47 protein-coding genes and 1 pseudogene are annotated in these 44,927 nt (G+C 71.9%); 25 read left to right on the top strand and 23 right to left on the bottom strand.

Translation table 11 applies throughout. From position 1 onward, the window contains the following. Positions 1-97: 97 nt before the first annotated feature. The 9 genes from rplS to ffh form a co-directional block, all read right to left on the bottom strand. Positions 98-466, bottom strand: coding sequence for a 50S ribosomal protein L19 (rplS, locus tag CF165_RS37145; protein WP_086680529.1), 369 nt, complete (start codon positions 464-466; stop codon positions 98-100). 122 nt (positions 467-588) lie between these two features. Continuing rightward, complete coding sequence (trmD, locus tag CF165_RS37150) at positions 589-1,368, bottom strand: tRNA (guanosine(37)-N1)-methyltransferase TrmD (RefSeq protein ID WP_093952278.1); 780 nt, start codon at positions 1,366-1,368, stop codon at positions 589-591. Between the two features lies 1 nt (position 1,369). Further along, positions 1,370-1,882, bottom strand: a complete 513-nt coding sequence (gene rimM, locus CF165_RS37155; RefSeq protein ID WP_093952279.1) for a ribosome maturation factor RimM — start codon at positions 1,880-1,882, stop codon at positions 1,370-1,372. Positions 1,883-1,902: 20 nt separating this feature from the next. Continuing rightward, positions 1,903-2,142 carry an RNA-binding protein gene (locus tag CF165_RS37160; RefSeq protein WP_003103110.1) on the bottom strand — a complete coding sequence of 80 codons (240 nt, stop codon included), beginning with the start codon at positions 2,140-2,142 and terminating at the stop codon, positions 1,903-1,905. Beyond that, entirely contained in the window at positions 2,139-2,582 is a 444-nt protein-coding gene (gene rpsP, locus CF165_RS37165) for a 30S ribosomal protein S16 (protein ID WP_093952280.1), read from the bottom strand. The genes CF165_RS37160 and rpsP overlap by 4 nt, the downstream gene beginning before the upstream one ends. A 171-nt stretch (positions 2,583-2,753) precedes the next feature. Beyond that, a complete protein-coding gene (locus tag CF165_RS37170; protein ID WP_093952281.1) occupies positions 2,754-3,557 on the bottom strand; it encodes a CPBP family intramembrane glutamic endopeptidase in 804 nt (267 codons plus the stop codon). A 100-nt stretch (positions 3,558-3,657) separates the two neighbouring features. Continuing rightward, complete coding sequence (locus CF165_RS37175; protein ID WP_093952282.1) at positions 3,658-4,383, bottom strand: CPBP family intramembrane glutamic endopeptidase; 726 nt, start codon at positions 4,381-4,383, stop codon at positions 3,658-3,660. A 45-nt stretch (positions 4,384-4,428) separates the two neighbouring features. Further along, a complete protein-coding gene (locus CF165_RS37180; RefSeq protein ID WP_093952283.1) occupies positions 4,429-5,505 on the bottom strand; it encodes an amidohydrolase family protein in 1,077 nt (358 codons plus the stop codon). Then, positions 5,502-7,040 carry a signal recognition particle protein gene (gene ffh, locus CF165_RS37185; protein WP_093952284.1) on the bottom strand — a complete coding sequence of 513 codons (1,539 nt, stop codon included), beginning with the start codon at positions 7,038-7,040 and terminating at the stop codon, positions 5,502-5,504. The genes CF165_RS37180 and ffh overlap by 4 nt, the downstream gene beginning before the upstream one ends. Positions 7,041-7,257: 217 nt before the next feature. Here ffh and CF165_RS37190 point away from each other — a divergent pair, with 217 nt between their 5' ends. Beyond that, the gene (locus CF165_RS37190; protein WP_093952285.1) at positions 7,258-9,048 is read left to right on the top strand and encodes an ABC transporter ATP-binding protein; all 1,791 of its coding nucleotides are present in this window, start codon (positions 7,258-7,260) and stop codon (positions 9,046-9,048) included. Positions 9,049-9,058: 10 nt separating this feature from the next. Next, positions 9,059-9,520 (top strand): MarR family winged helix-turn-helix transcriptional regulator, encoded by a 462-nt coding sequence (locus CF165_RS37195; RefSeq protein ID WP_093952286.1) that lies wholly within the window; start codon positions 9,059-9,061, stop codon positions 9,518-9,520. A 355-nt stretch (positions 9,521-9,875) separates the two neighbouring features. Here the strand turns inward: CF165_RS37195 and ku are convergent, their stop codons facing one another. Further along, a complete protein-coding gene (ku, locus tag CF165_RS37200; RefSeq protein WP_205661072.1) occupies positions 9,876-10,757 on the bottom strand; it encodes a non-homologous end joining protein Ku in 882 nt (293 codons plus the stop codon). 52 nt (positions 10,758-10,809) lie between these two features. Then, positions 10,810-11,172, bottom strand: a complete 363-nt coding sequence (locus tag CF165_RS37205) for a hypothetical protein (protein WP_093952287.1) — start codon at positions 11,170-11,172, stop codon at positions 10,810-10,812. A 116-nt stretch (positions 11,173-11,288) separates the two neighbouring features. On the opposite strand from CF165_RS37205, the gene CF165_RS37210 reads away from it, so the two are divergent. The 6 genes from CF165_RS37210 (at position 11,289) to CF165_RS37235 (ending at position 16,797) form a co-directional block, all read left to right on the top strand. After that, the gene (locus CF165_RS37210) at positions 11,289-11,876 is read left to right on the top strand and encodes a TetR/AcrR family transcriptional regulator (RefSeq protein ID WP_093952288.1); all 588 of its coding nucleotides are present in this window, start codon (positions 11,289-11,291) and stop codon (positions 11,874-11,876) included. 23 nt (positions 11,877-11,899) lie between these two features. Further along, the gene (locus CF165_RS37215) at positions 11,900-12,652 is read left to right on the top strand and encodes a glucose 1-dehydrogenase (protein WP_093952289.1); all 753 of its coding nucleotides are present in this window, start codon (positions 11,900-11,902) and stop codon (positions 12,650-12,652) included. A gap of 182 nt (positions 12,653-12,834) precedes the next feature. Next, on the top strand, positions 12,835-14,139 hold the full coding sequence (locus tag CF165_RS37220) for a GGDEF domain-containing protein (protein WP_093952290.1): 1,305 nt from the start codon (positions 12,835-12,837) through the stop codon (positions 14,137-14,139). A 66-nt stretch (positions 14,140-14,205) separates the two neighbouring features. Beyond that, positions 14,206-14,808: a TetR/AcrR family transcriptional regulator gene (locus tag CF165_RS37225; RefSeq protein WP_205661073.1), complete on the top strand. Its 603-nt coding sequence runs from the start codon at positions 14,206-14,208 to the stop codon at positions 14,806-14,808. Continuing rightward, complete coding sequence (locus CF165_RS37230; protein WP_093952292.1) at positions 14,805-15,467, top strand: VC0807 family protein; 663 nt, start codon at positions 14,805-14,807, stop codon at positions 15,465-15,467. Before CF165_RS37225 ends, CF165_RS37230 begins: the two co-directional genes overlap by 4 nt. Beyond that, the gene (locus tag CF165_RS37235; RefSeq protein ID WP_093952293.1) at positions 15,460-16,797 is read left to right on the top strand and encodes an FAD-dependent monooxygenase; all 1,338 of its coding nucleotides are present in this window, start codon (positions 15,460-15,462) and stop codon (positions 16,795-16,797) included. The genes CF165_RS37230 and CF165_RS37235 overlap by 8 nt, the downstream gene beginning before the upstream one ends. A 57-nt stretch (positions 16,798-16,854) precedes the next feature. On the opposite strand, the gene CF165_RS37240 is transcribed toward CF165_RS37235, so the two are convergent. The 3 genes from CF165_RS37240 to CF165_RS37250 are packed head-to-tail and all read right to left on the bottom strand — an operon-like array spanning position 16,855 to position 20,904. Next, on the bottom strand, positions 16,855-19,170 hold the full coding sequence (locus CF165_RS37240) for a [protein-PII] uridylyltransferase (protein WP_093952294.1): 2,316 nt from the start codon (positions 19,168-19,170) through the stop codon (positions 16,855-16,857). Positions 19,171-19,180: 10 nt separating this feature from the next. Next, the gene (locus CF165_RS37245) at positions 19,181-19,519 is read right to left on the bottom strand and encodes a P-II family nitrogen regulator (RefSeq protein ID WP_093952295.1); all 339 of its coding nucleotides are present in this window, start codon (positions 19,517-19,519) and stop codon (positions 19,181-19,183) included. Next, positions 19,516-20,904 (bottom strand): ammonium transporter, encoded by a 1,389-nt coding sequence (locus CF165_RS37250; RefSeq protein ID WP_167441684.1) that lies wholly within the window; start codon positions 20,902-20,904, stop codon positions 19,516-19,518. Before CF165_RS37250 ends, CF165_RS37245 begins: the two co-directional genes overlap by 4 nt. Positions 20,905-21,077: 173 nt before the next feature. Here CF165_RS37250 and CF165_RS37255 point away from each other — a divergent pair, with 173 nt between their 5' ends. Further along, on the top strand, positions 21,078-21,926 hold the full coding sequence (locus tag CF165_RS37255; protein WP_338023555.1) for a putative RNA methyltransferase: 849 nt from the start codon (positions 21,078-21,080) through the stop codon (positions 21,924-21,926). Between the two features lie 18 nt (positions 21,927-21,944). Beyond that, positions 21,945-22,571, top strand: coding sequence for a (2Fe-2S)-binding protein (locus tag CF165_RS37260; protein ID WP_093952298.1), 627 nt, complete (start codon positions 21,945-21,947; stop codon positions 22,569-22,571). Here the strand turns inward: CF165_RS37260 and CF165_RS37265 are convergent. Together CF165_RS37265 and CF165_RS37270 are read right to left on the bottom strand one after the other, a co-directional pair. After that, a complete protein-coding gene (locus tag CF165_RS37265) occupies positions 22,568-23,422 on the bottom strand; it encodes a sigma-70 family RNA polymerase sigma factor (RefSeq protein ID WP_093952299.1) in 855 nt (284 codons plus the stop codon). The genes CF165_RS37260 and CF165_RS37265 overlap by 4 nt on opposite strands. Before the next feature lie 76 nt (positions 23,423-23,498). Next, a complete protein-coding gene (locus CF165_RS37270; protein WP_093952300.1) occupies positions 23,499-24,407 on the bottom strand; it encodes a LysR family transcriptional regulator in 909 nt (302 codons plus the stop codon). Positions 24,408-24,477: 70 nt separating this feature from the next. Between CF165_RS37270 and CF165_RS37275 the strand changes: the two genes are divergently transcribed. Then, positions 24,478-25,320: an SDR family NAD(P)-dependent oxidoreductase gene (locus tag CF165_RS37275; protein WP_093952301.1), complete on the top strand. Its 843-nt coding sequence runs from the start codon at positions 24,478-24,480 to the stop codon at positions 25,318-25,320. Positions 25,321-25,324: 4 nt separating this feature from the next. On the opposite strand, the gene CF165_RS37280 is transcribed toward CF165_RS37275, so the two are convergent. After that, complete coding sequence (locus CF165_RS37280; protein WP_093952302.1) at positions 25,325-25,744, bottom strand: VOC family protein; 420 nt, start codon at positions 25,742-25,744, stop codon at positions 25,325-25,327. Positions 25,745-25,837: 93 nt separating this feature from the next. Here CF165_RS37280 and CF165_RS37285 point away from each other — a divergent pair, with 93 nt between their 5' ends. The 7 genes and pseudogenes from CF165_RS37285 to CF165_RS51820 all read left to right on the top strand — a co-directional run bounded on the left by CF165_RS37285 (position 25,838) and on the right by CF165_RS51820 (position 31,524). Then, positions 25,838-27,124, top strand: a complete 1,287-nt coding sequence (locus CF165_RS37285; protein WP_093952303.1) for an O-acetylhomoserine aminocarboxypropyltransferase/cysteine synthase family protein — start codon at positions 25,838-25,840, stop codon at positions 27,122-27,124. Next, complete coding sequence (locus CF165_RS37290; RefSeq protein WP_093952304.1) at positions 27,121-27,597, top strand: CoA-binding protein; 477 nt, start codon at positions 27,121-27,123, stop codon at positions 27,595-27,597. The genes CF165_RS37285 and CF165_RS37290 overlap by 4 nt, the downstream gene beginning before the upstream one ends. A 79-nt stretch (positions 27,598-27,676) precedes the next feature. Then, a complete protein-coding gene (gene rox / locus CF165_RS37295; protein WP_093952305.1) occupies positions 27,677-29,116 on the top strand; it encodes a rifampin monooxygenase in 1,440 nt (479 codons plus the stop codon). A gap of 251 nt (positions 29,117-29,367) precedes the next feature. Then, positions 29,368-30,531, top strand: coding sequence for a trypsin-like serine protease (locus tag CF165_RS37300; protein ID WP_093952306.1), 1,164 nt, complete (start codon positions 29,368-29,370; stop codon positions 30,529-30,531). 43 nt (positions 30,532-30,574) lie between these two features. After that, a pseudogene (locus tag CF165_RS53690) lies at positions 30,575-31,048 on the top strand (MBL fold metallo-hydrolase); the annotation flags it as partial. Positions 31,049-31,175: 127 nt separating this feature from the next. Beyond that, a complete protein-coding gene (locus CF165_RS53695) occupies positions 31,176-31,325 on the top strand; it encodes a hypothetical protein (RefSeq protein WP_338023557.1) in 150 nt (49 codons plus the stop codon). Positions 31,326-31,350: 25 nt separating this feature from the next. Next, the gene (locus CF165_RS51820) at positions 31,351-31,524 is read left to right on the top strand and encodes a hypothetical protein (protein WP_020644432.1); all 174 of its coding nucleotides are present in this window, start codon (positions 31,351-31,353) and stop codon (positions 31,522-31,524) included. On the opposite strand, the gene alc is transcribed toward CF165_RS51820, so the two are convergent. Next, positions 31,521-32,534: an allantoicase gene (gene alc, locus CF165_RS37310; protein WP_093952307.1), complete on the bottom strand. Its 1,014-nt coding sequence runs from the start codon at positions 32,532-32,534 to the stop codon at positions 31,521-31,523. The genes CF165_RS51820 and alc overlap by 4 nt on opposite strands. Before the next feature lies 1 nt (position 32,535). Further along, positions 32,536-33,864: an allantoinase AllB gene (allB, locus tag CF165_RS37315; RefSeq protein WP_093952308.1), complete on the bottom strand. Its 1,329-nt coding sequence runs from the start codon at positions 33,862-33,864 to the stop codon at positions 32,536-32,538. A gap of 128 nt (positions 33,865-33,992) precedes the next feature. Between allB and CF165_RS37320 the strand changes: the two genes are divergently transcribed. The 6 genes from CF165_RS37320 (at position 33,993) to CF165_RS37345 (ending at position 38,505) form a co-directional block, all read left to right on the top strand. Beyond that, positions 33,993-34,469, top strand: coding sequence for a helix-turn-helix domain-containing protein (locus CF165_RS37320; protein ID WP_093952309.1), 477 nt, complete (start codon positions 33,993-33,995; stop codon positions 34,467-34,469). 55 nt (positions 34,470-34,524) lie between these two features. Beyond that, a complete protein-coding gene (gene uraD, locus CF165_RS37325; protein WP_093952320.1) occupies positions 34,525-34,974 on the top strand; it encodes a 2-oxo-4-hydroxy-4-carboxy-5-ureidoimidazoline decarboxylase in 450 nt (149 codons plus the stop codon). Next, positions 34,971-35,288 carry a hydroxyisourate hydrolase gene (uraH, locus tag CF165_RS37330; RefSeq protein ID WP_093952310.1) on the top strand — a complete coding sequence of 106 codons (318 nt, stop codon included), beginning with the start codon at positions 34,971-34,973 and terminating at the stop codon, positions 35,286-35,288. The genes uraD and uraH overlap by 4 nt, the downstream gene beginning before the upstream one ends. Positions 35,289-35,290: 2 nt before the next feature. Further along, positions 35,291-36,172, top strand: a complete 882-nt coding sequence (gene pucL, locus CF165_RS37335; protein WP_093952311.1) for a factor-independent urate hydroxylase — start codon at positions 35,291-35,293, stop codon at positions 36,170-36,172. 44 nt (positions 36,173-36,216) lie between these two features. Then, positions 36,217-36,801 (top strand): TetR/AcrR family transcriptional regulator, encoded by a 585-nt coding sequence (locus CF165_RS37340; RefSeq protein ID WP_439098537.1) that lies wholly within the window; start codon positions 36,217-36,219, stop codon positions 36,799-36,801. Between the two features lie 120 nt (positions 36,802-36,921). Next, complete coding sequence (locus CF165_RS37345; protein WP_093952313.1) at positions 36,922-38,505, top strand: glycoside hydrolase family 27 protein; 1,584 nt, start codon at positions 36,922-36,924, stop codon at positions 38,503-38,505. Here the strand turns inward: CF165_RS37345 and pucD are convergent. The 4 genes from pucD to CF165_RS37365 are packed head-to-tail and all read right to left on the bottom strand — an operon-like array spanning position 38,492 to position 43,420. Beyond that, a complete protein-coding gene (pucD, locus tag CF165_RS37350; RefSeq protein ID WP_093952314.1) occupies positions 38,492-40,750 on the bottom strand; it encodes a xanthine dehydrogenase subunit D in 2,259 nt (752 codons plus the stop codon). The two genes, CF165_RS37345 and pucD, sit on opposite strands and share 14 nt — an antisense overlap. Then, the gene (locus CF165_RS37355) at positions 40,747-42,087 is read right to left on the bottom strand and encodes an 8-oxoguanine deaminase (protein ID WP_093952315.1); all 1,341 of its coding nucleotides are present in this window, start codon (positions 42,085-42,087) and stop codon (positions 40,747-40,749) included. Before CF165_RS37355 ends, pucD begins: the two co-directional genes overlap by 4 nt. Beyond that, positions 42,084-42,566: a (2Fe-2S)-binding protein gene (locus CF165_RS37360; protein ID WP_093952316.1), complete on the bottom strand. Its 483-nt coding sequence runs from the start codon at positions 42,564-42,566 to the stop codon at positions 42,084-42,086. The genes CF165_RS37355 and CF165_RS37360 overlap by 4 nt, the downstream gene beginning before the upstream one ends. Further along, positions 42,557-43,420, bottom strand: a complete 864-nt coding sequence (locus tag CF165_RS37365) for an FAD binding domain-containing protein (RefSeq protein ID WP_093952317.1) — start codon at positions 43,418-43,420, stop codon at positions 42,557-42,559. Before CF165_RS37365 ends, CF165_RS37360 begins: the two co-directional genes overlap by 10 nt. Positions 43,421-43,557: 137 nt before the next feature. On the opposite strand from CF165_RS37365, the gene CF165_RS37370 reads away from it, so the two are divergent. Then, a complete protein-coding gene (locus CF165_RS37370) occupies positions 43,558-44,892 on the top strand; it encodes a PucR family transcriptional regulator (protein ID WP_093952318.1) in 1,335 nt (444 codons plus the stop codon). Positions 44,893-44,927: the final 35 nt, after the last annotated feature.

The following is a 44,927-nucleotide window of genomic DNA, read 5'->3' on the forward strand; positions in this document are numbered from 1 at the left end:
CGGCTTGTCCTCCTCGAAGCGATCGGGGTCATCCTCAGGAGCGTTCTGGGACACGGGTTCGGCCACGTCGTCAGGCTACCGGTAACCGGGTTGTGACTCAGTTAGCCGAGGCCGTCTCGCGGTTCTCGCGGCGCTCCTTGATCTTGGCCTTCTTGCCGCGCAGGTCGCGCAGGTAGTACAGCTTCGCGCGCCGCACGTCACCGCGCTTGTGGACCTCGACCTCGGCGATGTTCGGCGAGTGCACCGGGAAGGTGCGCTCCACGCCGACGCCGAAGGAGATCTTGCGGACGGTGAAGGTCTCCCGGATGCCGCCGCCCTGACGGCGGATCACGACGCCCTGGAAGACCTGGTTGCGCTCGCGGTTGCCCTCGATGACGCGGACGTGCACCTTGAGCGTGTCGCCCGGGCGGAAGTCCGGGATGTCGGAACGCAGCGACTGCTTGTCCAGCGCGTCCAGGGTGTTCATCGGTGGTCCGTCCTCGTCTTCGGTATGGCTTGCGTACAGATCCCGGGCGCGCAACGGTGCCGCTGCAGGCGACCCGGGGGGCTGATGGTGGGCTTGACTTGTACCCACGGCACCGGTCAAGTTTACAGACCGGGCTCGGGCCGGGAGAACCGGCCCTCGGCCTGCTCGGGATCCAAGCCCTCCAGGACCCCTCGATCGTGCTTGTCGAGACTACCTTCCGGCAGCCGGGCCAGGAGATCGGGGCGCCGACGGGCCGTGCGCTCCAGGGCCTGGTCACGCCGCCAGCGGTCGATCAGCGCGTGGTTGCCCGACCGCAGCACGTCCGGCACGGCCAGGTCGCGCCACACTTCCGGGCGGGTGTAGCTGGGGCCTTCGAGCAGGCCGTCGGAGAACGAGTCCTCGGCGGCCGAACGCGCGTTGCCGAGCACGCCCGGCAGCAGCCGGACGACGGCCTCGACGATGACCAGCACCGCCGCTTCGCCGCCGACCAGCACGTAGTCGCCGATCGACACCTCGTCGACCGGCATGCGCCGCGCCGCGTCGTCGACGACCCGCTGGTCGATGCCCTCGTACCGGCCGCAGGCGAACACCAGGTGCTGCTCCGCCGCGTAGGCGTGCGCCAGCTCCTGGGTGAACGGCTTGCCCGCCGGCGTCGGGACGACGAGCCGCGTCTCCGGACGGCAGACGTCGTCCAGTGCCGGGCCCCAGATCTGCGGTTTCATCACCATGCCGGGGCCGCCGCCGTACGGTGCGTCGTCGACCGCGCGGTGCACGTCGTGGGTCCACTCGCGCAGGTCGTGCACGCCGACCTCGATCAGGCCGCGGTCGATCGCCCGGCCCAGCAGCGCGGCGCGCAGCGGGTCGAGGTATTCGGGGAAGATCGTGACGACGTCGATGCGCATCTCAGGCGTCCAGGAGCCCTTCCGGCGGGTCGATGACGACCCGGCCGCCCGCGACGTCCACCGTGGGGACGATCGCGCGGACGAAGGGCACCAGTACCTCGCGGCCCTCGACGTCCAGTTCCAGCAGCTCGCCGGCGGGCGAGTGGACGATCTCGACGACCTTGCCGACGACCGTGCCGTCGAGCAGCTCGGCCCGCAGGCCGGCCAGCTCGTGGTCGTAGAACTCGTCCGGGTCCTCGGTCGGCGGCAGCGTGGCCGTGTCGGCCAGCAACAGCGCGCCCCGCAGCGTCTCGGCGACGTCGCGGGTCAGGACCTCCTCGAAACGCACCAGCAGCCGCCCGCTGTGTTCGCGGGCGGCTGCGATGGTGAGTTCCCTCTTGCTGCCGTCACGCAGCTTCGTCGTGACGGCCGCACCGATCTTGAACCGCTCGTCCGGCGAGTCCGTGCGCACGTCCACCGCGAGTTCCCCGCGGATGCCGTGCGCCTTCGCGATGCGGCCGATTACGACGTCCATCCTGACCGTTTCCGAAAGGCTCAGCGGTCGGTGTCGACGACGTCCACGCGGACGCCGCGGCCACCGATGCCGCCCATGACGGTGCGCAGGGCGGTCGCCGTGCGACCACCCCGGCCGATCACCTTGCCGAGGTCGTCAGGGTGCACGTGCACCTCGAGCGTGCGGCCACGGCGCGTGGTCAGCAGCTCGACCCGGACCTCGTCCGGGTTGTCGACGATCCCGCGCACCAGGTGCTCGAGGGAGTCCGCGAGGAAACTCACTCGGACTTCTCGCCCTCAGCGGCCTCCGCCTTCTCGGCCTCGGCCTTCTTCGGGGCGGACTTCTTCTTCGGCGTGGTGGCCTCGGTGGTGGGCTCCTCGCCGGCCGCGGCCAGCGCCGCGTTGAACAGGTCCTGCTTCGACGGCTTCGGCTCGGCCACCTTCAGGGTGCCCTCGGCGCCCGGCAGGCCCTTGAACTTCTGCCAGTCACCGGTGATCTCCAGCAGGCGCTGGACCGGCTCGGTCGGCTGCGCGCCGACGTTCAGCCAGTACTGGGCGCGCTCGGAGACGACCTCGATCAGGCTCGGCTCTTCCTTCGGGTGGTACTTGCCGATCGTCTCGATGGCCTTGCCGTCCCGGCGGGTGCGCGCGTCGGCAACGATGATGCGGTAGTACGGCGCACGGATCTTGCCGAGGCGCTGCAGCTTGATCTTGACGGCCACGGGTGTGGGTTCTCCTCGAATCTCTCTGGTGCTGGGCTGGGCGCACGCGGGCCGAGTGGGGACACGGACGCGGGCACCCGAAGGTCAGGAGCTTTCGCACGGTGAGAGGGTCCGGCGGAAGCAGGCAGTGTGCCATTCTGCCAGACGGCGCTCCCGGGACCGGAAACAGGCCTAGAAAGAGGCCACCCCGAGCGCCCCGAGCAGGATGGTGAGCGCCGGCAGGAAGTTGTTCACCTGGTGCGCGACGATACTGCCCGGCAGCCGCCCGGTGACCAGCCGCACCAGGCCGATCGGCACCGCGATGACCAGCAGCAACGTCGTCCGCAGCGGCTCGAGGTGGCTGGCCGCGAACACCGCCGTGGACAGCAGGAACGCCGCGACGCGGCCCCATCTCTCGCTGCGCCACTGCAGCTGTTCGGCGGCGCCCCAGAGCAGGCCGCGGTAGATGATCTCTTCGCAGATCGGGCCGAGCAGCCAGAGGTAGACGAACATCACCAAGGCCGCGGAAATCGACATCCGGCGGTCCTCGACCAGCGCGCTGATCGCCGACGTCGCGTTGGCGTTGCCGACCAGCTGCGTCCACAGGTAGGCGCCGAGGGTGGTGAAGACGAGCCCGACGCAGCCGTACCGGAACCCCGTCTTGACGTCGGCCCAGCGCCACTCGAGCCGCAGGTCGGCCACGGGGCCGTTGCCCCGCACACAGGTGACCAGCACGGCGACCCCGGCCGCGATCATCGTCGGCAGCATCGTGCCGAGCAGCACGACGCGCATCGGCAGCGGGCCGGGACCGGTGTCGCCGACGAGCACCGACACGAAGGCCGCGGACGCCAGGAGGGTCGCCTCGACCAGCAGGAAGGCCCCGAAGCCCCATCTGTGGCGCGGTGGCGGCGGCAGGAAGGCTGTCGCGGCGGGCTCCTCGGGTTCGGGGAACGGTGCCGCGTCGGGAGCCGGGTCCCGGGGCTGGGAAGTGGTCACGCCTTGCCCTCCGCGTCGCTCGGCTCCAGATGTCGAGCCTAGCGGCCGGGATGTGATCTCACAGTATCCGCCCAGCTACTGTCCACCATCTTCGCAACGCTCAGTGCGCGACGAACAGCAGGACCGCGGGCGGGAGGTTGTTGGCCGCGTGCGCGATCACGCCGGCGCTGACCCGGCCGGACAGGTGGCGGGCCAGCCCCATCGCGATGCCCTGGCCGAACAGGGCGATCGTGCGGGTCGGCTCGCCGTGCAGCTGCGCGAACACGAGTGAAGTCAGCAGGAGCACCACCCACGGCGGGATGCGGTGGAACGACAGCGCGTTCCACAACGTGCCGCGGATCAGCAGCTCCTCGGTGATCGGGGCGCCGGCGATGACGATCACCGCGGCGAGCACCAGCCACACCGTGTCGCCGTCGAAGGTGTCGGCGAGGTCGGTCAGCGGGCTGTCCGAGGCGTCGTCGGCGCCGTAGACCGCGATCAGCACCAGGTTGAGCAGGTAGCCGACGACCAGCGCGAGCACCCCGCACGCGAGGCCGATCCGGACGTCGCGCCAGGTCGGCTTGAGGCCGAAGTCGGCGCGCAGGCCTTCGCCCCAGCTCCACGAGGCCGCCGCCGGGCCGAGGCCGAGCAGCAGGTTGGGCACGAACGCCAGGATCAGGAGCGGGCCGATGTCGCGCAGCTCCAGGGGGTCGAACTCGCCGACGTTGCGGTTGACCGCCGCGGCGATGATCAGGTTGGCCAGGTAGTAGCCGGCGATCCCCGCGAAGAACGCCACGAAACACCAGTGCGCGCCCAGCACGCGCCGTGCACCGTTGTCGTCCGTCACGGGCCCCACGCTAAAGTGCCGACCCCGCAAGGAAATCAGCGGGGGTCACGCGTACACGACACCGCCGAGCACGATGTGCGAGGGATGCCGGAGGGCGCCGAGGTCCTCGCGCGGATCGCTCGGGTAGACGAGCAGGTCGGCGGGCGCGCCGTCGGCGATGCCGGGGTGGCCGAGCCAGTCGCGGGCCGCCCAGGACGCGCTCGCGAGGGCCTGCTCGCGGGTCATGCCGGCGCGGTGGAGTGCCTCGATCTCGTCGACGAGCCTGCCGTGCTCGACCATTCCCCCGGCGTCACTGCCCGCGTAGACGCGTACGCCCGCCTCGATGGCGGAAGCGACCATCTCGCCGACCCCGGCGTGCAGCGCCCGCATGTGGTCCGCGTACACCGGGTACTTGCCCGCCTTGTCCGCGATGCCCGGGAAGTTTTCGATGTTGATCAGCGTGGGCACCAGCGCGACGTCGTGCCGCGCCAGCTCGGCCAGTTGATCGGCGCTGAGGCCGGTGCCGTGTTCCAGGCAGTCGATGCCGGAGGCGATCAGCCCGGGCAGCGCGGCTTCGCCGAAGACGTGCGCGGTGACGCGGGCACCGTGGTCGTGCGCGACCTTGACGGCTTCGGTCAGGACGTCGTCCGGCCACAGCGGCGCGAGGTCGCCTGCCCCGCGGTCGATCCAGTCGCCCACCAGCTTGACCCAGCCGTCGCCGTCACGCGCCTGCTCGGCGACGGCGTCCGGCAGCTGCGCCGGATCGTCCAGCTCGATGCCCAGACCCGGGATGTACCGCTTGGTGAGGGCGAGGTGCCGTCCGGCGCGGATGATCGTCGGCAGGTCGGCGCGCCGCTGCAGCGGCCGGACGTCGATCGGCAGGCCGCAGTCGCGGATCAGCAGCGTCCCGGCGTTCCGGTCGGTGACCGCCTGGGCCGCTGCTTCGTCCAGCGAGACCGGCCCGCCGATGCCGATGCCGGGGTGGCAGTGCGCATCGACCAGGCCGGGCACGAGGAAGACGTCCCGGCCGAGCGTCTCGGCGTCCGGCACCGGCTCGAACGAGATCCGGCCGCCGGTGATCCACAGTTCCCCCGGCTCGCCGCCGGGCAGGATCACCCCGGCGGCGTGGAGCGCGGTGCTCAATTGTCCTTGGGGTTCTTCGGCAGCTTGAACTTCGACGGGTCGAAGCCCGGGACGTCGTTCATGCCACCCAGCTGCGAGAGGTCGGGCATCCCGCCCGGCATCTGCCCGCCCGGGGGCAGCATCGGCATGCCGCCGGGGAAGCCGCCGCGGACCTTGGGCTGCGTCGGGCCGCGGCCCTTCTTGCCCTTCTTGCCCTTGCGGGACTTGGAGCCGCCGCCCCCGCCGCCGAAGCCAAACCGGCCCGCCATCTGGGCCATCATCTTGCGGGCCTCGAAGAACCGGTTGACCAGGTCGTTGACCTCGCGGACGGTGACGCCGGAGCCGTTGGCGATGCGCAGCCGACGCGAACCGTTGATCATCTTCGGGTCCGCGCGCTCGGCCGGCGTCATGCCTCGGATGATCGCCTGCAGCCGGTCCAGGTGCTTGTCGTCGACCTGGGCCAGCTGGTCCTTCATCTGGCCCGCGCCCGGGAGCATGCCGAGCAGGTTGCCGATCGGGCCCATCTTGCGGACCGCCAGCATCTGCTCGAGGAAGTCCTCCAGGGTGAGCTGGCCACTCGACAGCTTTTCGGCGGCCTTCTCGGCCTGCTTCTGGTCGAAGGCCTGCTCGGCCTGCTCGATCAGGGTGAGCACGTCGCCCATGCCGAGGATCCGCGACGCCATCCGGTCCGGGTGGAAGGTGTCGAAGTCCTCGAGCTTCTCGCCGTTGGAGGCGAAGAGGATCGGCTGGCCGGTGACCTCGCGGACGCTCAGCGCGGCACCACCGCGGGCGTCGCCGTCGAGCTTGGTGAGCACGACGCCGCTGAAGCCGACGCCGTCCTGGAACGCCTGGGCCGTGGTCACGGCGTCCTGGCCGATCATCGCGTCGACGACGAACAGGACCTCGTCCGGCTCGACCGCGTCGCGGATGTCGGCGGCCTGCTTCATCAGCTCTTCGTCGACACCCAGGCGGCCCGCGGTGTCGACCACGACGACGTCGTGCTGCGCGTGCTTGGCCTCGGCGATGGCGCGGCGCGCGACGTCGACCGGGTCCCCGACGCCGTTGCCGGGCTCGGGCGCGAAGGTGACGACGCCGGCCCGCTCGCCGACGACCTGCAGCTGCGTGACGGCGTTCGGGCGCTGGAGGTCGCAGGCGACCAGCATCGGCGCGTGGCCCTGCTTCTTCAGCCACAGCGCGAGCTTGCCGGCGAGCGTCGTCTTACCGGCACCTTGCAGACCGGCCAGCATGATCACGGTCGGCGGGGTCTTGGCCAGGCTGAGCCGGCGTGTCTCGCCGCCGAGGATGCCGACGAGCTCCTCGTTGACGATCTTGATGACCTGCTGCGCGGGGTTGAGCGCCTGCGAGACCTCGGCGCCCTTCGCCCGTTCCTTGATCCTCGCGATGAAGGTCTTGACCACGCCGAGGGCGACGTCGGCCTCCAGCAGCGCGATGCGGATCTCGCGCGCGGTGGCGTCGATGTCGGCGTCGGACAGCTTGCCCTTGCGCGTGAGCGTCTGCAGGGCGGCGGTGAGCCGATCGGAGAGGGTGTCGAACACGGGTGTGCACGCTCCAGCTGGGTCGATGGTGGCGCGCCGGACTCGGCCGGCCCCTTCGAGGGTAGTCGCTCCGGCTCCTCCGCCTCCGGGTGCGCGAAGGTCGCGCGCGCATTTAGTTAACATAGGCGTACTACTACGCGCGCGAGCAACGGAGTAAAGCGCCGTCAAAATCCAGAAATAAGTGGTGAGGCTCAGCAGATTCAGTAAACATGCATGTATGACTTCCGCGACCAGACCCCGGCCGACGCTCGCCGAACCGGCCACCGACGCCGACGAGCCGGTCCCGCTGCGGCGGATCGCCGGCCTGTTCCGCCCGCACCGCGGGCCCATGACCGCACTGTTCACGCTGATCGTCCTGCAGGCCGGCCTCGGCGTCGTCTCGCCGTTCCTGCTGCGCGAGATCCTCGACGACGCCCTGCCCCACCGGAACACGCTGCTGATCAGCCTGCTGGCCGCCGGGATGATCGTCTGCTCGGTCGGCAGCGGTTCCCTCGGCGTCGCCACGACCGGGCTGTCCAACACCATCGGGCAGCGCGTCATGAACGAGCTGCGCGTCTCGGTCTACGGCCACCTGCAGCGGATGTCGCTCGGCTTCTTCACGCGGACGAAGAGCGGCGAAGTGCTCTCGCGGGTCTTCAACGACATCGGCGGCGTCGACAACGTGATCACCACGACCGCCGGGTCGGTGGTGCAGAACGCGACCACGACGATCGCCATCGCGACCGCGCTGATCCTGCTCGACTGGCAGCTCGCGGCGCTCTCGCTGGTCGTCGTCCCGCTGTTCCTGCTGTTCACGCTGCGGCTGGGCAAGAAACGGCGGAACCTGGCCCGCGGCCGGACCCGCCGGATGGCCCGGCTGACGACGATGGTCGAGGAGTCGTTGTCGGTCACCGGCGTCCTGCTCGCCAAGACGATGGGCAACGAACGCGCGATGCGCGAGCGCTTCGGCGCGGAGTCGCGGGAGATAGCGTCGCTGGAACGGGCCGCCGCGCTGGCGGGACGCTGGCAGACCGCGTCGCGGGCGATGAGCCTCACCGTGATCCCGGCGCTGGTCTACTGGATCGCCGGGCTGGCGCTCGCCGGCGGCGCGTCGCCGATCTCGCTCGGCACCGTGGTGGCGTTCACCAGCATGCTGAACCGGCTGGTCGCCCCGGCCAGCGCGATGCAGACGATCGGGCAGAACGTGGCGACGTCGAAGGCGCTGTTCGGCCGCATCTTCGAGGTGCTCGACCTGCCGGTGGAGATCGCCGACAAGCCGGGGGCGGCCGAACTGGTGGTGCGCCGCGGCGACGTCTCGATGCGGGGCGTTTGCTTCCGCTACGACGAGAACGGTCCGCTGACGCTGCAGGACATCGACCTCGACGTCCCCGCCGGGACGACCACGGCGCTCGTCGGCTCGACCGGCTCGGGCAAGACGACGCTCGCGTACCTGGTGGCACGGCTGTACGAGGTCAGCGAAGGATCGGTGAAGATCGACGACGTCGACGTCCGGGACGTCACCCTGGAATCGCTCGCCGCCGGCGTCGGGATGGTGTCGCAGGAGACGTACCTCTTCCACGACACCGTCCGGGAGAACCTGCGGTTCGCGAAGCCGGACGCGACCGACGAGGAGATCGAGCAGGCCGCGAAGGCCGCGCACATCCACGACACCCTGGCCGGGCTGCCCGAGGGCTACGACACCGTCGTCGGCCAGCGCGGCTACCGGTTCTCCGGCGGCGAGAAGCAGCGGATGGCGATCGCGCGGATCCTGCTGCGCAACCCGCCGGTGCTCATCCTCGACGAAGCGACCAGCGCGCTCGACACGCGGACGGAACGCTCGGTCCAGGCCGAGCTCGACCGGCTCGCCGCGGGCCGCACGACGCTGACGATCGCGCACCGGCTGTCCACTGTGGAGCACGCGGACCAGATCGTGGTGCTGCACGAGGGCCGGATCGCCGAGCGCGGGACGCACGAGGAGCTGCTGGCGCGCGACGGGCGCTATGCCCGGCTGGTCCGCGGAACCGCCTAATCTGGGCGCCATGCACCCCGAACCCGACGCCGCACCGGTCAGCGCGGACCCCGAGCTGGCCGACCTGGCCCGGCGGGTGCGCGAAGGCGTCGGGCGGCTGAACTGGCGGATGCGCGCCGAGGCCGACCAGGGCAACCCCGGCCCGGCGGTGCTCGCGGTGCTGAGCCGGCTCTACCGGGCGGGCACGCAGACGCCGACCGAGCTGGCCGCAGCGGAACGGCTGCAGCCGCAGTCGCTGACGCGGATCCTGGCGTCGCTCACCGGGCGCGGGCTGGTCACGCGCACGCCCGACCCCGGCGACGGGCGCCGCTCGCGGGTCAGCATCACCCCCGAAGGCCGGGCGGTGCTGCGCGAATACAGCGTCCAGCGCGAACGCTGGCTGGCGGGTTCGCTGGAGTCGGCGCTCTCGCCGACCGAGCGGCAGCTGCTCAGGCTGGCCGCCGACCTGCTGATCCGGGTCGCGGACGCCTGAACCCGGGCCGCCGATGTCATGAACGAGTCGTTCACCCCGTCCGACGACAGGAACGAGTCGTTCATGACGTCCAGCCGGCCTGAAGGCTGCCGCGGAGACCCCTCGATCCCTCCGCGGCAGCCTTCAAGACGTCCCTCCCGCACCACCTCCCCGTGGTGCGGTACGGGTTCCGGAACGGGCCGCTCCTCCTCCGGCCCGCCCCGGAACCCTGGTGCCTGGACGGCTCACCTCCCCAGGGGCCGTCCGGACTTCCCCCCTCACCAGCGATCCGGTACTCGCTGGCGAAACGAAGTCTGCCGCGCCGGGTACTCCGGCAGCAGTGGGAGAACCCTCAATTACCCGTGGGTAGTAATACTCAGCCGGAGGTCTTCGTACGCCCGCGACCGCGCGTCGCGGCCCGCTTCGCCGTCGTACGCGCCTTCGCCGCCCTCGACGCGGCAGCCTTGGCCTTCGCGACGGACGCGTTGCGCGCGTCCTCGGCCTCGGAGGCGCTCTCCTGCAACGCCGCCAGCAGCCGGGTGACGCCTTCGGTCTGCTCGGCGGCCGTCGGCTGGACGACCTCTTCGCCGTCGATCTTCGCCTGGACCAGCGCCTCGAAGGCTTCGCGGTACCGGTCGGGGTAGCGGCCGGGGTCGAACTCGCCGGTCAGCTCCTCGACGAGGTTCACCGCCCGGCGCAGCTCCCCCGGCCGGATGTCGACGTCGGCGTGCCGGAACGGGAAGTCCGGCGTGCGCACCTCGTCCGGCCACAGCATCGTCTCCAGCACGAGCACCTGGTCGCGGACGCGCAACGCGCCCAGCGTCTCGCGGCGGCGCAGCGCGACGGTGACCAGCGCGATCCGCCCCGACTGCTGGAGGGCCTCGCTGAAGAGCACGTACGGCTTCGTGCCCGCCGGCTCGGGTTCGAGGTAGTAGCTCCTCGCGAACCAGATCGGGTCGACGTCGGCGAGCGGCGCGAACCCGCGGATGGCGATCGTGCGGCCCGGCATCGGGAGCGACGCCAGCTCGTGGTCGGACAGCAGGACGACGTCGCCGCCGGGAACGGGGTAGCCGCGGACCATCTCCCCCGGCGGCACCTCGGCGCCGTCGACCTCGCACACGCGCTTCACCCGGACGCGGCCGCCGTCGGTTTCGTGCACCTGGTGCAGCGGGAGCTCCCGCTCCTCGGTCGCGCTGTACGCCTTCACCGGAATGGCGTAACTGCCGAACCCGATCGTGCCCGTCCACACCGCTCGCATCCGCGCCACCTCCGCAGCTCCAGGCTAGACAGGCGGCCGCGCGGACCGACAGCTACAAACGGGTGTCAGGCGCGACGGATTCGCTCACACATTCGAACGACGGGGTGACCTCGTCGAGCGCCTCCGCCGAACAGCGGGAGGCGATGGCCGCCGCGCGGAGCACCTCCTTGACCACCTGGACGTCCAGCGCCGGGGCCGCGGCGAGCGCGTCCGAACCGCCTTCGACGCGGGCGACGAGGCCGGCGAGCGCGTGCGAGATGGCTTCCTGGCCGGCGACGAGCTGGGCGACGACGTCGGTGAGCTCGGCGGTCGTGGCGCCCGGGCCGCCGCAGCGCAGGCCCGCGGCGAGCTCCTCGGCGCAGGTCCGCAGGTGGGTGGCGACCACCGTCGGCGGCAGCGTCAGCCGGTCTTGCATCGCTCCCCCTCGCGGTCGGAGCAGCCATAGTGCCACCGCACGCGCCGTCACCGGACACGACACACCGCCGCTCACATATTTGACCGATCGTTCTCGATAAGCCTAGGGTTTCGATCATGTCCCGGGTCAAGGAGTTCGACGTCGGCGAAGCCTGCGACGGCGCCCTCGCGCTCTTCCGGCGCCAGGGGTACGAGGCGACGTCGGTCAGCGACCTCGTCACGCACCTGGGGGTCGCCAAGGCCAGCCTGTATGCCACCTTCGGCACGAAGCACGACCTCTACGTGGCGGCCTTGAAGCGCTACGCGGAGCGAGCCGACGCACGGGTGGTGGCGCAGTTGTCGGAGCCGGGGTCCGGCGTGGCCGCGGTGCGCCGGCTCTTCGACGGCTACGTGGCGGAAATCCTCGGCGACGAAACGAGGATGGGCTGCTTCGTCGTCAACGCGGCGATCGAGCTGCTGCCCCACGACCCCGAGGTCGCCCGGCTGGTGGAGCGCAGCTGGGACACCCTCGAGGTCGCCCTGACCATGGCGCTGGAACGCGCCAGGGCCGAGGGTGAACTCCGCGACGGGAGCGACCCGGCGACGCTGGCACGGTTCCTGCTCACCGTGCTCCAGGGACTGCGCGTCCTGGGCAAGGGCGCCGACGCGGCGGACCGGGTGCACGCGGCCGTCTCCGAGGCCATGCGCGTCCTTATTCGAGAATGATCAGACCAGAAAGAAGGTCACTCATGGGGGTCAGGTTCACCGGCAAGGTCGTCCTCGTGACGGGCGGCGGCTCGGGCATCGGACGGGCGACGGCGCGGGCGTTCGCGGCCGAAGGCGCGACGGTGGTCGTCGCCGGGCGGAACGAGCAGCGGCTCGCGTCGGCGGTGAAGGAGATCGGCGGCGACGCGAGCGCGGTGACCGTCGACGTGACCGACTCCGCCGACGTCGCCCGGATGGTGGAGACGATCGTCGCGCGGCACGGCGGACTGCACGTCGCGTTCAACAACGCGGGCATCCTCGGCGAGCCGGCGCCGGCCGCGGACCTGCGCGAGGACGTCTTCGACGCGGTCATCGCGACGAACCTCACCGGCACGTGGCTGTGCCTGAAACACGAGGTCGCGCACATGCGGGCGCACGGCGGCGGCGCGATCGTCAACATGGCGTCGAACATCGGCGCGCACCGCAGGCGGCCGGACCTGGCGGCCTACGCGGCCTCGAAGGCGGCGGTGACCGCGCTGACCAAGGCGGCGGCGCTCGACCACATCGCCGAGGGCGTCCGCATCAACGCCGTCAGCCCGGGCGCGACCGACACGGACATGTCTCGCCGGCCCGGCGAGACGGACGCGGACCGGGCCGCGCGGCTCAAGGACGCGATCCCGCTGGGCCGGGTGGGCGCCACCGCCGAAGTCGCCGCCGCCGTGCTGTGGCTGGCTTCGGACGAAGCGGCCTTCACCGTGGGGCACGACCTGGTGGTCGACGGCGGCGCGACCGCCTGAGCGGCCCCACCCGGCACTTTCCGGCGGGTCAACAGCCGATCGCGGGTTCAGGAATCACGGTTGCGCATGGCCGCCCCCTCTCGATCCGGCGCCGTTTTGCTGACCGGAGGCCCGGCGGTCGACTATTCTTCTGGTCGACCTTCGGGATCCGTCCGGGCATGCGGGGGCGCAGTGCGGTGAGTATGGGCAACGGTTCCGCGGCCGGCCAATCCCGTCGGCGGCTCCCTGCTCCGTTCAGGCTGCGCGAGTGGACGCTGTGGCGCCAGCGCCGTTCCCTGATCGCCTACTGCTTCCTCGTCGAAAGCGTCGCGGCGACCGCCACGGTGGCGACGTCGATCACGGACCCGCCGGTGCCGCGCGACCTCGTGCTCCTCGGCTTGCTGGTGGCGCTGGGCATCGCGCAGGCCGAGCTGGGCCGCAAGGTCGAGCGGATGCGCCGGCGCGTCCACGGCCCGCCGTACATCAACATGACGTCGGTGTGGACGTTCGCCGGGGTGTTGCTGCTGCCCCCGGCGCTCGTCGCCGTGCTCGTCGCCTTCCTCTACGCGCACCTGGCCGCCCGCAGCTGGTACCGGCTGCGTCAGGTACCGCCCTTCCGCACGATCCTCAACGCGACCCTGGTGGTCCTCACCTGCTATTCGGCGGCCTTCGTGCTCGCGCGGACCGGCGTCGGCGACATGGGGACCGCGCTGACGTCGGGCGTGCGTGGCGCCACGGCCGTCGCGCTGGCCGCGGTGACGTACTTCGTCGTCGCGGCGATCACGATCATCCCGGCGCTGACGATCACGACGCGCTCGGTGAAAGCGCTCTTCGGCGGCCTCGGCGACAACCTCCTCGAAGCCGCGACGCTCTGCCTGGGCATGCTCACGGCGCTCGCGCTGGCGACGCTGCCCGCGCTCGCCGTCGCGATCCTGCCGCCGCTGCTGGTGCTGCACCGCGCGGTGCTGATCAAGCAGCTGGAGATCGCCGCGACGACCGACGAGAAGACCGGCCTGTTCAACACGACCGGGTGGCATCTGCTCGCTTCGCGCGAACTGGCGAGGGCGCAGCGCACCACGCGGAGCACGTTCGGCGTGCTGATGATCGACCTGGACCACTTCAAGCTGATCAACGACGAACACGGCCACCTGGCGGGCGACGAGGTGCTGCGCGCGGTCGCGGCGGCGATCAAGAGCGCGGTCCGCGACTACGACTCGGTCGGCCGCTTCGGCGGCGAGGAGTTCGTGGTCCTGCTCCCCGACATCGGCCCGGCGGCGGTGCTGGCGGTGGCCGAGCGCATCCGGTCGGCGATCGAGGTGCTGAAGGTGGAGTACTCCGACGGCCACGACATCCGCGTCATCGGCGGCCTCTCGGCTTCGATCGGGGTGGCGACCTACCCCGACGGCGGCACGGCCGTCGACCGCCTGCTGCAGGCCGCGGACCGGGCCCTGTACCGGGCCAAGGACGCGGGCCGCAACCAGGTGGTCGACGGCACGGCGACCGCCTGATCCCCCGGAAACCCGGCCTTGACCAGCACACTTGTCGTTTTTGCTCGGCTGAGCTAAATTTTGCTCATGCGAGCAAGAACGTTCACCGAGTCCGGGCGGCGCGCCCAGATCGTCCGGGCGGCGATCGAGGTGATCGCCGAAGCCGGGTACGCCAAGGCGTCGTTCAGCCGGATCGCGAAGCACGCGGGCCTCTCGAGCACCGGGATGATCAGCTACCACTTCGCGGGCAAGGACGACTTGCTCAAGGCGTGCGTCACCGAGATCGAAGAGGTCACCGGGGCGTTCATGCAGCCGCGCATCGACGCCGCCACCGGCCACGTCGCGCAGCTGCGCGCTTACGTCGAGGCGAACGTCGAACTCGTCGGCGAGCACCCTTCCGAAGTCCGGGCCCTGATCGACCTCGTGAAGAACGCGGGCTCGCAGAGCGCCGCCGTTAACGGACGGCTCGCGCTGTTCGAAGAGCACTTCCGCACCGGGCAGGCCGCCGGCGTCTTCGGCTCCTTCGACGCCCGGACCGCGGCACTCTCCTTCACCGCCGGGCTCGACGCCGTGGTCGCCACCGCGGCCGCGGCCGGGACCGGACCCGACGAGCTCGCGCGCCTCGGCCGCGAGCTCGCCGACCTGTACGTGCGGGCGACCGCACCCGAAACCGCTGGGGGATCGCAATGATGATCGAAGCGAAGACCGGACCCGACGCCGGCCTGCGCCGGCTCGTCCGCGCCAACGTGCTCACCGTCCTGTTCGAGGTGGTCGTGCCGATGGCGTTGTTCTACGGCCTGCGCGCCGCCGGGGTGAGCCAGTGGTGGGCGCTGATGGCCGGTGTCGTGGTGGCCGCGCCGTACGTGGTGTGGACCGTCGTCCGCAACCGCCGGATCGACCTCGTCGCCCTGGTCACGCTGAGCGTCCTGGTGCTGTCGGTGGTGCTCGGCCTGCTCTCGGACGACCCGCGCACGCTGGTGATCCGCGAAGGCTGGACCGCCGCGCTGGGTGGTGTCTTCGGCGCGTGGATGCTGGTTTCGGTGTTCGCCGGCAAGCCCGCGCAGCTGACGCTGGGCCGCACGATCGCCGAGGTGAAGCGCGGCGCGGAGGGCGCGGACGCGTGGGCGGCCCGCTGGGACACCGACGCGCGGTTCCGCCGCGGCCTGCGGATCAACACGGCCGCTTGGGGCGGGGTGCTGCTGGCCGGCGCGGTGCTGCACATCGTGCTGGTCTACACGCTGCCCATCGACCTCATCGCACTGGTGACCAACGTGGCGTGGTTCGGCGCGCTGGCCGTCCTGATCGCCTGGCACGTGTGGTACATCCGCAAGGAGAACCTCGATGCCTGACGTCCTGGTCGCCGGGGCGGGTCCCACCGGGCTGCTGACCGCGTTCGAGCTGGAGCGCGCCGGGCTCGACGTCCAGGTCCTGGAACGCGACGCGGAGGCCACCACGCAGTCGAAGGCCCTCGCCCTGCAGCCCCGGTCGGTGGAGGTGCTGGCGGATCGCGGTCTGCTCCCCGTGCTCGAACCGCACGTCGAAGCGCGGCTGCCCGCCGGGCACTTCTCCGGCCTCCCGATCGACTACACCGACCTGCCGACGTGCTTCCCGCACCAGCTCGGCATCGAGCAGGCGCACGTCGCGGCGGCGATCGAGGCCCGGCTGCGCACGCCGGTCCTCCGGGGCGCGGCCGTCACCGCCGTGGCGCAGGACGACGAGGGCGTCACCGTCACGGCGGGCGGGCGCGAGCACCGGGCCGGCTGGCTCGTCGCGGCCGACGGCGGGCACAGCGCGGTGCGGACGGTGCTGGGCGCCGCCTTCCCGGGCACCTCCGCCCGGGTTTCCCTGGTCGTCGCCGACCTCAGGCTCACCAGCAAGCCCGACGGCGTCGCCGACGGCTGGCAGCTGCCGTCGAACGGCTCGGGGTACCTGCTGCCGCTGTCCGGCGGGCGCTACCGCACGGTGGTCTTCGGCGAGGAGCAGCAGCGGCTCGGCCGGGACGCGCCGGTCACGCCCGGCGAGCTGCAGCGCGCGCTGACCGCCGCGCACGGGCCGGGCATCGAAGTCGGCGAAGTGCTGTGGGCGTCGCGGTTCGGCGACGCCGCCCGCCAGCTTGAGCGCTACCGCCACGGCCGGGTGCTGTTCGCCGGCGATGCCGCGCACATCCACCTGCCGGTCGGCGGCCAGGGGCTCAACCTGGGCCTGCAGGACGCGGTGAACCTCGGCTGGAAGCTGGCCGCGCGGGTCCGCGGGCACGCCCCCGCCGGCCTGCTCGACAGCTACCACGACGAACGCCACCCGATCGCGGCACGCGTGCTGGTCAGCACCCGCGCCCAGGCGGTGCTCGGCGTACCCGACCCGGACGCCGCGGCCGTCCGGGCGGTCTTCACCGAGCTGCTGGCCGTTCCCGAGGCTCGGCGTGCCGTCGCGATGGAGCTTTCGGGCCTGGGCATCACCTATCCGGGCACCACCGGCCGCGTCACCGACGTCCCGGCCGCTCCCGACGGCCGCGCCGTGCTGACCGGCGCGGAACCACCCGCGGGCTGGACGGACCGGGTCGAGCACCGCGGCGGTACCGAACCGCGGCTCGTCCGGCCCGACGGGTACGTCGTGTGGGCCGGCGGACCGGGCCTGGAAGAGGCCCTGCGCCGCTGGTTCGGGGCGCCGAGTGTGCAGTGAACGACTCGTTCAGGTCATCCGGCGACATGAACGAGTCGTTCACTACCATCGGGACGGTCAGGAAGCCGCCGCCAGGACCGCCTGCTCCACCTCGCGGCGCCAGCCCGGCTCGATGCGGCCGCTGCGCGGCGTCACCGCGAACGAGTCCACCACCGCGCCGCCCAGCGTCGAGACCTTGGCCCAGCGGACCTCCGCGTCGCAGCGGCGCAACGCTCCCGCCACCCGGAACAGCAGGCCGATGCGGTCGGCGGCCCGCAGTTCGAGCACCACCGTGTCGGGGCCGGTCGTCTCGTCGTCGAACCAGAGGATCTTCGGGGCGACCGGGGCCGCGCCCGGTGAGCCGTAGTCGCGTTCCTTCGCCGCCAGGCGCTGGGTGAGCGGCAGCGTGCCCGCGACCGCGCGGGCGAACTGCTCGCGCAGCAGTGTCGCGTCCGGCAGCGAGCCGAACTTCGGCGACGCGGTGAACACCCCCGCGCGTCCGCCGTCGTGGCCGCGCAGGACCGCCGAGTGCACCTCCATCGAGTTCAGCGCCAGCACGCCGGCCGCGGGGGCCAGCAGCTCCGCGCGGGCCGGGACGGCCAGCAGGACCGTGACGACCTTGCCGTGCGAGCTGATCCGGATCTCGCCGTTGCCCGACGCCACGGCCTGGGCGACGAGCTCGCGCTGTTCGTCGTCCATCGGCTCCGGCGCGGAGAACCCCTTGCCGCGCAAGACTTCTTCGCAGCCGGAGACGAGTTCGGCGAGCAGCCGCGCCTTCCAGTCCGTCCAGACGCCGGGGCCGGTGGCCAGCGAGTCGGCCTGCGTCAGCGCGTGCAGCAGCTCGACCAGGACGATGTCACTGTCCAGGGTCTTCACCACCCGCCCCACCGTGGCCGGCTCGCTGATGTCGCGCCGCGTCGCGGTGTGCGGCAGCAGCAGGTGGTGGCGGACCATCGCCGACACCGTCGCGACGTCGGCCGGGCTCAGACCCAGCCGGGTCGCGACCTGCGCGGAGATCTTGGCGCCCAGCTCCGAGTGATCGGCGTCGCGGCCCTTGCCGATGTCGTGCAGCAGCGCGCCGATCAGCAGCAGGTCCGGCCGCGGCACCGTGGTGGTCAGCTTGGCGGCCTCGACGCAGGTGCGCACGAGGTGCCGGTCGACCGTCCACTGGTGCACCGGCGAGCGTGGCGGCAGGTCGCGGACCGCGCCCCACTCGGGGAACAGCCGGGACCACAGCCCGGTCCGGTCGAGCGACTCGACCGCGTCGACCAGGCCCTCGCCCGCGCCCAGCAGCTCCACGAGGGCGTTCAACGCCTCCGCCGGCCACGGCGCGCGCAGCTCCGGCGCCGATTCCGCCAGTGCCTTGAGCGTGCCGAGCGCGATCGGCTTGCCGGTCCGCGCCGAGGCCGCGGCGACCCGCAGCAACAGCGCCGGGTCCTTCGCCGGGACGGCGTCGCGGGCCAGGGCGACCTCGTTGCCGTGCAGCACCACGTTTTCGGCCAGCGGTGTCCGGGCCGGCCGCCGTCCGAAGCGCGTCTTCGGGGGCTCCACAGTGGACCGGAGGGCGACGTCGAGTGCGTAGGCGATCGTGCGGCCCGCCCCGGAAAGCTTGCGGGCCAAGGTGAACCGGTCGCCGAAGCCGAGTTCGGCGGCGACCAGCTCGGCCTCCGGCGCGGACAGGACGTCCCGTTCGCGCCGGATCTCACGCCTCAGCTCGGTGCGGACGTCGAGCAGGAGCCCCTTCGCTTCCAGGAGCTCCTCGCCCGGACGCGCGGTGAGCTGCGCGGCGGCGAGGGCTTCCAGGACGGCGAAGTCCCGCAGCCCGCCCCGGCCGTGCTTGAGGTCCGGTTCGGCGGACTGCGCGATTTCGCCGCTGCGCGCCCAGCGTTGCCGGACCGACGCGGTCATGTCCGGGATCTGCTTGCGCGCGGTGCGGCGCCACTGGTCCCGCGCCGCGGAAACCAGCCGGCCGCTCAGCTCGGCGTCCCCCGCGAGGTGCCGGGCGTCGAGCAGGCCCATGGCCACACGCAGGTCCTCCGAAGCGACCTTCAGTGCTTCGCCGGGCGTGCGGACCGAGTGGTCCAGCCCGACTTTCGCGTCCCACAAGGGATACCAGAGCGCGTCCGCGATCTCGCCGACGCCGCTGTTGCCGTTGTGCACCAGCAGCAGGTCGAGATCGGAGAACGGCACCAGCTCCCGCCGGCCGAGCCCGCCCACGGCGACCAGCGCGACACCCGGTTCCGCGGTGTCGACGCCGGCCGCCGAAGCTCCCCTGCCCAGCCAGAACTCGTAGAGGTCGACCAGGGCCGCCCGCAGTGCGGACGCCCCCAGCCTCCCGTGCCTGCCCTCGAGCAAGCGCTCGGTGGCCTTGACCAGTTCGCCCCCGTCGGCCATCCCAGACGCCTTATAGAGCGTCCGTGCCGCGCTCGCCGGTCCGTACCCGGATGACGGTCTCCACGGGCGTCACCCACAGCTTGCCGTCGCCGATCTTGCCGGTGTGCGCGGCCGTGGTGATGGCGTCGAGGACCTTCTCCACGTTGGTGTCGTCGGTGACGACCTCGATCTTCAGCTTGGCCACGAAGTCCACCGAGTACTCCGCGCCGCGGTAGACCTCGGTGTGGCCCTTCTGGCGGCCGTAACCCTGGACCTCGCTGACCGTCATGCCCAGCACGCCCAGCTGCTCCAGCGCGGAGCGGACGTCGTCGAGCGTGAACGGCTTCACAATCGCCGTGATGAGCTTCATGCCTTGCTCTCCTCGAGTTTCGCGTTGCCGGTGGCGGACTTGACCGGGATCGTCGTCGGGTGGCCGAGGCCACCGCCCGCCCCGGTGAAGTCGTACGCGCTCTCCGCGTGCTGGGCCTCGTCGATGCCGCTGACCTCGTCCTCGGTGCTGACGCGGAAGCCGCCGGCCTTCTTGATCACGAAGCCGATGATGAAGGAAAGCACGAACGAGTACGCGAGCACCGCACCGGCGGCCGCGGCCTGACGCCCCAGCTGGGTGAACCCGCCGCCGTAGAACAGGCCGTCGGCGCCGAGGGAGTTGACGCTGGTGGTGCCGAAGAAGCCGATCAGCAGCGTGCCGACGATGCCGCCGACCAGGTGGACGCCGACGACGTCGAGCGAGTCGTCGAAGCCGAACTTGAACTTGAGCGAGATGGCCAGCGCGCAGAGGACACCGGCGATGAGGCCGATCGCGATGGCCCCGAGCGGGCTCACGAAACCACACGCCGGGGTGATGGCGACCAGGCCGGCGACCGCACCGGAAGCCGCGCCGAGGGTGGTCGGCTTGCCGAACTTCAGCTGCTCCACGATCAGCCAGCCGAGGACAGCTGCGGCGGTGGCGACGGTGGTGTTGGTGAACGCGACGGCGGCGAGGTCGTTGGCGGCCAGCGCCGAACCGGCGTTGAAGCCGTACCAGCCGAACCACAGCAGGGACGCACCGAGCAGCACGAACGGCACGTTGTGCGGACGCCCGGTGTCCTTCGGCCAGCCCTTGCGCTTGCCGAGCACGATCGCCAGCGCCAGGCCCGCGGCACCGGCGTTGATGTGGACCGCGGTACCACCGGCGAAGTCGAGTGCCTTGAGGTTGTTGGCGATCCAGCCGCCGACGGCGTTCTCGCCGATGAAGCCGTTGAAGGAGAAGACCCAGTGCGCGACCGGGAAGTACACGACCGTCACCCAGATGACGACGAACAGCGTCCAGCCCCAGAACTTCGCGCGGTCGGCGATGGCGCCGGAGATCAGCGCGGGCGTGATGATCGCGAACATCAGCTGGAACATCACGAAGGCGAGGATGGGCAAGCCGTCCGAGCCGGGCCAGGCGACGGCCGGCGTCGTGTCGGTGGCGGCGACCGCGAACCCGGCGAGCTTCCCGAAGGTGTTCTCGAGGCCGGCGAAGTGGAAGTTACCGAGCAAGCCGCCGAAGGCGTCGTCGCCGAAGGACATCGAGAAGCCGTACAGGGCCCAAAGCACCCCCACGACGGCCAGCGCGATGAAGTTCATCATCAGCATGTTCAGGACGCTCTTCGCGCGGACCATGCCGCCATAGAAGAACGCCAGTCCTGGGGTCATGAGCATGACCAGCGCGGCGCTGGCCAATACCCATGCGGTGTCTCCTGCGTTCAGCACATCGTCCTCCCGTGCCCTGGGTTGGTGCGATGGCAGTTTTGGCGCGCGGTGTTTCACGGGGCGGCTCGTGAGGTTTCGCCCGCGTGAACTGTCCGCGCCCGGTTGTTACGGGCAGGTTTCCCAGGACCCGTGGTGGAGTGTCCGGTTGTGAAACGTCGTGGTCGAATATCCCCATGACACCGATCGACCCCGGGAATGACCCACTGCCACCCCGGGTCGTCGACGCACTGCGGTGTTCGGTCTGCGGTGACCCGATCGGACTAGCCGGCCGCACGCTGCGTTGCGCGAACCACCACTCTTTCGATCTAGCGCGCCAGGGTTACGTGAACCTGTTGCACGCGCGAATCCCGGCCGGGACGGCGGACACAGCGCCGATGGTCGCGGCGCGCGCGGACTTCCTGGCATCGGGTGCCTACGAGCCCCTCTCCGACGAGCTGGCGCGTGTGTGCGCGGAGGCCGAAGGCTTGGTCATCGACGCGGGCGCGGGCACGGGGTACTACCTGGCGAGGGTGCTTGAGGCATCCGAGGCGTTCGGGCTCGCGCTGGACGTCTCGGCGGTGGCGTTGAGGCGAGCGGCCCGGGCGCACCCCCGGCTGGGCGCGGCGGTGTGGAACCTGTGGGAGCCGTGGCCGGTGGGCGACGGCGTGGCGTCGGTCGTGCTGAACGTCTTCGCCCCACGCAACGGGCCGGAGTTCCACCGCGTCCTGCGGCCGGGCGGCCTGCTGGTCGTGGCGGCCCCGGCCCCGGACCACCTCCGCGAGCTGGGCGACCTGGTCCTGGCCGTCGACGAGCGCAAGGACGAGCGGCTGGACGGCACCCTCGGCTCGTACTTCACGCGCTCGGAGCGCACGCAGGTCCGGCGCGAGGTGGAGCTGACGCCGCGGCAGGTGCGCCAGGCCGTCGAGATGGGCCCGGCCGCGTTCCACCTGGACCGCGGCGGCCGCCGGGAGCGCCTGGACGCCCTTCACGAGCCGCAGGTGGTGACGGTGTCGTTCACGGTCTCCACGTACCGGCGGCGCTGAGTCTGGGAGGGTGAAGGGGTGAAGCCCGACTGGACCGCCCCCGCGACCCGGCTCGCGGACGCGGAGTGGGTCCGGGCCCGCATCGGCGGCGCGGCGAAGCTCTACGGCTGCGCCCGGCCCGAGGTGCTCGGCACGATCTGGTGGTACTCGCTGTCATCGGTGCTGGTGGCGCCGGCGGTGGAAGGCCTGGTGGGCGGGACGCCGGTCGATCCGTCCCTCGACGCCATGGAACTCGACCTCGTCGCCGACGGCCGCTTCCTCGGCGCGCGGTCCACCCGGCCGCTCTCCGGCGGGCTGCCCGAGCTGGGCGCCGCGCTGGCCGGAACGCTCGGGACCGCCATCACCACCATCGCCGCCGTCAGCGGGGCCCGGGAGCGTGCGCTCGGCGCGATCGCCACCGACTCCCTCGGCAACCGGCTGCTGTGGACGCCGGACCCCGAGCGGGCCATGTCCCTCGCCGGACCGCTCGTCGCCGCGATCGGCCTCGGCCTGCCGAAACCTCGTTTCGTCCGCGTCGGCCGCGCCCCCGCCGTGCGGCGTGCCTCCTGCTGCCTCATCTACGAAGTCGGCAACCCCAAGTGCGTGAGCTGCCCGCGTCAAACACCCGCCGAGCGCGAAGCCCGTCTGAGGGCCGCCCTGGGCTAGAGGACCGCCAGCTCCAACGCCGCGAGCCGGTCCGGGTCCGCGATGACCTCGATGCCCGTGATGCGGTCGCCGTCGACCTGGAACGCCAGGACCACCGCCGGCTTCCCCTCACGCACCATGAGCAGGCCGGGGGCGCCGTCGACCAGGGCGAGTTCGCTCGCGCGAGCCCGCTCCGACGCCAGGATCGCGCCGCGGCGGACGCTCTCGACGCCGCGCAGCACGATCGGCGCCGGGGTCGGGCCGGCGAACCGGTCGGCGTGCAGCACCACGTCGGGGTCCAGCAGGGCGAGCAGCGCTTCGAAGTCGCCGCCGCGTGACGCGGCCAGGAACGCTTCGACGACCTTGCGCCGCCGGGGCAGGTCCGCGTCCGGTGCCGCGCCGCCCTTGACGCGGCGGCGGGCGCGGCTCGCGAGCTGCCGGGCCGCGGCCGGGGTCTTGCCGATCACCGGCGCGATCTCGTCGATCGGCACCGTGAACATGTCGTGCAGTACGAAGGCGACCCGCTCGGCCGGCCCCAGCGCGTCGAGCACCACCAGCAGCGCCTGCCCGACCGAGTCGGCCAGCTCGGCCTCCTCACCGGGGTCGCGGCGGTCGTCGTCCGGCTCGGGCCGGCCGTCCAGGGGCTCCTCGCGGTGGTTGCGGCGCGTGCGGAGCAGGGAAAGGCACACCCGGGCGACCACGGTCGTCAGCCACGCGCCGACGTTCTCGATCCCGTCCGCGCCGGTGCGGTGGAACCGCAGCCACGCCTCCTGGACGGCGTCGTCGGCTTCGGCTGCCGAACCCAGCATCCGGTAGGCGACCGCCCGCAGGCGCGGCCGCTCCTGCTCGAACCGCTCGGTCAGCGCGTCCACTGTGTCCTGTTCCTTCCGCCGGGGTCGTAGCAGTAGACCCCGCGGCGACCGCCGATGTGACCGGAACGAAGTGATCTCAGTCATCCGCCGCCCGGCGCAAGGCCCCGGCCAGCAGCGCCGCGGGTTCGGGGACCGGCCCCGGCAGCCGCGCGAGCACCACGCGCCGCCGTTCCGACGGCCCGCCGCGCACCGCCACCACCCGCACGCCCGGCGGGACCGCCTCGGCCAGGGACGCGGGCAACGTGGTCAGCCCGCAGCCCGCCGCGACGAGGTTGAGCTTGGCCAGCCAGTCGCGGGCGGTGTGGGCGATCTCGGGCCGCTCGTCGAGCCCCGGCCACACGCCCATCAGCGTGGCCTCCCCCGCCGACGGCCCGGCGATCCAGCGCTGCCCTCGCAGGTCGTCGACGTCCGCCACGCCGGCCGCCGCCAGCGGGTGACCGGCGGGCACCGCGAGGCAGAGGCTGCGTTCGGCGAGCGTCTCCACGCGCAACGCCGGCGTCTCCGCGTCCGGCGGCCGGAACGGCGGGGCCGAGCCCAGCACCGCCAGATCCACCGTGCCCGCGCGCAGCGCCCGGACGAGGACCGGCGTCGTGCCCTCCCGCGTGACGACGGTGACCGCCGGGTGCGTGCGCCGCAGTTCGGCGACCGCGCGCGGCACGAGCACCGCGCCCGCGCTGGGGTACCAGCCCAGCCGGACCGTCCCGGCGTCGGCGGGCAGCCCGGCCAGTTCACGGCCGGCCGCGTCGATCTCGTCGAGCACCGCGATCGCCCGCCGCAGCACGACGTTCCCGGCGGCGGTGAGGCGCACGCCGTCGGGCCGCCGCTCCAGCACCGGCGTCCCGGCCGCCCGCTCGAGCGACGCCATCTGCCGCGACACCGCGGACTGCGTGTAGCCGAGCGCCGCCGCGGCCGCGGTGAGGGTGCCGCGCTCGGCGACCTCGCGGAACACGCGCAGGGCGACCAGGGAGACGTCACCGAAGTCCATGACGACTACGCATACCAGGCTTGCCGGATTCTCGCTTTTCGCATGCCCGCGCCGGACCTAGCGTGCGGGTATGACACGCATCGCTTTGGTGACCGGGGCCAACCAGGGCCTCGGTTTCGCTCTCGTCCGCGGTCTCGCCGCCCGCCTGGCTCCCGAAGACGTAGTCCTGCTCACCGGCCGCGACGCCGGCCGGGTGGCCGCGGCCGCCACCCGCGTCGCCGACGACCCGGCGACGCGCAGCCGGGTCGAAGGCCGCGTTCTCGACGTCTCCGACGCCGGTGCCGTCGCTCGTCTCGCCGACGAACTCGGTGCCGTGGACATCGTGCTCTCCAACGCCATCGGCCCGCTCCAGCCGGACCGCCCGCAGGCCGAGCAGGCCGACGTCTTCCTCGACGTCGCGAACGGCGGCACCCACGCCGTGCTGCGGTCGTTCGGGCCGGTCCTGCGGCCGGGCGGCAGGCTGATCGTCGTCGCCAGCTCGCTGGGCACCCTCGGCCACCTGCCCGAGGCGCTGTGGCCGCGGTTCGACGGCGCCGGTCTCGACGACGTGGAGAAGGCCGTCGAAGACTGGCGCTCCGCGATCCACGACGGCACCGCTCAGGAGCAGGGCTGGCCCGAGTGGATCAACGTGCCGTCCAAGGTCGCGCAGGTCGCGGCGGTGCGCGCGGTAGCGGCCGGACGCCGTGAGCCCGACCTCGCCGACGGCACCCTGGTCGCGGCGGTCTGCCCGGGCCTGGTCGACACGCGCGCCTCGCGACCCTGGTTCAGCGACTTCAGCCGGGCGCAGACCCCGGACCAGGCGGCGCGGGCGGTGCTGGACCTGGTGTTCGCCGACCTCGACCCGGCGACCTACGGCGAGCTGGTCCGGTTCGGCCGGGTACTGCCCTGGCACAGTGGCGCCCCGGCGGCCTGACGGGTCAGAGCACGCAGAACTCGTTGCCCTCCGGATCGGCCATCACGATGTGGTCGGGACGGCCGTCCAGCTCGTGCCGCTCCAGGACGGTCGCGCCCGCCGCGGTCAGCCGGGCGACCGCCTCGACGACCCGCTCCCAGCGCCTCTCCCACGGCACGTCCCGGCCGCCGCCGGCCTGGACGTCCAGGTGGAGGCGGTTCTTCGCGATCTTCGCCTCGGGCACCTTCAGGAAGCTGAGGCTCGGCAGGACGCCCTCCGGATCGCTGAGGTACGCGCCGTCGTCCCACTCCTCCTCGGGCACGTGATGGTCGGCGAACCACGCTTCCCAGCTCGCGAACCCCGCCGGGGGCGGCCGCTCGATGTAGCCGAGGGCCACCGCCCAGAACCTGGCCAGCACGCGGGGCTCCGCGCAGTCGATCGTCACGCTCCAGCGCACTGTCACGGACTGGAGCGTAACCGCCGCCCACGCCCTGAGAGGCATGTCATCCGGGGGATGATGCGGTTACCGTGGGCTCCGATGAGCGAACGCAGCTGGGGCTTCCGCACCCGCGCCCTGCACGCGGGCGGCACCCCCGATCCGGCGACCGGCGCCCGCGCCGTGCCGATCTACCAGACCACGAGCTTCGTCTTCGAGGACGCGGCCGACGCGGCCAACCTGTTCGCGCTGCAGAAGTACGGCAACGTCTACAGCCGGATCGGGAACCCGACCGCGGCCGCGTTCGAGGAGCGGATCGCCAGCCTCGAAGACGCCATCGGCGGCGTCGCCACCGCGAGCGGGCAGGCCGCGGAATTCCTCACCTTCAGCGCGCTCACCGAGGCGGGCGACCACATCGTGTCCGCGAGCGGCCTCTACGGCGGCACGGTCACCCAGCTGACCGGCACGCTCCGGCGGTTCGGCGTCGAGACGACGTTCGTCAGCGGCGGCATCGACGACTACGCCGCGGCGATCACCGAACGGACGCGGCTGCTCTACACCGAAGTGATCGGCAACCCCGGCGGCGGCATCGCCGACCTCGCCGCCCTGGCGGACCTCGCGCACGCCCACGACATCCCGCTGGTGGTCGACGCGACGCTGGCGACGCCGTACCTGTGCCGCCCGATCGAGCACGGCGCCGACATCGTGCTGCACTCGGCGACGAAGTTCCTCGGCGGCCACGGGACGACCCTCGGCGGGATCGTCGTCGAATCCGGGAAGTTCGACTGGGGCAACGGGAAGTTCCCGCGGATGACCGAGACCGTCGACAGCTACGGCGGCCTGAAGTACTGGGAGAACTTCGGCGAGTACGCGTTCTGCACCCGGCTGCGCGCGGAGCAGCTGCGGGACATCGGCGCGGTCCTTTCGCCACACTCGGCTTTTCTGCTGCTGCAAGGGGTCGAGACGCTCCCCCAGCGGATGGACGCCCACGTGGCCAACGCCCGCGCGGTCGCCGAGTACCTCGAAGCGGATCCGCGCGTGGCTTGGGTGTCCTACGCCGGGCTGCCGTCGCACCCGCACCACGACCTGGCGAAGAAGTACCTGCCCGCCGGACCCGGCGCGGTGTTCGCCTTCGGCATCGACGGCGGCCGGGCCGCGGGCGAGACGTTCGTCGAATCGGTGGAGCTGCTGTCGCACCTGGCGAACGTCGGGGACGCGCGGACGCTCGTCATCCACCCGGCGTCGACGACGCACGCGCAGCTGTCCGGGGAGCAGCTCGCCGCCGCGGGCGTCGGCCCGGACCTGATCCGGCTGTCGATCGGCTTGGAGGACGTCGACGACATCCTCTGGGACCTCGACCAGGCGCTGGGCAAGGCGGTGGCCGGATGACGTACGACGTCGGCGCGGTCGAGCGGCGCGCGATCCTGAACCGGACGAAGGCGGTGACGCTGGTCGGCGCGTCCGCCAACCCGGCGCGGCCCAGCTACTTCGTCGCGACCTACCTGCTCTCGTCGACGCGCTACGAGGTGAACTTCGTCAACCCGCGCCTGGACACGCTCCTCGGCAAGCCGGTGTACGCCTCCCTCGAGGACGTCCCGGGCGAACCGGACCTGGTCAGCGTGTTCCGCAGGCACGACGACCTGCCCCAGGTGGCCGAAGAGGTGATCGGCGCCGGCGCGCGGACGCTGTGGCTGCAGCTCGGCCTCTGGCACGAGCCGGTGGCCGACCGGGCGGCCGGCGCCGGGCTGGACGTCGTGATGAACCGGTGCGTGAAGATCGAGCACGCGCGCTTCGCCGGCGGGCTGCACCTGGCCGGGTTCAACACCGGCGTGATCAGCTCCCGGCGGCAGCCGGCGCCCTAGAACGTATATCGCTTGCGACGGGTCCCGGAGTGCCGGACGATGAGCCGCCGATGCCGGGACCTGCGCGAATGGGTGGTTCGTGTTCGATGTGATCATTGCCGGGTGCGGGCCCACGGGTGCGCTGCTGGCCGCCGAACTGCGGCTGCACGACGTGCGGGTGCTGGTTCTGGAGAAGGAAACCGAGCCCGGGTCGTTCGTCCGCGTGGTGAGCCTGCACATGCGCAGTCTCGAGCTGATGGCGATGCGCGGGCTGCTGGATCGCCTTCTCGAACACGGGAGGCGGCGGCCGGTCGGCGGGATCTTCGCCGCCATCCCGAAACCCGCGCCGGAGGGCCTGGACTCGGCGCACGCCTACCTGCTGGGCATCCCGCAGCCGGTCGTCAACCGCCTCCTCGAGGACCACGCGACCGGCTTGGGTGCCCAGGTCCGGCGAGGGTGTGCGGTGGCCGGGTTCGAGCAGGACGACCAAGGGGTGACCGTCGAACTGGCCGGCGGGGAACGGCTGCGGTCGCGCTATCTCGTCGGCTGTGACGGCGCGCGCAGCACGGTCCGCAAACTGCTCGGGGTCGGCTTTCCCGGCGAACCCGCGCGGACCGAAACGTTGATGGGCGAGATGAAAGCCACTGCGTCGCCGGAGGAGATCGCCGCCAAGGTGACCGAAATCCGGGAGACGCACCGGCAATTCTGGCTCAGGCCCTTCGGCGAAGGGATCTACAGCGTCGTGGTCCCGGCCGCGGAAGTCCGCGATCGCGCGGAACCGCCGACTCTCGAAGATTTCCGGCAGCAGCTGTGCGCCATCGCCGGAACCGATTTCGGCGTGCATTCCCCGCGCTGGTTGTCCCGTTTCGGCGACGCCACGCGGCTGGCCGAGCAGTACCGGGCCGGGCGGGTGCTGCTGGCCGGCGACGCGGCGCACATCCACCCGCCCGCCGGGGGCCAGGGCCTGAACCTGGGCGTCCAGGACGCGGTCAACCTCGGCTGGAAGCTGGCCGCGCAGGTCCGCGGCCGGGCGCCGGAAACGTTGCTGGACACCTACCACGCCGAACGGCATCCGGTCGCCGAAGCCGTCCTCGACAACACCCGTGCCCAGGTGGCACTGTCGTCCGCCGAACCGGGCGCGCGGGCGGTGCGCAGGCTGCTCACCGAGCTGATGGACTTCGACGAGGTCAACCGGTACCTGATCGAGAAGATCACCGCGATCGACATCCGCTACGACTTCGGCGAAGGGCCCGGCCTGCTCGGCCGCCGCCTCCGGGACGTCGAGCTGACCGAGGGCCACCTCTACGACCGGCTGCACCGGGGCCGCGGCCTGGTCCTCGACCGCACCGGACGCCTCGCCGTGGCGGGCTGGGCGGACCGGGTCGACCTCATCGCGGACCCCGCCGCGGCCGTGGACGTACCGGCTCTCCTGCTCCGCCCAGACGGCTACGTCGCCTGGATCGGCGAGCACCAGCAGGAGCTGGAAGACCACCTTGCCCGCTGGTTCGGTGGGCCCGGCCGGCCACCGAATTCAACGTGATCCACATCACTGTTCAATGCGGTAACACCCGACCTTCGACCTCGATGGATCACCCGATGGGGGAGTCCGGCCCGTAGTCCGCAAAGGAACCGGCGTTTTCGTCGCCTGGGGTACGGAATGGGTCGAATGGAGTAATCAGGGGAGGAAAAAGGGGCACGGCAGTCGATCGCCGCGCATTTTCGCGCGCGGCGGTGTGCCCGGGCATCGGAAACCCCCAGTTCGTCCGAAGACACGTCACTGAGGGAGTTTCGATGCCACGCTCACTCCGGAAGGCGGGTGCGGTCCTGGCCGCGCTGACGGCCGCCGGCCTGCTGACCGCCCCCGCCGCCGACGCCATCACCGGCGGCACCCCCGCCGCCGACGGCACCTACGCCTTCACCGCCCAGATCAGCGGGGCCCACGGCTGCACCGGCGCGCTGGTCGCCCCGCAGTGGGTCCTCACCGCGGCCGCGTGCTTCGGCCCCGCGCCGCTGCCCGCCGGGCCGCCCGCGACGCCCTACACGGCGACCGTCGGCCGCGCCGACCTGACCGGCACCGCCGGGCACACCGTCAAGATCACCACCCTGGTGCCCGCCACCGACCGCGACGCGGTGCTGGCCAAGCTGGCCCTGCCGATCGTCGACATCGATCCCGTCCCGCTGGCCACCCGCGCCCCGGCGGCCGGGGACGTCCTCCGGCTCGGCGGCTACGGCCGCACCGCCGACAAGTGGGTGCCGGACCGGCTGAGCACGGCGTCGTTCACCGTGAGCGGCATCAACGGCTCGACGCTGGCCGTCACCGCGGTCACCGGCGACGCCACCACGTGCATGGGCGACGCCGGCGGCCCGGCGCTGCGGGAGAACGGCACACAGGTCGAGCTGGCCGCCATCAACGCGCGGTCGTGGCAGCACGGCTGCTACGCCTCGACCGAGACGCGCCAGGGCACCACGGAGACCCGCGTCGACGACCTCGGCGCGTGGGTGAGCCAGGTGACCGCCCCGGTCGCCGCGTCGATCGTCGGCAAGGCCAGTGGGCAGTGCCTCGACCAGGCCTGGACCGACGGCCAGGAACACCCCACGGTCAACGCGTGGCAGTGCTGGACCCCGACCTCGGACAACCAGAAGTGGACGGCCGTCTGGACCGCCCGCGACACCGTCCAGATCGTGAACTCGCTTTCGGGCAAATGCCTCGACCAGGACTACACAGGTGGCCAGCCGCACCCCACCGTCAACGCGTGGCAGTGCTGGACCCCGCTCACGGGCAACCAGCAGTGGACCGTCCAGCCGCACTACGAGGACGGCACCGTGACGCTGGTCAACAAGCTCAGCGGGCAGTGCCTCGACCAGGACTACACGAACGGCCAGCCGCACCCCGCGATCAACGCCTGGCAGTGCTGGACGACGAACCAGGCCAACCAGCGCTGGATCCTCAACTGACCGGGTAAGGAAGAGAACGGCCGGTCGCGCCGTTGGTCCGGGCATGACCTTGGGGATCACCTTGTCCGGCGGCCCGACCGCCCTCCTGGAGCTGGGCGGCGTCCGGCTGCTCACCGACCCGACCTTCGACCCGCCCGGCGACCACCCGGTCGGCGAGCGTGTGTTGGTCAAGACCGAGGACTCGGTGCTCACCGAGTCCTCGGCCGGGGTGGTGGACGCCGTCCTGCTGTCCCATGACCAGCACCCCGACAACCTCGACGACCGCGGTCGCGCGTACCTCGCGAAGGTGCCGCTGACGCTGACGACACCCAGCGGGGCGTCGCGGCTCGGCGGCACCGCGCGCGGGGTGAAGCCGTGGGAAGAGACGCGCGTCGGGCCGCTGACCGTCACCGCCGTCCCGGCCCGGCACGGGCCCGAAGGAGCCGAACGGCTCGCCGGCGAGGTCACCGGGTTCGTGCTGGGCGGCGACGGCCTGCCGACGGTGTACGTCAGCGGCGACAACGCGTCGGTCGACCTGGTGCGGGAGATCGCTTCCCGGTTCAGCGTGGACATCGCGGTGCTCTTCGCCGGCGCGGCCCGCACCCCCCCTCTTCGACGGCGCTCCCCTGACGCTGACCAGCGCGGACGCCGTCGAAGCCGCCAAGGTGCTCGGCGCGGCGAAGGTCGTCCCGCTGCACTTCCGCGGCTGGGGCCACTTCAGCGAAGGCGCGGACGTGCTGCGGGCGGAGTTCGAGGCGGCCGGTCTGGCCGGCCGGCTCGTGCTGCTCGAACCCGGGGAGCGCACGGACGTCTGAGACCGGGTCGTGAGAGGCTGGCGGCATGGCCAAACCGACCCCGCTGCAGTTCCGGAACATCCTCGTCGCCGTCCTGGCGGCGGCGGGCTTCGTCTGGAGCATCGTGGCCGGCCTGCCGTGGTGGGTGAGCGCGATCGTCGGCTGCGCGTGCGTCCTGTCGCTGGCGTCGGCCTACCTCAACCGCCCCGACGCCGGCTAACGCGTCTTGGCGAACCTTGCCTTGAGGTTGGCGCGGCCCGCTTCGGTGAGCCTGCCGAACAGCCGCAGCCTCGCCAGCCCGCCGTCCGGGTAGATGTCGAGGCGGGCTTCCGTGATCTCCGGGCCGTCCTTCAGCGCGAAACGGTGACGCGTGTCCGGCTGCAGGCGCGTCTTCGGCAGCAGGTCGGCCCACTCGCCGTAGGTACCGCGGCCGCTGACCGACGCCCAGCCGGGCGCGTTGCCCTTGAGGTTGCTCGTGTCCAGCTCGACGAAGCGGACGATGCCCGCGCCGGCCAGGCGCAGCGTCACCCAGTCGTTGCCGTCGTCGCGGCGGCGGGCCGTCTCCCAGCCTTCGGCCTGGTGCGCGGCCAGGCCGGGCGAGAGGATGTTGTTCGGCGAGGAGTAGAACCGGTTGCTGCACCCGGTGACGAGCGCGCCGTTCTCCAGCGCCGCCAGGTCGAGCGCGTCGAGGTCGAGCAGGTCCGGGTCGGGGATCGGGGCGCCGTGCACGCGCAGGCGGGCGACGCCGCCGTCCGGGTGCTGGGTCAGCCGGACGTGCGTGTACCGCCGGGAACCGTTGACCGTGTAGAAGTTCTCGGTGTGGCCGGCCGCCGGGGCGCGGTCGACCAGGACGTCCCAATCCGCCGTCCGCAGCTCCGCGGCGCTCGGGTAGCCCGGCACCGACGTCGCCTCGACCGAGACGAACGGCGGGCAGTTCCCCTTGAAGAACGCCGTGTCGACGATGACGCCGGTGACCGTGCCGGCCAGCCCGAGCCGCAGGATCGCCTGGTCGTCGCCCGGTTCGCGGTGGCGGCGGGTCTCCCAGCCGTCGTAGACCTGGCCCTTGGGCCCGAACGTCTCGGCGCGGTGCGCCGGCACCCAGGGGTTGACGAGGTTCTCCTTCTCGGCGAACAGCTCGTCGGTCGCCCACATGACTGTGCCGCCGAAGCGGCGTGACGCGAGGTCGGGCAGTTCTGTCCACTCGGGACGGTCGGACACGGCGGCCTCCATCTCAGCATTCTCCCCGGGTCAGCAACGCGCCGCGGGGCTCGTCGCCGGTGATTTCGGTGCCCCGCAGCCACGTCGAGCGCACGACGCCGGCGAGCGGGCGGCGGTCGTAGGCGCTGACCGGGTTGCGGTGCTTCAGTTTCGCGACGTCGACCACGAACGCCTCGTCCGGCGCGAACACGCAGAAGTCGGCGTCGTAGCCTGCCGCGAGGTGCCCCTTGCGGCGCATCCCGGCCTGCGCGGCCGGGTGCTCGGCCATCCAGCGGACGACGTCGGTGAGCGCGAACCCGCGCTGCCGCGCCTGCGTCCAGATCGCCGGGAGACCGAGCTGCAGGCTCGAAATCCCGCCCCAGGCCTCGCCGAAGTCGCCGCTGTCGAAGCGTTTCAGCTCCGGTGTGCACGGCGAATGGTCGCTGACGATCGTGTCGATCACGCCGTCGGCGAGCCCCTGCCAGAGCAGCTCGCGGTTGGCCGCCTCGCGGATCGGCGGGCAGCACTTGAACTGCGTCGCGCCGTCGCGGATCTCCTCGGCGACGAAGCTGAGGTAGTGCGGGCAGGTCTCCGCCGTCAGGGCCAGGCCTTCCCGGCGCGCGGACGCGATCAGCGGCAGAGCGTCCGAAGAGGACAGATGCAGGATGTGCGCGCGGGCGTCGTTCCGGCGGGCCGCGTCGATGACGTGCGAGATCGCGAGGTTCTCCGCCTGCCGCGGCCGGGACCGCAGAAAGTCGACATAGCGACCGCCGTGCGGCTCGGGTGCTTCGTCGATCTCGTGCGCGTCCTCGGCGTGGACGATCATCAGCGCGCCGAAGGAACTCAGCTCCCGCAACGCCTCGTCCAGCCCGGCCGGGTCGAGGGGCGGGAACTCGTCGACGCCGGAGTGCAGCAGGAAGCACTTGAAGCCGAACACACCGGCTTCGTGCAGGCCGCGCAGCTCACCGGCGTTGCCGGGGATCGCACCACCCCAGAAGCCGACGTCGACGTGCACCCGGCCGGCGGCCGCCTTGCGCTTGACCTCGAGCGCCGCGACGTCGACGGTCGGCGGCAGGCTGTTCAGCGGCATGTCCACGATCGTGGTCACCCCGCCCGCCGCGGCCGCCCGGGTCGCCGTTTCGAAGCCTTCCCACTCGGCGCGGCCGGGATCATTGACGTGGACGTGCGTGTCGACGAGCCCGGGCAGCAGCACGACGTCGTCGCCGAGATCGACGACACGGTCCCCGGACAGCCGGGCCCCGCCGGGTTCGACCGCGACGATCCGGCCACCGTCGACGCCGACGGTCGCCGGGACCTCGCCCTCGGCCGTCACGGCCCGGGCGGCGCGCACCACAAGATCCATCCGAAACCCTTCGTCGGGAGGAATGACACCGCCGATTTCACAGACCGGAAAGACGGTTTCGCACAACGACAGTAACCACGGCGCGCGCCGCTCGTCAACGACAGACATCGCGCGTTACGGTCATCCTTGTGCGGCTTGAAGCGGAGTTCACCAGCGAACCGTTCCACGGCGAAGGTTCGCCGCCCGAGCACGCCGTCGCCGCGCGCGACGCCGCCACGGAAGCCGGTCTGGACACCGATTTCGGCCCGCTCGGCACCCTGGCCCGCGGCGAGGCGAAGGAGCTGCTCGAAGCCCTCCCGGCGATCGCGAAGGCGGCCTTGGAGAGCGGCGCCACGCGGGTCACGCTGCAGCTGCGCCGGGCCGACGAGCCGGGGAGCGCGCCCGTCGTCGAGCTGAACGACGCGCTGGCCCGGCTCATCGCCGACGTCGAACGGGAACTGGGCGCCAAGCTGGGCGAACTCGACCGCGCGGGCAAGCAGCGGGCGGTGCGGCTGCTGCGCGAACGCGGCGCCTTCGGCCTGCGGAAATCGGTGTCGTCGGTGGCCGACGCGCTGGGGGTCACGCGGTTCACCGTCTACAACTACCTCAACCGGGAAGCCGACTGACCAGGACTTTCAACAAAATGTTGACGGAACTCCGGTGCCGACGTACGGTCAGCCCGTGCTGCTCACCGACTTCAACACCACCGACGTCCGCGCACTGCTGACGGAATGCCTCGCCGTCCCGCGCTGGGTCGACACCGTGCTGGCCGGGCGCCCGTACGCCGATGTCGACGCGTTGAAGGCCGCCGCCGACCTGCCCCTGAGCAGTGCGGAGATCCGGCAGGCGATGGCCGCGCACCCGCGGATCGGCGAAAAGCCGGCGAGCGGCTGGGCGCGGTCGGAACAGTCCGGTGTGGACAATGCGGATGCGTTCGCCGCGGCGAACGCCGAGTACGAAGCCAAGTTCGGGCACGTCTACCTGGTCTGCGCGAGCGGCCGCGGCGGCGACGAGCTGCTGAAGATCCTGCGTGAGCGGCTGGACAACGACCCGGCGACCGAGCTGGCCGTCGCGGGGCGCGAGCTGCTGAAGATCGCCGAACTGCGGCTGGCCAAGGCGGTGACGGCGTGAGCCTGGTGACCACCCACGTGCTCGACACGGCGGCCGGACGCCCCGCGAAGGGGATCGCCGTCCGCTTCGAGACCGCCGCCGGCGAGCCGATCGCCGAAGGCCGCACCGACGACGACGGCCGCGTCCGCGACCTCGGCCCCGAAACCCTGGCCCCCGGCGGCTACCGGCTGGTCTTCGACACCGGCGCCTACCTGGGCCCGGACGCGTTCTTCCCGGAGGTCGCGCTGGCTTTCCGGATCACCGACGGGACCGCGCACCACCACGTGCCGCTCCTGCTCAGCCCGTTCGCCTATTCGACCTACCGAGGGAGCTGACCGTGGCCATCACCCTGGGCCCCAACCAGTACGGCAAGGCGGAGGTCCGCCTGGTGACGGTGCGCCGCGACGGCCCGGTGCACCACCTGAAGGACCTGACCGTGTCGACGTCGCTGCGCGGCGAGCTGGCCGCGACGCACCTGACCGGCGACAACGCCGGCGTGCTGGCGACGGACACGCAGAAGAACACCGTCTACGCCTTCGCGAAGGAAGCGCCCGTCGGCGAGATCGAGGACTTCGGCCTGCGCCTGGCCCGGCACTTCGTCGGCACGCAGGAGAACATCACCGGCGCCCGCGTCAAGATCGACGAGCACGGCTGGAACCGGATCCCGGTGGCGGGCGAGCCGCACGACCACGCGTTCAGCCGCGCGGGCGACGAGCGCCGCACGACAGCGGTGACGATCCAGGACGGCCGCGCGTGGGTGGTGTCCGGGATCGACGGCCTGACCCTGCTGAAGTCGACCGGCTCGGAATTCCACAGCTTCCCCCGGGACCAGTACACGACCCTCGCCGAGACCGAGGACCGGATCCTCGCCACCGCCGTCACGGCGCGGTGGCGCTACCAGGGCGAGGACGTCGGCTGGGCGGAGTCGCACGCCGAAATCCGGCGGCTGCTGCTGGAGACGTTCGCGACGAAGCACAGCCTTTCGCTGCAGCAGACGCTGTACGCGATGGGCGCGGCGGTGCTCGAGGCGCGGCCGGAGGTGGCCGAGGTGCGGTTGTCGCTGCCGAACAAGCACCACTTCCTGGTGGACCTGAGCCCGTTCGGGCTGAAGAACGAGAACGAGGTGTTCTACGCCGCGGACCGGCCGTACGGCTTGATCGAGGGAACGGTCCTGCGCGACGACGCCGAGGACCCCGGCCCGGCCTGGGACCTCCACTGAGCTTGAGAGAACGCTGCTTGATAGAACGCTCTATTATCGGACGGGTGGCAGGGACCAAGGACCGCATCATGGCCGCCGGAGCCGAGCTGTTCCGGCGCAACGGCTACGCCGGCACCGGGCTGAAGCAGATCGTCAGCGAGGCCAACGCCCCCTTCGGGTCGCTGTACCACTTCTTCCCCGGCGGCAAGGAACAGCTCGGCGAGGAGGTCGTCCGGACGTCCGGCCTCGCCTACATCGCCCTGTTCGACCTCTTCATCGCCCCGGCGGAAGACCTCGTCAGCGGCATCGAAGCCTTCTTCGCCGCCGGGATCGCCACCCTCGAGGCGACCGACTACGTCGAAGGCTGCCCGATCGCCACCGTCGCTCTCGAGGTCGCCGCCACCAACGAGCCGCTGCGGAAGGCCACCGCCGACGTCTTCACCGCGTGGATCGACGCCGGGACCGGGAAGTTCATGCGCTTCGGCCTCGAAAAGGAGGCCGCCCGGACGCTGACCATCACCGCCGTGAACAACCTCGAAGGCGCCTTCGTGCTCTGCCGCTCGCTGCGGGAGACCGAAGCGATGGCCGTCGCGGGCGCGGCGACCGTCGACGTCGCACGCCGGCTTCTCAACGAGAACGCACAACTTTAGTCGGTAATCCAACACGAATCCCCAAGATGGCGCTTGACCGCGCAGCATCCGACACAGATGCTGCGCAGCGAGAAATGGTCTAGTCCTCCCGCCTCACACCGCCGTCCGGTTGGAGCCGCCATGCGCCGAGTCCTCGCCGTCTTCGCCACCGCCATCGCCGCCGCCGCGATCACCAGCCCGCCCGCCCAGGCCCTCGAGAACGGCCTCGCCCGGACACCGCCGATGGGCTGGAACACCTGGAACACCTTCGAGTGCAACATCAACGAGACGCTCGTCAAGCAGACCACCGACCTCATGGTCAGCTCCGGGATGCGCGACCGCGGCTACACCTACGTCAACCTCGACGACTGCTGGATGACGAAATCCCGGGGCGAGCTCGGCAACCTCGTCGCCGATCCCGCGAAGTTCCCCAGCGGCCTCAAGGCCCTCGGCGACTACATCCACGCGCGCGGCATGAAGTTCGGGATCTACGAAAGCGCGGGCAGCGAAACCTGCCAGCACTACCCGGGCAGCCTCGGCCACGAGCAGGCCGACGCGAACAGCTTCGCGAGCTGGGGCGTCGACTACCTCAAGTACGACAACTGCGGCAGCCCCGCCAACGAGACCCAGCAGGACTACGTCCGCCGCTACTCCGCGATGCGCGACGCGCTGAAGGCGACCGGCCGCCCGATCGCCTACAGCATCTGCGAGTGGGGGAACTTCGCGCCGTCGACCTGGGCGCCGGACGTCGGCAACCTCTGGCGCACCACCGGCGACATCACCAACAACTGGGGGAGCATCGACTCGATCTACCACCAGAACGTCGGGCTCGCGTCGGCCGCGAAGCCGGGCGCCTGGAACGACCCCGACATGCTCGAAGTCGGCGACGGCATGGACTTCCAGGAAGACCGCGCCCACTTCACGCTCTGGGCCGCGATGGCCGCGCCGCTGATCGCGGGCGCCGACCTGCGCTCCGCGAGCGTCGCCACCTTCTCGACCTACCTCAACGGTGACGTCATCGCCGTCGACCAGGACCCGCTCGGCAAGCAGGCCCGGCGCATCGCGACCGGCGGCGGCCTGGACGTCCTGGCGAAGCCGCTGCAGAACGGGGACGTCGCCGTCGTGCTGTTCAACGAGAACGGCAGCACCAAAACCGTCTCGACCACGGCCGCCGCGGCCGGGCTGCCCGCCGCGTCGAGCTACCGGCTGACCAACCTGTGGTCGAAGGAGCTCACCACCAGCACCGGCACGATCAGCGCCGACGTCCCGTCACACAGCACGGTGATCTACCGCGTCACCCCCGGATCGGGCAGCAGCATCGGCACCGCGCACCCGCTCCAGGGCGCGTCGTCCTCGCGCTGCATCGACGTCAACGGCGGTTCGACGACCCCCGGCACCAAGGTCGACATCTGGGACTGCGACGGCGGCGCGAACCAGTCGTGGACCTTCACCGGCGCCGGTGAGCTGAAGGCGAACGGCCTCTGCCTCGACGCCAGCGAAGGCGGCACCGCGGCCGGGACCAAGCTCATCGCCTGGACCTGTCACGGCGGCGCGAACCAGCAGTTCAAGCTCAACCCCGACGGCTCGATCACCGGCACGCAGTCCGGCCTGTGCGTCGACGTCACCGGCGGCGACAAGCCCGCCGGCAACGTCAACGGCGTCCAGCTCGAACTGTGGGGCTGCAACGACGACGCCAACCAGAACTGGAGCCTCAAGTCCCCGTGAGGTGCTCCGGCCGGACCGGGACGCGGGTGAGCGCGAGCCCGGTCGCGGCGCGGATCGCGGCCACGATCGCCGGGGTCGACGAGATCGTCGGAGGCTCGCCGACCCCGCGCAGGCCGTACGGCGCGTGCGGATCGGGGCGTTCGAGGACGTCGATGGTCATCGGCGGCATGTCGAGGACCGTCGGGATCAGGTAGTCGGTGAAGGAGGGGTTCCGGATCTTCCCGCCGGAGGTCTGGATCTCCTCCATCACCGCGAGCCCGAGGCCCTGCGCCGAGCCGCCCTGGATCTGGCCGAGCACGGCCTGGGGGTTCAGCGCCTTGCCGACGTCCTGGGCGCAGTCCAGCGCGACCACCTTCACCAGGCCCAGTTCCGTGTCCACGTCGACGACGGCCCGGTGCGCGGCGAACGCGTACTGCACGTGCGCGTTCCCCTGCCCCGTCTCGGGATCGATCGGGACCGTCGGCCGGTGCCGCCACTCCACGGTCTCGTCGTGGACGTCGTCGCCGAGGACGTCCACCAGGTCGGCGAGCACCCGGCCGTCGGCCGCGACGAGCTTGCCGCCGACGACGCGCACCCGCTGGTCGAACCGGGCCAGCAGCCGGGCCCGCACCGCCGCGCACGCGGCCCGCACGGCACCGCCGGTGACGTAGGTCTGACGCGACGCCGACGTCGAGCCGCCGTTGCCGATCGAGGTGTCCATCGGCAGGATCGTCACCTGCTCGACGCCCAGCTCGGTGCGCACGATCTGCTGCATGATCGTCACCAGGCCCTGGCCGACCTCGCAGGCCGCGGTGTGCACGGTCGCCGCCGGCTCCCCGCCGACCAGCTGCAGCCGCACCCGCGCGGTCGAGTAGTCGTCGAAGCCTTCGGAGAAGCAGACGTTCTTGATCCCGACGGCGTACCCGACGCCGCGGACGACGCCTTCGCCGTGCGTCGTGTTGGACACGCCGCCCGGCATGTGCCGCAGGTCGAACGGCCGCTCCGGGGGCATCGGCATCTCCCGCACGCGGGTCAGCAGCTCGGCGACCGGCGCTTCCGCGTCGACGACCTGGCCGGTCGGCATGAGGTCGCCTTCGCTCATCGCGTTGCGGACGCGGATGTCGACAGGATCCAGTCCACAGGCGACCGCCAGCTTGTCCATTTGCGACTCGTAGCCGAAGGCCGCCTGCACCGCACCGAATCCGCGCATCGCACCACACGGCGGGTTGTTTGTATACACACCCCAGCAGTCCACCGAAATACTGTCTACTGCATACGGTCCGACGCCCAGGGTCGCGGCGTTCGCCACCACCGCGCCCGTCGAAGACGCGTACGCGCCTCCGTCGAGGTACAGCCGCGTCTTCACGTACACGAGACGGCCGTCCTGAGTGGCGCCGTGCTCGTAGTACATCTTCGCCGGGTGGCGGTGGACGTGGCCGTAGAAGGACTCTTCGCGGTTGTAGACCATCTTGACCGGCTTTCCGGTGTGCAGGGCCAGCAGGCACGCGTGCACCTGGATCGACAGGTCTTCGCGACCTCCGAACGCCCCGCCGACGCCGCCGAGGGTCAGCCGCACCTTCTCGACCGGCAACCCCAGAGCGGCGACGATCTGCTGCTGGTCCACGTGCAGCCACTGCGTCGCGACGTACAGGTCGACGCCGCCTTCGGTGTCCGGCACGGCGAGCCCGGACTCCGGGCCGAGGAAGGCCTGGTCCTGCATGCCGACCTCGTAGACGCCGGAGACGACGACATCGGCGGAGACGTCCTGCGAGCCTCGGCGGATCTTCACGTGCCGGACGACGTTGCCGCCTTCGTGCAGCGAAGGGCCTTCGCCCGCGACAGCCGCTTCGGAGTCCGTCACCGGCTCCAGCTCTTCGTAGGAGACGACGATCCGCTTCATCGCGCGGCGCGCGGTCTCCGGGTGGTCGGCGGCGACCAGCGCCACCGGCTCACCCTGGTACCGGACGACGTCGTCCGCGAGCACCGGCTGGTCGGCGTGCTCGAGGCCGTAGCGGTTGACGCCGGGGACGTCCTCGTGCGTCAGCACCGCGTAGACGCCGGGCACCGCCAGGGCTTCCGCGATGTCGATCCCGGTGATCCGGGCGTACGGGTGCGGGCTGCGCAGGGTCGCACCCCACAGCATGTCCTCGTGCCACAGGTCCGAGGAGTAGGCGAACTCGCCGCGGACCTTCACCGTGCCGTCGGGCCGGCGCGGCGAAGCGCCGACGCCGTTGGCCGTCGGTGTGGTGGTGACTGAAGTGGTCATCTGCCCTCCCTCAGCCGGGCGCTCGCGGCGGCCAGCTCGCGGGCGATCGCGGACTCGTCGGCTTCGCGCAGCGTGCCGTCCTCGACGACGGCCTTGCCGCCGACGAACAGGCGCCGCAGCGGCGGCGTGGTGCCGAGGACCAGCGCCGCGACCGGGTCGGTGATGCCGGCGTAGTTCAGCCCGGTCAGGTCCCAGACGGCGAGGTCGGCGAGCTTCCCGGGCTCGATCGAGCCCAGGTCGTCGCCGCGGCCGAGGCAGCGGGCGCCGCCCATCGTGCCCATCCACAGCGCTTCGCGCGTGGTCAGGCCGCGAGGCCCGCCGCGCTGGCGGGCCTGCAGCAATGCCTGGTGCAGTTCCTCGCCCAGGCCGCCGGACTCGTTGGACGCGGCGCCGTCGGCGCCCAGGCCGACCGGCACACCCGCGTCGAGGAGGTCGCGGACCGGGGCGATGCCGGCGCCGATGCGGCCGTTGGACGTCGGGCAGTGCGCCGACCCGGTGCCGGTCGCGCCGAAGCGGCGGATCGCCTCGGGCGCGAGGTGGATGGTGTGGGCGAGCCAGACGTCGTCGGCGAGCCAGCCGAGCTTGTCCGCGTACTCGGCGGGCGTGCAGCCGACCTCGGCGAGGCACTGCCGCTCTTCGTCGACGGTCTCCGCGAGGTGGGTGTGCAGGCGGACGCCCTTGCGGCGGGCCAGCTCGGCCGCCCCGGACATCAGCCGCTCGGTGACCGAGAACGGCGAGCAGGGACCCGCGGCGATCTGCAGGTGGGCTTCCGCGGAAGAGTCGTGGAAGCGGTCGATCGCCGCCTCCGTGCCGGTCAGCGCGTCCTCGGTCGGCTCGACGAGGTTGTCCGGCGGCAGGCCGCCGTCGGACTCGCCGCGGTCCATCGACCCGCGCACGACGTGCAGCCGGACGCCGATCCGCTGGCGGGCCGCGACCAGCGCCTCGACCTGGTCACCGCCGTCGCGCGGGAAGACGTAGTGGTGGTCGGCGACGGTCGTGCAGCCGGTCAGTGCCAGCCGGGCCATCCCGGCGGTGCCGGCGGCGTGCGTGATCTCGGCGTCGAGCCGGCCCCAGACCGGGTAGAGCGCGACCAGCCACTCGAAGAGCGTGTGGTCGGCGGCCATCCCGCGGGTGGCCCACTGGTAGAGGTGGTGGTGGGTGTTGATCAGGCCCGGTGTGATCAGGCAGCCTTCGGCCTCGACGCGCTCGTCGAACTCGCCGGTGTAGACGCCTTCGCCGACTTCGGCGATCCGGTCGTTCTCGACGACGACGTGCCCGCTCGCGTACTCCTCGCCGCTGACCGTGGCGATCGCCGCGTTGGCGATGAGCGTCCTCATGCGACTGTGTCCTTTCCGAGAGGACCCCTCGCCACCGCGCGCACCGCGTCGAGGATCTTCTCGTAACCGGTGCACCGGCAGAGGTTGCCGGCCAGTGCCTCGCGGATCTCCTCGTCACTCGGATCGGGGACGCGGTCGAGCAGGTCGTGTGCGGCGACGACCAGCCCCGGCGTGCAGAAGCCGCACTGCACGGCCCCCGCGTCCACAAAGGACTGCTGGACCGGGTCGAGCGTGTCGCCGTCGGCCAGCCCCTCGACCGTGCGCACCGCGCGGCCCTCGGCCTGCCCGGCCGCGACCAGGCAGGCGCACACCGGGACGTCGTCGAGGTAGACCGTGCAGGACCCGCATTCGCCCTGTTCACAGGCGTTCTTCGAGCCCGGCAGGCCGAGTCGTTCCCGCAGGACGTAGAGGAGGCTTTCGCCTTCCCAGACGTCGTCCGCCTGCCGGTCCTCGCCGTTGATCGTGACATTCAGGCGCATGCGCGCTCCCCCGTCCGGTGTTCTTCCCAGGCCCAGGTCAACGTCCGCCGCGCGAGTACCCCGAGTGCGTGCTTCCGATACGCCGCGCTCCCCCGGACGTCGTCGATCGGCGACGCGGCTTCACCCACCAGGTCGCCGAAGCGGCGTTTCAGCGAGTCCGGCAACGGCTCGGACGACGTCCACGGCAGCTCGGCCGCCAGGAACTCCTCCGCCGCCCGTGCCCGGCGCGGGGTCGGGGCGGCGGACCCGATCGCCGCGCCCACCTTGCCGTCGCGAAGGGCGAGGGCGAAGGAGCAGACCGCGATGACCATCGCGTTGCGCGTCCCGACCTTGGCGAACTGCTGCGGCCCGGCGTGCGCGGGCAGGTGGACGGCGGTGATCAGCTCGTCCGGGGCGAGCGCGTGGCGTTTCACGCCGACGTAGAAATCCTCCGCGCGGAGGAGCCGGGTCCCCCGGACGGAGGCGGCCTCGATCCGGGCGTCCAAGGCGAGCAGCACCGGGTGGGTGTCGCCGGCGGGCGAGGCGGCGCCGAGGTTGCCGCCGACCGTGCCGCGGTTGCGGATCTGCGGCGATCCGACCGTGCGGGACGCCATGGCCAGCGCGGGGATGGATTCACCCAGTTCAGTGATGACCCGGCTGTACGGGACGCCGGCGCCGAGCCGGACCGTGCCGTCCGATGTGGACCACTCCGCCAGCTCGGGGACCCGCGTCAGGTCCAGGAGGGCGTCGGGCCGCCGGTGGTCGAAGTTGAGCTCGACCATGACGTCGGTGCCGCCGGCGATCGGCACCGCGTCCGGCCGCCCGGCCTTGAGCGCCAGGGCCTCGGCGAGCGTCACGGGACGCAGGAACTCCACTGTTGCTCCTTAACGACGGCGCTCCTTCGTGGGGGCGATAGACCAGTAGACGACGGATCACGGCCGGGCGGCAACGGCGCCACGCATGAAACGCACCGGAGCGAAACCGGCGGCGTTTGTGCTTTCCTACAAGCCTGATGACGACCGTGAAAACTCTCCTGGGCCTGCCGGGGCTGCGGCTGCGCCCGCGGGCCGGGGCCGAGCTGCTCGACCGGACGGTGACCCGCATCTACGTCACGGAGCTGCCCGACCCCGGACGGTACCTCTCGGCCGGTGAACTGGTGCTTTCCGGCCTGCTCTGGTGGCGCGAACCGGGTGACGCCGAGCCGTTCGTGGCCGCACTGGCCCGGTCGGGCGCGGCGGCGCTGGCCGCGTCCGGCGCCGACTCGGGTGGCATCCCGGACGACGTGGTCTCGGCCTGCGCGCGGCACCGCATCCCGCTGCTGGAAGTGCCCGCCGACCTGTCGTTCTCGGTGATCACCGAGCAGGTGGTGCTGGCGCTGGCGGCCGCGTCCGACGGCGCACGCAAACGTTTGCAGGCCGCCGCGGAGGCGCCGGTCGAGACGCTGCTGGAGCGGGCTTCGGCGGAGCTCGGGCTGCCGTGCTGGGTGCTGTCGGCGTTCGGCCGGGTGGTCGCCGGGGCGTCCCCGCTGCCACTGCCGGCCGAGGACGTCGTCCACCGGTACGCGGCCGGCGAGTCCGGGCCGCTGACGATGGTTCAGGTCGAAGGGCGGCACGCGGTGCCGTGGCTGATCGCCATCGGCGGGCCCCTGAGCACCGCGCAGGCCGAACTGGCGGAGGAGGTCGCGGGGCTCGTCGGGGTCACGCGAGCGCGCGCTTCGCGGCCCGAGGCTTCGTTGCCGGACGAGGTGTGCGTTGTCGCGTTGCGGACCGAAGACAGCGACGAGAGCCGGGACGTCCTGCGGGAGCTGCTCCCCGGAGCAACCCTGTTCGAGTCCACCGGGGACACGTCGTATGCGGCGACCGGGCGGTGGCCGGACTCGGCGGCGGCCGAACTGTCCACTGCGGAACCGTTGCTGCGGGCGAAGCGGATCCTTTGCGGCGTCAGCGATCCCGCGCCGCGGGCCGAGGGCCGGGAGATCGCGCGGTACGCCCTGGAAGCAGCGGCCCGGCGCGCGGGCCGCGTCGCGGTCGTCGAGGCCGGCGAGGTGGCCGCGCACCGGCTGCTGCTGGCCGGCGCCCCGGACGGGCTGCGCGCCGCGCTGCGCCGCCGGGTGCTCGGGCCGCTCCTGGACTACGACGCCGAGCAGCACACGGACCTGGTGCACACGGTCCGGGTGTTCCTCGAGTGCTCGGGCTCGCCGACCCGGGCGGCGAAGGCCCTGCACGTCCACGTCAACACGCTGCGCTACCGCATCGGCCGGGCGAGCGAGCTGCTGGGCGCGGACCTGGCCGAGTTCACCGACCAGCTCGACGTCTACCTCGCCCTCCGCGCCGGCGACGTGGAGTGAATGACTCATTCCTGTCGTCGGACGACAGGAATGAG

The sequence above is a fragment of the Amycolatopsis vastitatis genome, assembly GCF_002234595.1.
Lineage (GTDB): Bacteria > Actinomycetota > Actinomycetes > Mycobacteriales > Pseudonocardiaceae > Amycolatopsis > Amycolatopsis vastitatis.

Excerpts from the sequence above, each read along its gene's own strand:
- rplS (WP_086680529.1), bottom strand. The coding sequence starts at position 466 with ATGAACACCCTGGACGCGCTGGACAAGCAGTCGCTGCGTTCCGACATC.
- trmD (WP_093952278.1), bottom strand. The coding sequence starts at position 1,368 with ATGCGCATCGACGTCGTCACGATCTTCCCCGAATACCTCGACCCGCTG.
- rimM (WP_093952279.1), bottom strand. The coding sequence starts at position 1,882 with ATGGACGTCGTAATCGGCCGCATCGCGAAGGCGCACGGCATCCGCGGG.
- CF165_RS37190 (WP_093952285.1), top strand. The coding sequence starts at position 7,258 with ATGACTTCCGCGACCAGACCCCGGCCGACGCTCGCCGAACCGGCCACC.
- CF165_RS37195 (WP_093952286.1), top strand. The coding sequence starts at position 9,059 with ATGCACCCCGAACCCGACGCCGCACCGGTCAGCGCGGACCCCGAGCTG.
- ku (WP_205661072.1), bottom strand. The coding sequence starts at position 10,757 with ATGCGAGCGGTGTGGACGGGCACGATCGGGTTCGGCAGTTACGCCATT.
- CF165_RS37205 (WP_093952287.1), bottom strand. The coding sequence starts at position 11,172 with ATGCAAGACCGGCTGACGCTGCCGCCGACGGTGGTCGCCACCCACCTG.
- CF165_RS37210 (WP_093952288.1), top strand. The coding sequence starts at position 11,289 with ATGTCCCGGGTCAAGGAGTTCGACGTCGGCGAAGCCTGCGACGGCGCC.
- CF165_RS37215 (WP_093952289.1), top strand. The coding sequence starts at position 11,900 with ATGGGGGTCAGGTTCACCGGCAAGGTCGTCCTCGTGACGGGCGGCGGC.
- CF165_RS37220 (WP_093952290.1), top strand. The coding sequence starts at position 12,835 with ATGGGCAACGGTTCCGCGGCCGGCCAATCCCGTCGGCGGCTCCCTGCT.
- CF165_RS37225 (WP_205661073.1), top strand. The coding sequence starts at position 14,206 with ATGCGAGCAAGAACGTTCACCGAGTCCGGGCGGCGCGCCCAGATCGTC.
- CF165_RS37230 (WP_093952292.1), top strand. The coding sequence starts at position 14,805 with ATGATGATCGAAGCGAAGACCGGACCCGACGCCGGCCTGCGCCGGCTC.
- CF165_RS37235 (WP_093952293.1), top strand. The coding sequence starts at position 15,460 with ATGCCTGACGTCCTGGTCGCCGGGGCGGGTCCCACCGGGCTGCTGACC.
- CF165_RS37240 (WP_093952294.1), bottom strand. The coding sequence starts at position 19,170 with ATGGCCGACGGGGGCGAACTGGTCAAGGCCACCGAGCGCTTGCTCGAG.
- CF165_RS37245 (WP_093952295.1), bottom strand. The coding sequence starts at position 19,519 with ATGAAGCTCATCACGGCGATTGTGAAGCCGTTCACGCTCGACGACGTC.
- CF165_RS37255 (WP_338023555.1), top strand. The coding sequence starts at position 21,078 with ATGACACCGATCGACCCCGGGAATGACCCACTGCCACCCCGGGTCGTC.
- CF165_RS37270 (WP_093952300.1), bottom strand. The coding sequence starts at position 24,407 with ATGGACTTCGGTGACGTCTCCCTGGTCGCCCTGCGCGTGTTCCGCGAG.
- CF165_RS37275 (WP_093952301.1), top strand. The coding sequence starts at position 24,478 with ATGACACGCATCGCTTTGGTGACCGGGGCCAACCAGGGCCTCGGTTTC.
- CF165_RS37285 (WP_093952303.1), top strand. The coding sequence starts at position 25,838 with ATGAGCGAACGCAGCTGGGGCTTCCGCACCCGCGCCCTGCACGCGGGC.
- CF165_RS37290 (WP_093952304.1), top strand. The coding sequence starts at position 27,121 with ATGACGTACGACGTCGGCGCGGTCGAGCGGCGCGCGATCCTGAACCGG.
- CF165_RS37300 (WP_093952306.1), top strand. The coding sequence starts at position 29,368 with ATGCCACGCTCACTCCGGAAGGCGGGTGCGGTCCTGGCCGCGCTGACG.
- CF165_RS51820 (WP_020644432.1), top strand. The coding sequence starts at position 31,351 with ATGGCCAAACCGACCCCGCTGCAGTTCCGGAACATCCTCGTCGCCGTC.
- alc (WP_093952307.1), bottom strand. The coding sequence starts at position 32,534 with ATGGAGGCCGCCGTGTCCGACCGTCCCGAGTGGACAGAACTGCCCGAC.
- allB (WP_093952308.1), bottom strand. The coding sequence starts at position 33,864 with ATGGATCTTGTGGTGCGCGCCGCCCGGGCCGTGACGGCCGAGGGCGAG.
- CF165_RS37345 (WP_093952313.1), top strand. The coding sequence starts at position 36,922 with ATGCGCCGAGTCCTCGCCGTCTTCGCCACCGCCATCGCCGCCGCCGCG.
- pucD (WP_093952314.1), bottom strand. The coding sequence starts at position 40,750 with ATGACCACTTCAGTCACCACCACACCGACGGCCAACGGCGTCGGCGCT.
- CF165_RS37355 (WP_093952315.1), bottom strand. The coding sequence starts at position 42,087 with ATGAGGACGCTCATCGCCAACGCGGCGATCGCCACGGTCAGCGGCGAG.
- CF165_RS37360 (WP_093952316.1), bottom strand. The coding sequence starts at position 42,566 with ATGCGCCTGAATGTCACGATCAACGGCGAGGACCGGCAGGCGGACGAC.
- CF165_RS37370 (WP_093952318.1), top strand. The coding sequence starts at position 43,558 with ATGACGACCGTGAAAACTCTCCTGGGCCTGCCGGGGCTGCGGCTGCGC.